At 48.1% G+C, this 57,671-nt stretch carries 55 protein-coding genes (2 of these 55 only partly in view); 42 read left to right on the top strand and 13 right to left on the bottom strand.

Going from position 1 to position 57,671, the window contains the following annotated elements:
• The 10 genes from SLIP_RS05775 to rlmD all read left to right on the top strand — a co-directional run.
• Positions 1 to 239, top strand: the end of a protein-coding gene (locus SLIP_RS05775) for an ABC-ATPase domain-containing protein (RefSeq protein WP_013175343.1). It extends 1,477 nt beyond the left edge of the window; 239 of the gene's 1,716 nt are visible here — the last part of the coding sequence; its start codon lies off the left edge, out of view; it ends in the stop codon at positions 237 to 239.
• Between the two features lie 89 nt (positions 240 to 328).
• The gene (mqnE, locus tag SLIP_RS05770) at positions 329 to 1,408 is read left to right on the top strand and encodes an aminofutalosine synthase MqnE (RefSeq protein WP_013175342.1); all 1,080 of its coding nucleotides are present in this window, start codon (positions 329 to 331) and stop codon (positions 1,406 to 1,408) included.
• A 45-nt stretch (positions 1,409 to 1,453) separates the two neighbouring features.
• Entirely contained in the window at positions 1,454 to 2,281 is an 828-nt protein-coding gene (locus SLIP_RS05765; RefSeq protein ID WP_013175341.1) for a menaquinone biosynthetic enzyme MqnA/MqnD family protein, read from the top strand.
• A 3-nt stretch (positions 2,282 to 2,284) separates the two neighbouring features.
• Positions 2,285 to 3,358, top strand: a complete 1,074-nt coding sequence (gene mqnC / locus SLIP_RS05760) for a cyclic dehypoxanthinyl futalosine synthase (protein ID WP_013175340.1) — start codon at positions 2,285 to 2,287, stop codon at positions 3,356 to 3,358.
• Between the two features lie 14 nt (positions 3,359 to 3,372).
• Entirely contained in the window at positions 3,373 to 4,212 is an 840-nt protein-coding gene (locus SLIP_RS05755; protein ID WP_013175339.1) for an MTAP family purine nucleoside phosphorylase, read from the top strand.
• A gap of 86 nt (positions 4,213 to 4,298) precedes the next feature.
• Entirely contained in the window at positions 4,299 to 7,037 is a 2,739-nt protein-coding gene (locus SLIP_RS05750; RefSeq protein ID WP_013175338.1) for a UPF0182 family membrane protein, read from the top strand.
• A gap of 38 nt (positions 7,038 to 7,075) precedes the next feature.
• The gene (locus SLIP_RS12015) at positions 7,076 to 7,987 is read left to right on the top strand and encodes an MBL fold metallo-hydrolase (RefSeq protein WP_013175337.1); all 912 of its coding nucleotides are present in this window, start codon (positions 7,076 to 7,078) and stop codon (positions 7,985 to 7,987) included.
• 73 nt (positions 7,988 to 8,060) lie between these two features.
• A complete protein-coding gene (locus SLIP_RS05740; RefSeq protein ID WP_013175336.1) occupies positions 8,061 to 8,606 on the top strand; it encodes an SGNH/GDSL hydrolase family protein in 546 nt (181 codons plus the stop codon).
• A gap of 4 nt (positions 8,607 to 8,610) precedes the next feature.
• Positions 8,611 to 9,501, top strand: coding sequence for an MBL fold metallo-hydrolase (locus SLIP_RS05735; protein ID WP_013175335.1), 891 nt, complete (start codon positions 8,611 to 8,613; stop codon positions 9,499 to 9,501).
• 67 nt (positions 9,502 to 9,568) lie between these two features.
• Positions 9,569 to 10,945, top strand: a complete 1,377-nt coding sequence (gene rlmD, locus SLIP_RS05730; protein ID WP_013175334.1) for a 23S rRNA (uracil(1939)-C(5))-methyltransferase RlmD — start codon at positions 9,569 to 9,571, stop codon at positions 10,943 to 10,945.
• A gap of 197 nt (positions 10,946 to 11,142) precedes the next feature.
• On the opposite strand, the gene SLIP_RS05725 is transcribed toward rlmD, so the two are convergent.
• Positions 11,143 to 11,469 (bottom strand): type II toxin-antitoxin system RelE/ParE family toxin, encoded by a 327-nt coding sequence (locus tag SLIP_RS05725; RefSeq protein WP_013175333.1) that lies wholly within the window; start codon positions 11,467 to 11,469, stop codon positions 11,143 to 11,145.
• Entirely contained in the window at positions 11,466 to 11,771 is a 306-nt protein-coding gene (locus SLIP_RS05720) for a type II toxin-antitoxin system RelB/DinJ family antitoxin (protein ID WP_013175332.1), read from the bottom strand. Before SLIP_RS05720 ends, SLIP_RS05725 begins: the two co-directional genes overlap by 4 nt.
• A 303-nt stretch (positions 11,772 to 12,074) precedes the next feature.
• Here SLIP_RS05720 and SLIP_RS05715 point away from each other — a divergent pair, with 303 nt between their 5' ends.
• The 5 genes from SLIP_RS05715 to SLIP_RS05695 all read left to right on the top strand — a co-directional run bounded on the left by SLIP_RS05715 (position 12,075) and on the right by SLIP_RS05695 (position 15,557).
• The gene (locus SLIP_RS05715; protein ID WP_013175331.1) at positions 12,075 to 12,362 is read left to right on the top strand and encodes a type II toxin-antitoxin system Phd/YefM family antitoxin; all 288 of its coding nucleotides are present in this window, start codon (positions 12,075 to 12,077) and stop codon (positions 12,360 to 12,362) included.
• Positions 12,355 to 12,666, top strand: a complete 312-nt coding sequence (locus SLIP_RS05710; protein ID WP_013175330.1) for a type II toxin-antitoxin system RelE/ParE family toxin — start codon at positions 12,355 to 12,357, stop codon at positions 12,664 to 12,666. Before SLIP_RS05715 ends, SLIP_RS05710 begins: the two co-directional genes overlap by 8 nt.
• A 221-nt stretch (positions 12,667 to 12,887) precedes the next feature.
• Complete coding sequence (locus tag SLIP_RS05705; RefSeq protein ID WP_041432781.1) at positions 12,888 to 13,085, top strand: transposase; 198 nt, start codon at positions 12,888 to 12,890, stop codon at positions 13,083 to 13,085.
• Between the two features lie 90 nt (positions 13,086 to 13,175).
• The gene (locus SLIP_RS05700) at positions 13,176 to 14,021 is read left to right on the top strand and encodes a copper amine oxidase N-terminal domain-containing protein (protein WP_013175329.1); all 846 of its coding nucleotides are present in this window, start codon (positions 13,176 to 13,178) and stop codon (positions 14,019 to 14,021) included.
• A 312-nt stretch (positions 14,022 to 14,333) separates the two neighbouring features.
• Entirely contained in the window at positions 14,334 to 15,557 is a 1,224-nt protein-coding gene (locus SLIP_RS05695; RefSeq protein ID WP_013175327.1) for an IS256 family transposase, read from the top strand.
• 355 nt (positions 15,558 to 15,912) lie between these two features.
• On the opposite strand, the gene SLIP_RS12730 is transcribed toward SLIP_RS05695, so the two are convergent.
• The 5 genes from SLIP_RS12730 to SLIP_RS05670 all read right to left on the bottom strand — a co-directional run bounded on the left by SLIP_RS12730 (position 15,913) and on the right by SLIP_RS05670 (position 19,706).
• On the bottom strand, positions 15,913 to 17,277 hold the full coding sequence (locus SLIP_RS12730; RefSeq protein WP_013175326.1) for a DUF1670 domain-containing protein: 1,365 nt from the start codon (positions 17,275 to 17,277) through the stop codon (positions 15,913 to 15,915).
• A gap of 12 nt (positions 17,278 to 17,289) precedes the next feature.
• On the bottom strand, positions 17,290 to 17,562 hold the full coding sequence (locus SLIP_RS05680) for a hypothetical protein (RefSeq protein WP_013175325.1): 273 nt from the start codon (positions 17,560 to 17,562) through the stop codon (positions 17,290 to 17,292).
• A gap of 15 nt (positions 17,563 to 17,577) precedes the next feature.
• The gene (locus SLIP_RS13105; RefSeq protein ID WP_083761971.1) at positions 17,578 to 17,727 is read right to left on the bottom strand and encodes a recombinase family protein; all 150 of its coding nucleotides are present in this window, start codon (positions 17,725 to 17,727) and stop codon (positions 17,578 to 17,580) included.
• Positions 17,720 to 18,340: a copper amine oxidase N-terminal domain-containing protein gene (locus tag SLIP_RS05675; protein ID WP_013175324.1), complete on the bottom strand. Its 621-nt coding sequence runs from the start codon at positions 18,338 to 18,340 to the stop codon at positions 17,720 to 17,722. The genes SLIP_RS13105 and SLIP_RS05675 overlap by 8 nt, the downstream gene beginning before the upstream one ends.
• 103 nt (positions 18,341 to 18,443) lie before the next feature.
• Complete coding sequence (locus SLIP_RS05670; protein ID WP_013175323.1) at positions 18,444 to 19,706, bottom strand: stalk domain-containing protein; 1,263 nt, start codon at positions 19,704 to 19,706, stop codon at positions 18,444 to 18,446.
• A 228-nt stretch (positions 19,707 to 19,934) separates the two neighbouring features.
• On the opposite strand from SLIP_RS05670, the gene SLIP_RS05665 reads away from it, so the two are divergent.
• The 8 genes from SLIP_RS05665 to SLIP_RS05630 all read left to right on the top strand — a co-directional run bounded on the left by SLIP_RS05665 (position 19,935) and on the right by SLIP_RS05630 (position 28,115).
• On the top strand, positions 19,935 to 20,288 hold the full coding sequence (locus SLIP_RS05665) for a hypothetical protein (RefSeq protein WP_041432777.1): 354 nt from the start codon (positions 19,935 to 19,937) through the stop codon (positions 20,286 to 20,288).
• A gap of 236 nt (positions 20,289 to 20,524) precedes the next feature.
• Complete coding sequence (locus tag SLIP_RS05660) at positions 20,525 to 20,908, top strand: hypothetical protein (protein ID WP_041432774.1); 384 nt, start codon at positions 20,525 to 20,527, stop codon at positions 20,906 to 20,908.
• Positions 20,901 to 21,620: a DUF3160 domain-containing protein gene (locus SLIP_RS05655; protein WP_049765012.1), complete on the top strand. Its 720-nt coding sequence runs from the start codon at positions 20,901 to 20,903 to the stop codon at positions 21,618 to 21,620. The genes SLIP_RS05660 and SLIP_RS05655 overlap by 8 nt, the downstream gene beginning before the upstream one ends.
• A 10-nt stretch (positions 21,621 to 21,630) precedes the next feature.
• On the top strand, positions 21,631 to 21,984 hold the full coding sequence (locus SLIP_RS05650; protein ID WP_013175322.1) for a hypothetical protein: 354 nt from the start codon (positions 21,631 to 21,633) through the stop codon (positions 21,982 to 21,984).
• Positions 21,985 to 22,167: 183 nt separating this feature from the next.
• Positions 22,168 to 22,449 carry a type II toxin-antitoxin system Phd/YefM family antitoxin gene (locus SLIP_RS05645; RefSeq protein ID WP_013175321.1) on the top strand — a complete coding sequence of 94 codons (282 nt, stop codon included), beginning with the start codon at positions 22,168 to 22,170 and terminating at the stop codon, positions 22,447 to 22,449.
• Complete coding sequence (locus SLIP_RS05640) at positions 22,449 to 22,895, top strand: type II toxin-antitoxin system VapC family toxin (protein WP_013175320.1); 447 nt, start codon at positions 22,449 to 22,451, stop codon at positions 22,893 to 22,895. The genes SLIP_RS05645 and SLIP_RS05640 overlap by 1 nt, the downstream gene beginning before the upstream one ends.
• A 165-nt stretch (positions 22,896 to 23,060) precedes the next feature.
• Positions 23,061 to 24,935, top strand: a complete 1,875-nt coding sequence (locus SLIP_RS05635) for a DUF4153 domain-containing protein (protein ID WP_013175319.1) — start codon at positions 23,061 to 23,063, stop codon at positions 24,933 to 24,935.
• A 105-nt stretch (positions 24,936 to 25,040) separates the two neighbouring features.
• Positions 25,041 to 28,115 carry an EAL domain-containing protein gene (locus SLIP_RS05630; RefSeq protein ID WP_013175318.1) on the top strand — a complete coding sequence of 1,025 codons (3,075 nt, stop codon included), beginning with the start codon at positions 25,041 to 25,043 and terminating at the stop codon, positions 28,113 to 28,115.
• A gap of 390 nt (positions 28,116 to 28,505) precedes the next feature.
• Here SLIP_RS05630 and SLIP_RS05625 read toward each other — a convergent pair whose 3' ends face one another.
• The 4 genes from SLIP_RS05625 to SLIP_RS05610 all read right to left on the bottom strand — a co-directional run bounded on the left by SLIP_RS05625 (position 28,506) and on the right by SLIP_RS05610 (position 33,446).
• A complete protein-coding gene (locus SLIP_RS05625; protein ID WP_041432773.1) occupies positions 28,506 to 29,495 on the bottom strand; it encodes a hypothetical protein in 990 nt (329 codons plus the stop codon).
• 1 nt (position 29,496) lies between these two features.
• Positions 29,497 to 30,264, bottom strand: a complete 768-nt coding sequence (locus SLIP_RS05620; RefSeq protein ID WP_013175316.1) for a hypothetical protein — start codon at positions 30,262 to 30,264, stop codon at positions 29,497 to 29,499.
• A 615-nt stretch (positions 30,265 to 30,879) separates the two neighbouring features.
• On the bottom strand, positions 30,880 to 31,158 hold the full coding sequence (locus SLIP_RS05615) for a hypothetical protein (protein WP_013175315.1): 279 nt from the start codon (positions 31,156 to 31,158) through the stop codon (positions 30,880 to 30,882).
• 260 nt (positions 31,159 to 31,418) lie between these two features.
• Positions 31,419 to 33,446 carry an AAA family ATPase gene (locus tag SLIP_RS05610; RefSeq protein WP_013175314.1) on the bottom strand — a complete coding sequence of 676 codons (2,028 nt, stop codon included), beginning with the start codon at positions 33,444 to 33,446 and terminating at the stop codon, positions 31,419 to 31,421.
• Positions 33,447 to 33,663: 217 nt separating this feature from the next.
• Here SLIP_RS05610 and SLIP_RS05605 point away from each other — a divergent pair, with 217 nt between their 5' ends.
• From SLIP_RS05605 to SLIP_RS05550, 11 genes are all read left to right on the top strand, one after another.
• The gene (locus SLIP_RS05605; protein WP_013175313.1) at positions 33,664 to 33,924 is read left to right on the top strand and encodes a hypothetical protein; all 261 of its coding nucleotides are present in this window, start codon (positions 33,664 to 33,666) and stop codon (positions 33,922 to 33,924) included.
• Between the two features lies 1 nt (position 33,925).
• Entirely contained in the window at positions 33,926 to 34,309 is a 384-nt protein-coding gene (locus SLIP_RS05600) for a hypothetical protein (RefSeq protein WP_013175312.1), read from the top strand.
• 315 nt (positions 34,310 to 34,624) lie between these two features.
• Positions 34,625 to 35,077, top strand: a complete 453-nt coding sequence (locus SLIP_RS05590) for a GreA/GreB family elongation factor (protein ID WP_013175310.1) — start codon at positions 34,625 to 34,627, stop codon at positions 35,075 to 35,077.
• A gap of 51 nt (positions 35,078 to 35,128) precedes the next feature.
• Entirely contained in the window at positions 35,129 to 35,611 is a 483-nt protein-coding gene (locus tag SLIP_RS05585; RefSeq protein WP_013175309.1) for a DNA-deoxyinosine glycosylase, read from the top strand.
• A gap of 136 nt (positions 35,612 to 35,747) precedes the next feature.
• Positions 35,748 to 36,806, top strand: coding sequence for a LysM peptidoglycan-binding domain-containing protein (locus SLIP_RS05580; RefSeq protein WP_169303750.1), 1,059 nt, complete (start codon positions 35,748 to 35,750; stop codon positions 36,804 to 36,806).
• An 11-nt stretch (positions 36,807 to 36,817) separates the two neighbouring features.
• Complete coding sequence (locus SLIP_RS05575) at positions 36,818 to 38,524, top strand: recombinase family protein (protein WP_013175307.1); 1,707 nt, start codon at positions 36,818 to 36,820, stop codon at positions 38,522 to 38,524.
• A gap of 181 nt (positions 38,525 to 38,705) precedes the next feature.
• Positions 38,706 to 40,277: a class I SAM-dependent DNA methyltransferase gene (locus SLIP_RS05570; RefSeq protein ID WP_013175306.1), complete on the top strand. Its 1,572-nt coding sequence runs from the start codon at positions 38,706 to 38,708 to the stop codon at positions 40,275 to 40,277.
• Entirely contained in the window at positions 40,261 to 41,529 is a 1,269-nt protein-coding gene (locus SLIP_RS12360; protein WP_013175305.1) for a restriction endonuclease subunit S, read from the top strand. Before SLIP_RS05570 ends, SLIP_RS12360 begins: the two co-directional genes overlap by 17 nt.
• On the top strand, positions 41,530 to 44,682 hold the full coding sequence (locus SLIP_RS05560; protein ID WP_013175304.1) for a type I restriction endonuclease subunit R: 3,153 nt from the start codon (positions 41,530 to 41,532) through the stop codon (positions 44,680 to 44,682).
• 107 nt (positions 44,683 to 44,789) lie between these two features.
• Positions 44,790 to 45,620 carry an SPL family radical SAM protein gene (locus SLIP_RS05555; RefSeq protein ID WP_013175303.1) on the top strand — a complete coding sequence of 277 codons (831 nt, stop codon included), beginning with the start codon at positions 44,790 to 44,792 and terminating at the stop codon, positions 45,618 to 45,620.
• A gap of 93 nt (positions 45,621 to 45,713) precedes the next feature.
• The gene (locus SLIP_RS05550; protein WP_013175302.1) at positions 45,714 to 46,577 is read left to right on the top strand and encodes a DegV family protein; all 864 of its coding nucleotides are present in this window, start codon (positions 45,714 to 45,716) and stop codon (positions 46,575 to 46,577) included.
• A gap of 97 nt (positions 46,578 to 46,674) precedes the next feature.
• Here SLIP_RS05550 and SLIP_RS05545 read toward each other — a convergent pair whose 3' ends face one another.
• Together SLIP_RS05545 and SLIP_RS05540 are read right to left on the bottom strand one after the other, a co-directional pair.
• Positions 46,675 to 47,655 (bottom strand): DUF814 domain-containing protein, encoded by a 981-nt coding sequence (locus tag SLIP_RS05545; protein ID WP_013175301.1) that lies wholly within the window; start codon positions 47,653 to 47,655, stop codon positions 46,675 to 46,677.
• Positions 47,652 to 48,128, bottom strand: a complete 477-nt coding sequence (locus SLIP_RS05540; protein ID WP_013175300.1) for a 2-thiouracil desulfurase family protein — start codon at positions 48,126 to 48,128, stop codon at positions 47,652 to 47,654. The genes SLIP_RS05545 and SLIP_RS05540 overlap by 4 nt, the downstream gene beginning before the upstream one ends.
• A 621-nt stretch (positions 48,129 to 48,749) precedes the next feature.
• Here SLIP_RS05540 and SLIP_RS05535 point away from each other — a divergent pair.
• The 8 genes from SLIP_RS05535 to SLIP_RS05500 form a co-directional block, all read left to right on the top strand.
• Positions 48,750 to 49,112: a hypothetical protein gene (locus SLIP_RS05535; RefSeq protein ID WP_041432768.1), complete on the top strand. Its 363-nt coding sequence runs from the start codon at positions 48,750 to 48,752 to the stop codon at positions 49,110 to 49,112.
• Positions 49,113 to 49,500: 388 nt separating this feature from the next.
• A complete protein-coding gene (locus SLIP_RS05525) occupies positions 49,501 to 51,426 on the top strand; it encodes a PAS domain S-box protein (protein WP_013175298.1) in 1,926 nt (641 codons plus the stop codon).
• Positions 51,423 to 52,640: a magnesium chelatase ATPase subunit I gene (locus tag SLIP_RS05520; protein ID WP_013175297.1), complete on the top strand. Its 1,218-nt coding sequence runs from the start codon at positions 51,423 to 51,425 to the stop codon at positions 52,638 to 52,640. Before SLIP_RS05525 ends, SLIP_RS05520 begins: the two co-directional genes overlap by 4 nt.
• Before the next feature lie 131 nt (positions 52,641 to 52,771).
• A complete protein-coding gene (locus tag SLIP_RS05515; protein WP_013175296.1) occupies positions 52,772 to 54,538 on the top strand; it encodes a vWA domain-containing protein in 1,767 nt (588 codons plus the stop codon).
• A gap of 451 nt (positions 54,539 to 54,989) precedes the next feature.
• Positions 54,990 to 56,159 carry a trypsin-like peptidase domain-containing protein gene (locus tag SLIP_RS05510; RefSeq protein ID WP_013175295.1) on the top strand — a complete coding sequence of 390 codons (1,170 nt, stop codon included), beginning with the start codon at positions 54,990 to 54,992 and terminating at the stop codon, positions 56,157 to 56,159.
• A gap of 97 nt (positions 56,160 to 56,256) precedes the next feature.
• Positions 56,257 to 56,484, top strand: a complete 228-nt coding sequence (locus tag SLIP_RS12900; RefSeq protein WP_242649125.1) for a DUF6485 family protein — start codon at positions 56,257 to 56,259, stop codon at positions 56,482 to 56,484.
• Positions 56,485 to 56,508: 24 nt separating this feature from the next.
• On the top strand, positions 56,509 to 57,591 hold the full coding sequence (locus SLIP_RS05505) for a 6-phosphofructokinase (protein WP_013175293.1): 1,083 nt from the start codon (positions 56,509 to 56,511) through the stop codon (positions 57,589 to 57,591).
• A gap of 54 nt (positions 57,592 to 57,645) precedes the next feature.
• A protein-coding gene (locus SLIP_RS05500) for a PH domain-containing protein (RefSeq protein WP_013175292.1) crosses the window boundary here: on the top strand, positions 57,646 to 57,671 show its 5' portion. Its footprint extends 808 nt past the window's final position; only the first 26 of its 834 coding nucleotides appear in the window; its start codon is at positions 57,646 to 57,648; its stop codon lies beyond the right edge, outside the window.

Raw genomic sequence — 57,671 nt, 5'->3', positions numbered from 1 at the left:
TAGTTGATTCCAGCCAGACGCGAGCTATCGCCGATATCATTCTGTATTGCACGCGTTACGTCGATGGGCAACGTTCGCTGCGTCAAGTGTTGGAATTAGTGTATGAAGACATAACAGAAAAAGGGCTAGATGTGGTTTCGCCATTCTACGGGCAACACCCTGGGGATCTGGCGTTTCCTAGGATATTGGAAACAGCTGCAGCCATAAATCGGATGCGTACACTGAGGGTTAAAAACTGACTGAAAAATAAAATAGGACCGTAATCGTTTTTGCTATAATAGTTTAAGGATCCAACCTAAATAAAGTGTTGCGAGGAGAAAGAGACACGATGGACAGGAGATTGAGCGAAATAAGAGCGAAGGTCGAAGACGGAGAAAGACTGAACCGGGAGGAGGGAATTTATCTCTTTTCCGTAAATGATATCCTAACCCTGGGGGAGATGGCCAGGGCGGTTAAGTGGAGAAAAACCGGGCGCGATGTTTACTTCAACGTGAACCGACACATAAACCTTACTAATGTTTGCATTTCCCAGTGCGAGTTTTGCGCCTTTGGCAGGGATGCAAAGGCTCCTGGTGCCTACACTATGACGGTGGAAGAAGCCTTGAGACTAGCCAGAGAGGCTGTACCCCTGAACATAACCGAAATACACGTGGTGAGCGCTTTACATCCCCAACTCCCGTTTGATTATTATGTACAGGTTATAAACGAGCTGCATCGGGAATTTCCCCATGTTCACCTCCAAGCGTTTACCGCGGTGGAGATACAGTATTTTTCAAAGATATCTGGTCTCACCGTTAGGGAAGTCTTGGAGACCCTTAAAGCTGCAGGTTTGGGGTCGCTTCCCGGAGGCGGAGCGGAGATATTGAAGGACGAAGTGCGTGGTATCACTTGTCCCAGGAAAGCTACGGCCGAGGAATGGCTCGACGTGCACCGCACTGCTCATCAATTAGGATTACGTACCAACGCTACCATGCTTTACGGGCACATCGAATCGATTGAAGACAGGGTTGACCACCTATTGTCATTGCGCGAACTTCAGGACGAGACCGGGGGCTTTCAAGCTTTTATACCTCTGCCTTTCCATCCCGAAAACACCCGGCTAAGTCATATCCAGCGCACGACGGCGGTGGAAGATCTCAAGGTTCTCGCCATATCGCGTCTGATGCTCGACAACGTGGATCATATAAAAGCCTTCTGGATAATGCTGGGAGTGCCTTTGGCTCAGCTTTCCCTGGAATTTGGGGCCGATGACTTGGACGGCACGGTGGTGGAAGAACGGATTACCCACGCGGCGGGTGCTAAGACCGATGTAGGGATTGCTAAACCAGAACTCATACGGTTGATCAAAGCGGCTGGCTACGAGCCGGTAGAAAGAGATACCGTCTACAACGTTGTTGCCAGGTATTAGTCTAGACAGCGTTCCAGTCTGAAAACGAAAAGGGGCATTTTTACGGTGAGAGCAAGGATTGGACATATTCGGTTTCTCAACTGTTTCCCCGTACTGTACGGGTTGAGAGCGCTTGACGCTCTGCCGGACATAGAGCTGGTGCAGGGCACACCGGCTCAGCTGAACCGGATGCTTGTGAGCAGAGAACTAGACCTTACTCCCATATCTTCTATACAGTATGCCCGAAATGCGGAAGATCTGCTGCTGGTTCCTGGTATCTCGATAAGTTGCGACGGCAGGGTGATGAGCATCCTTCTTTTTTCGAAACTTCCCATAGCAGAATTAGGCGGAAAGAGGATAGCCCTGACTAACGTTTCGGCCACCTCCCACGTTTTGTTACGCATACTGATGGAACGCAAGTACAAGCTGGAAGCGGAGTACGCGGTAACAGAGCCCGATCTCGACTTCATGCTGAAGGAGGCGGACGCTGCGTTGTTGATTGGGGACGACGCCATGCATTCCAGCCAGCGGGCGAACGGTGAACTTTTTGTCTATGACCTCGGCGAGGAGTGGAAGGATTATACCGGAGAACCCATGGTTTGCGCGGTATGGGCTGTACGTCGGGATTTTGCTGAAACCAACTTAGAGGAGGCTACATTCATACAGAAAGCGCTGGTAAGCTCGGTTCAGTATAGTCTGAACCGGACGCAGGAAGTAGCCCAGGCCGCGGTCAATGGTAGTTCATTCTCCGCGCAATTCTTGGAGGAGTATTTCTCCGTTCTCAAGTTCGGCTTTGATGCGAAGCTCAAACAGGGACTGAGGCGGTATTACGAAGAAGCTCACAGTATAGGAGCCTTAACAGGCGTCCCTTCACTGGAGTTCTTGGAGGTATAAGCGTTGAATGCCAAAAATATTCTGGCCGAGCTGGTCCAGGGCCGGCGCATGGAGTCAGAGGAGTTCTTGTTTCTTTTTCACGAAGCTGATCTATTAGAGCTGGCACAGGCTGCGGCTCTGGTCAGGGACCGGCTTTTTCCCGACAATCTTGTGACTTTCATTATCGATCGCAATATCAATTATACAAACATATGCTCGTGTGGATGCAGATTTTGCGCGTTCTACCGTTCTCCCGGGGCAGAGGACGGCTACGTGATAACGGAAGAAGAATTGTTCAACAAGATCCGAGAAGCCCTTGATCTCGGGGCCACGCAGGTAATGATACAGGGAGGCCTGCATCCTGATTTAGGCATAGAGTTTTTTGAAAACATGTTTCGAAGCATAAAAGAAAACTTTAATATCACCGTGCACTCTCTTACCGCCCCCGAGATAGCTCACATCGCCAAAGTGTCGGGCCTTACTACCCGCGAGACATTGAAAAGGCTGGCCGCAGCCGGTCTGGATTCCCTGCCGGGAGGCGGGGCAGAAGTGCTGCATGATGAGATAAGGTCGTACATCAGCCCCAACAAGATAAAAACCAAAGAGTGGCTGCGCATAATGGAGGAGGCTCACGAAACCGGCCTCAAGACTACTGCCACCATGATGATGGGTAGCATTGACGGGCCGGAGCACCGCCTGGCCCACCTAGAAGCTGTGCGTTCGCTGCAGGACCGGACCGGAGGGTTTCGCGCTTTTATCCTGTGGACCTACCAGCCGGGTAACAACGAACTGATGGGGCAAAAGGTAACCAGCAGTGAGTACCTGCGTACACTGGCCTTGAGCCGGCTGTACCTGGATAACATAGAGCACATTCAGGGTTCGTGGGTTACCCAGGGAGAGCAAATAGGGCAGTTGTCGATTTTTTTCGGAGCCGATGACCTGGGCAGCATCATGATTGAAGAGAACGTGGTCAAAGCTACCGGACTCTGCTACAGGATGAGCCGGGAGCGCATGATAGAGCTTATCAGGAAAACGGGAAAGACTCCGGCTTTGAGGGACACCGAATACAAGATTCTGCAGGTTTACGATGAGCTGTGAGAGGGGCGAGAAGCGTGAAGAGTATCCCTGCTTGCGAATATGCGGTCATCGGGGGATCCAGCACCTTCAACATAGACTTCCCTGAGGAATTGGGGCTTGATTATGTGCGTGCGATCGAAGACGGATTGCAGTTCGATACCCCTTACGGCAGAAGCCCGGCTTTTAAACGTTTTGAACTGACTACGGAAGAGGGAGAATCCCGTCATATTCTGACCTGCCGCATGCACGGCTGGAGACGGGGCGTAACCCGCAAACAGGCATCCCAGCAGGTTTTTTGGGTTTTGCGGGAGGCGGGGGTTCAAAAGATAATCGGTGAAGGGGGAGTAGGGGGTATAAACCACCTACTCAAACCCAGGGATGTGGTTGTGCCTAACGACTACATAGACTTTTCCATGCGGAAAGACGTCGGGCTCGACGATCACTATCTTCTGATAATGCGAGAGGCACTTTGTCCCGAACTGCGCCGTTTATTAGTAGAAACGGCTGCCAGACTGACTTCGTATCGGGTATTTGATCGCGGGGTTTATGCGGTCACCGACGGGCGACACTTTGAAAGCCCGGCCGAGGTCAACCTGTTCCGAATGGCCGGGGCTGACGTGGTAGGTCAGAGCCTGTGCCCTGAAGTATACCTGGCCCGGGAAATAGGGGCATGTTACGCTGGGATATACCTGGTCGTCAACTATGCTGAAGGCGTGGTAGAATCTTGGGAGCACCGTGAACTGGAAGAAATATTCTACTCAGAAGGATACTCGCTGGGACGCGTCATCGTGGAGACTGTTCGCTCGATCCCTGCGGCTACACGCTGCAACTGTTCCGGTCTGCGGAAAGAAACGCTGCTTAAAGGCATCTACTGATCCAGATAATCGGCGCAGATGATGTAACCGGTTTCACAGGAGAGCAAGGGCTCACAGGTTGAGCCACAGAGAAAGGAGACAGATTGGTGAAGGGTGGCATTAGTCGGTACGGGTGGCTGATTCTTTTATTGCTTTTAGTAGGGCTGGCTTCTACCGGGGCCAGGCTGTACGTTGACTGGTTGTGGTTCGATTCGCTGGGGTTCGGCAGTGTTTTCGGCACTGCCCTAGTAAGCAAAATACTGGTCACAACAGCAGCATTCCTGTTTGCTTTTGCCATCATATATGTTAATTTGGCGGTTGCCCGGCGTAACGTGCTTCGCGACCAGCCCCCACCGGTCAATGACGAAGGACGTAGCATCATCTACCTCAATCCCGAAACCCCCTGGCAACGGTGGTTGGGAGCTCGCGTCTCAGGGTGGATACTTTTAGCCATAAGCCTTTTCCTGGCCTTTATACTTGCATCGATTGTGGGTGGAAAGTGGGCGGTTGTTCTCCAGTATCTCAACTCGGTTCCTTTCGGCAAAACCGACCCTGTTTTCAACAAAGATATAGGGTTCTACGTTTTTAGCCTCAAGTTTTACCGCCTCTTATATGGTTATCTCATGGGTACTCTCATCATAGCTACCATCTGCACCGCGCTCTTGTACCTTATGACGGTCACCTTCGAGGTATTTTTTGCTGATTGGAGGGAGTTTTCCTACTCGAAGAAGCACCTGGCGGTTCTAGTGGCTGCCATCTTATTTTTGAAGGCTTGGGGATACAAGCTTGCGGGTTATGCTCTTCTGTATTCGCCGAGTGGAGTGGTATACGGGGCGGGCTATGCGGATATTCACGCCCGGTTACTGGGGTACAAGGTGCTCCTGGTTATCGCGTTACTTGTCGGTTTGGTTATTGCCATGAATGTTTTTCTCCAAAAGATGAGCTGGATCGTGGCTGGCCTAGCCGTGTGGGTGGTTTCCTCGGTAACCCTACTCGGGATTTACCCCTGGCTTGTTCAGAAGTTCGCGGTCGAGCCTAACGAGTTTGCGCGGGAACAACAGTACATTGAACATAACATCAAAATGACAAGGGAGGCCTACGGCCTCGACAGGGTGGAAAGCAAGACGTTTAACGTTCAATACAATCTAGGTTGGGATGATATTAAGAACAACGAAGATACCGTCAGGAATATTCGCTTGTGGGACTGGCAGCCCCTAAAGAAGACGTACAAAGAAATACAGGAGATCCGGTTGTATTACCAATTCAATGATATCGATGTCGACCGTTATGTTATCGATGGCAAATACCGCCAGGTTATGCTGGCGGGACGGGAACTGGCTCAGGATAAACTGCCGGAACAAGCGCGAACCTGGATAAATCAACACCTAAAGTATACCCACGGTTATGGCGTAGCGATGAGCCCGGTCAACGAGGTTGCCCAAGAAGGTTTGCCGCGGTTGTTTATCCGGGATATACCCCCGAGGTTTTTGACTGACCTGAAAATCGAACGACCGGAAATCTATTTCGGCGAGAGTACTGACCAGTATGTTTTCGTCAGGACCAAAACCCAGGAGTTCGACTACCCGTCGGGCGATAAAAACGTGTGGACCACCTACCAGGACACGAGCGGGGTCAAGATCAATTCGTTTGGCCGCAGGTTGATTTTGGCTTGGGTCTTTCACGATTACAAGATACTGCTTTCAAACGATATAACATCTGACAGTTACGTGTTGTTCTATCGCAATATAGATGAAAGGATGCGCAAGATAGCTCCTTTTTTGAGGTTTGACGGGGACCCTTACCTGGTAATAGATTCAGGCCAGCTGTACTGGATACGAGACGCCTACACCTTAACCGACATGTACCCGTATTCAGCTCCTTTTGAAAACAGCGGAGCCAATTATATACGCAACTCGGTCAAGGTCGTTGTTAACGCGTACACTGGAGAAACGAAGTTTTATCTGGCTGACAGCCGGGACCCAGTAGTAAGGTCGTATGCCCGCATTTTCCCCCGCCTTTTCACTCCGATGGAAAAAATGCCCAAAGGGTTGCGGCAGCACGTCCGCTATCCGGAGGACCTTTTCTCGGTGCAGGCCCAGATGCTGGCTGTGTACCACATGCAGGATCCCCGTGTGTTCTACAATAAAGAGGACAAGTGGAATATACCGCGCGAGATTTTTGAAGACCAGCCCAGAGACATGGAACCGTACTACATCATAATGCGCCTGCCAGGCGAACCCGAGCCCGAATACATCTTGATGATGCCTTTTACCCCAGCCAAGAAACAAAATATGGTGGCCTGGCTCTGTGCCCGTTCCGACGGTGAGGATTACGGAAGACTTCTTTTGTTCGACTTCTCTAAACAGGAATTGGTATTTGGTCCAATGCAGGTGGAGTCGCGCATCAACCAGGATTCTAGGATATCGCAGCAACTGACCTTGTGGAATCAAAGGGGGTCAAGGGCTTACCGCGGTAATCTCATGGTTATCCCTATCAACCATTCGATACTGTATATTGAACCGCTCTACCTCCAGGCGGAACAAAGCCAGATCCCGGAGCTGAGAGCCGTCATTGCCGTTTACGGAGACAGGGTTGTCATGGCCGAGAGCCTGGATGAGGCCATGGTCCAGTTGTTCGGTGAAAACCAGACTGCCCAGGAAACCCGTCCTGATCTAACCCCGGTTGCTCCCGGCGAAGTTACTCTGGAAGAACTGGTCAAACAAGCGCAAGACTATTACGACCAGGCCCAGGAAAACCTGCGGCAGGGCAACTGGGCCGGATATGGGGAAAACATCGAAAAACTGAAGACGGTTTTGGACAGTATGGAAAAGAAGGTTGCACCGTAGGTGCTTGAGACTGCTTGAATCACGGGGGATTACGTGTCATGACAGAACTGACAGGACCGATAAAGATAATCCGGGCCCAGTCCAAAGCGGCTTACCCTTATTGCCACTGCCTGTACGTGGACGGGGACGTGAAAGCCGTGTTCGACACCGGGGCGGGAAGGAAAGCTTTCGCGGAACTGGATCCTGAATCAGTCGATATGGTGATTTATTCCCATTTTCACCCCGACCATACTCACGGCCACGAACTCTTTGCTAAGTCCACTTACTGTATCCATGCTCTCGATTATCCCGCGATGGTATCGCGTGAAAAGTACTTCTATTACGTGGGGCTACAACTATGGGATGAGTTGTTGGAAGCCCCTAACCTAGAATATGGCAAGATGATGAGAGAACGACATCCCGATCCCGATTTCCCAGACGTCACCTCTCGGGTGAAGAGGATTGACCTGATGTTTCAAGAGGGTGACGTTTTCGACTTTGGGAAAACAAAAGCGACGGTTATCCATACTCCTGGTCATACTCCTGGCCACAGTTGCTTTTTCTTTGAACAGGAGGGGGTTTTGTTTTCCGGTGATATAGACTTGATCCCTTTTGGTCCCTGGTATGCCAGCTACCTCTCCAACTTGGACGATTTCCTCAGCTCCATCGAGAAATTGAAGATGCTTGCCCCGCAAGTGATAGTCAGTTGCCACCGGCGTTACATCACAGAGAACATCGGAGCAGAGCTCGATGCCTATCGGCAGAAGATTTTTGAGAGAGAGTCCCGGGTCATAGGTCTTCTGGAAACTCCACAGACTCTAAATGACCTGGCATCCAAAGGCATCATTTACTCTGACCATCCTCATGTTTACTATGAATTCTGGGAAAAGCTGATGTTACTCAAACACCTGGATAGGCTGGAAAAAATGGGTGTAGTGGGTACAGACGGCAACGTGTGGTATAAGGTATGATTTAACTTACTTCATTCCGAAAGGCGAGGTCGGCACTACCGGTGATCGTTCTTTACCTAGGAGGAGATGGGGAGTGAAACGTATCGTTTGCTTAGGAGACAGCCTTACTTATGGGTTCCCGTATGGTCCCAGGACATCGTGGACGACATACCTGGCTGAAATAACCGGGTACGAGGTCATCAACGAAGGTATCAACGGGAACACGACGGGAGATATGTTGAGGCGCTTTGAGCGGAGTGTACTGGCTCACCGTCCCACCCACGTGGTCATAATGGGAGGCACGAACGATGTGGTCTGGAGAGAATCGCATGACCGCATTGTGGATAACCTGAAGAGGATGGTCGAACTTGCCGAAGCGAATGGCATTAAGCCGGTACTGGGCTTGCCCATTCCCATCGACGATGAGGAAATGGAAAGGCGATTGGTCAGGCTACGAGAGTGGATAAAGGCTCATGCCCAAGCGAAAAACCTGCCGATTATAGATTTTTATTCGGCTTTCATAGACGGTAACGGCAATGTAATCGATAGTTATTTCCTGGATGGGGCTCATCCTAGCAGGCAAGGATACGAAGCGATGGGGCGAGCCATCGACCCGAGGGTATTCGATCAGGGGGTGTGATGCTGTGAAAAGGATCACGGACACCATCACTTTTATCGAAGGACCCTTTTTCCAGTTCCCGTACTGCCATTGCGTGTTGGTACAGGACGACCGGTGCTGCTTCTTAGACACCGCCATGCCAGCCAGCCACTTGCTTGAGATCATAGAAGGGAAGCAGGTGGATGTGGTGTTGTACACGCACGGCCACCTCGATCACGTTTACAACCGCAACAGGATACATAAGCCCTTCTGCCTTTATCCCATGGAAGAGATGTGGATGGAATCGGAACAGAAATTCTTGGAAGCTTTTGGGTTTAGCAGTTCAGAAGAAAAGGTTTTTGGAAAGCTGATGATGCAGGCAGGGGAATGGAGTTCAGGAAAACCGGACGGGCACCTTTTTCCCGGGCAGGTCATAGACTTGGGGAAAAACCGGATTCAAGTTCTACACCTGCCAGGCCACACGCCGGGGCATTGCGGGTTCTTTTTCTTGGACGAGGGGATCCTTTATTCTGGGGATATTGATTTGACCGATTTCGGTCCTTTCTACGGCAACCCCGTATCCTCTATTGAAGATTTTATTTCCAGCCTCGAGTTCTTGATAGAACTCCAGCCGGACATGATTTTAGCCGGACACGGGGAAGGAATAGTAAAGCGTAATGTCCGCCAGCGCCTGCGCGATTACCGCGATATCATCTTCAAGCGGGAGGATGATCTTGTGGCCAATCTCAAGCGCTTTGGCAAGGCTACTTTGAACGAAATAGTGAGCTGGAAGACAATTTACGGTAAATATAACTACCCGGAAGAATACGAAGCGTTGTACCGCGTTATTGAAAGGAATATGGATGTCAAGCACCTGGAACGCCTTATAGCTCAGGGCAGGGTGGTCAAAGACAACGAGTACTATGTGGTGACTTAATGGTTGTGCGGGTGAGAGAGGAATTGACCCGGGGTGCGGTATGCTGTGCGATGACAGGAGGTTGTAAATGCGGGTTAAGGACAGGCCTGTTGCCGCGACAAAGATATATGAAGTGAACATTACCGGGCTTAGCCACAACGGTGAAGGCGTCGGTAAGATTAAGGGGTTTACGGTGTTCGTACCTGGAGCCATTCCAGGGGAAACGGTGCTGGCTCGGATAACCGAAGTAAGGTCTCGTTATGCGAGAGCTGCCTTAGAAGAGATAGTTACTCGTTCCGCGCACCGGGCAACTCCAGTTTGTCCGGTTTTTGGTCAATGTGGGGGTTGCCAGCTTCAACACATAGATTACAGCCGGCAACTGGAACTAAAAAGGGAAGTGGTAGTACAGGCATTAAAAAGGATAGGACATCTTGAGTGTGAGGTTTTGCCTGTTAGAGGGATGGATAACCCGTGGCATTACCGGAACAAAGGCCAATTTCATGCCGGTAAAAACGATGGTCGGGTGTTTTTTGGATTTTTCAAACCGGGAAGCTACCAAGCTGTTCCTGCACGAGATTGCTTGCTCTTCAGCCCGGCGGTCAATAACCTGCTAGGTTACCTGGAGCAATCCCTTACTGAATCGGGGGTAGAGGTTTACCATCCCCAGACCGGCGATGGTCGGTTGCGAAACCTGGTCATCCGCGAAAGCTCTGCAACAGGAGAAATGATGGCTGTCTTTGTTACTACCCACGAAAAATCGCTAAACTCTCATTTCCTTCAGGGCCTCGGTGAAGCTTTTCCCCAGCTAACTTCGGTTTACCAAAACATCAACCCGGGCAGGAGCCCGTTGGCTTTGGGACCGAAGTTCAGGCTTCTCTCCGGCAAACCAGAGATAACCGATAAAATAGAGCATTTGAGCTTCGAAATTTCTCCCGGCTCTTTCTTTCAAGTGAACCGGGTTCAAACCGAGTTACTTTACCGCATTGTTAGCGAATTTGCTGAGCTAAATGGGACGGAAACGGTACTCGACGCCTATTCCGGGGTGGGGACTATAGCTTTGTTTTTAGCCGAGAGAGCGAAAAAAGTTATCGCCGTGGAAGAGAACGAGAAAGCTGTAGCGGATGCACAGAAAAATGCCAGAGGTAACGGTATCAAGAATGTGCGGTTTATCGCCCAGAGGGTTGAGGACTGGGTCACGAATGCCGCCTTGGATCACGAGCGACCAGATGTAGCCGTGGTAGACCCGCCGCGCCAGGGACTCAATCGGGGGTTCCTGCAGGCCTTGGTTACTATGAGCCCGGCCCGCCTGGTGTACGTCTCCTGTAACCCGGCTACCTTGGCAAGAGACTTGGGCCACCTGGCAAACCAAGGTTACACAATAAATGCAGTGCAGCCGGTCGACATGTTTCCCCAGACCGGGCATGTGGAGACTGTGGTCTTGCTCAAGAAGAACAACAGGGGGTGAAGCCTTGTAGGTTGAGGTTTGGAGGGGGATTCTGGCCATTTTTTGAGGATGACGGGCATGGGAAATTGACAATTTTTCTTATATGAGATTTTGCACATTGACCAGTCTTGTATAATCGGTGATTTATCGCATAGCTTAGCATAATTATGATAAAATTATGCTAAGCAATATGTGGAGGTGTTTTTCTGTTCTATAAGCTATTCTCCGTTATGCAATTGCTTCTCGATATTCCGCCCGCCATACATAATACGGATTATTACAACAGTTCCCCGATCTTCAACGGGCAGATAAAACACCAAATAATTATCAACCGGTAAAACCCGAAGCCCCTTGCTGCGCCACGGTTCTTTTTCATATAAACGACAGCGGTAAGGCATTTCATTTAGTTTTGCTGCAGCTTCAATAATCCGTTTCGTCTGTCTTTCTGCAATTTTAGGCTCAAGCAGCGAAAAAGCGATGTATTCGTAAATGGCGCGCAGGTCGTTTTCCGCCTGTTCGGTATAAACCACTTTCCAAGCGCTCATAGCCCGTAATCCTTGCTTAGCCTGGCAAAAACTTTTTCTGCCGAAACAACCTTTCCGCTGTTTAAATCAGCCATACCTTCCTCAATTTTCGCATTAAACTGCTGCTCACTAAGCTCTTCTATCAACAACGGCTTGTTTTTAGGGAGTTTTATCTCAAATGGAATTCCGCGCTGAAGCACAACCTGACGCAGAAAAAGCCCGATTGCATTGGACATCGGAATGCCAAGCTGCTCAAGCACCTTTTCAGCTTGTTCTTTAATTTCAGGTTCAACGCGGGCAAATATATTAGCGGTTCTTGCCATTTCGAAGCACCTCCTTCTGGATATATTCTACTCAATTGTATTGCCATATGCAAGCGGTTAGCAAATTAACATAAAAAACAGCTCTCTATTTTCTCTGCGGACTTTTTATCTTTGTCAATCTCAATTGAGACTTTTGCACGCTAACCAATCCCTAAAAATCGGGGAATTATCGTAGATAAAAAAGGACTGCACCCCCGTTTTGCTGAATTCTTAAGGTGACAAAGACAGCTTCAGACGCGCGCTCTAATTATTTAGCATAATTATGATAAAATTATGCTAAATAAAATGTGGAGGTGTTTTTCTATGCCAAAGATTAGGCCGGTATCCGATTTGCGAAATAATTTCGCAGAGATTTCAAGGATTGTCCACGAAACCTCCGAACCTGTCTTTCTTACAAAAAATGGTTATGGAGATATGGTTGTGATGAGCTTTGAAACTTATGAAAAGCTACAATTTGAAAGCGAAGTATATTTTAAATTGAAGGAAGCAGAATTGCAAGCAAAACAAACCAATCAGCGGTTTTCCCATAAAGAGTTCTTCGACAGTTTAAGGCAAACTTTGCAGAAAAAGGTAGACGACGGGAATGTATGAAATCATTTACCTCCCGATAGCCAAGCAGGATATAACGGACATTATCCTGTATATATCCGACCAGTTAAATGCGCCAAAGGCGGCAATGGATTTGCTGGATGCATTAGAGCATTCTATCTCCCTGTTGAGGGATTTTCCTTACGCACACAAGATATACCGCCCTATAAAGCCTTTGGGAGAAGATTATCGAATGTTGATTGTGAAAAATTATGCTGTTTTTTACGTTGTTCGGGAAGCGGAGAAAATAGTTGAAGTCCATCGCGTAATATATGCAAAGATGGATTTGACAAAATTGTTCAAGTGAAAATACTAAAACTATAAAAAAGGAAAAAATCAATAAACCTGTATTTATTAGCACTTCTTCGGAGCTGCTTTTTCTATGCCCGAAAAAAGCATTCCTGTAATGAAGCAGAGCGGCTTTGAAGGGGAAAAAGAAAACCTGGTATAAAGAATAGGGCGGCCTAAAAAGCAGCAATATGCTGCATACACGGGCTCACCCTAAATCTAAATACCAGAAGTAATTTCATGATAACAAAGAACGTCAAGCTAATTCAACCCAATACCATGTATAAAAACTACAAACAGGTGCAAAAGAAGGCCGGCTTGAACCTGAAGGAAAACAGTTCTGGTCAGCACAAAGGCAAGACAACCATAACCAAACGGGGCAGGCCGTCACTACGGCAATTGATGTACCAGATAGCGCTGGTATCAGTGTGTTTGTAGAAAGCACATTGCTGACGAAAAAATGAAATACTGCGATTTTGAGAGATAATCGCAGCTAGTTATCAATTTATTGAGATAGGGGGAGTGCCAGTGGGGAAGAAGTGGTTAGCAGTTACAGGTGCTGTTGTGTTAACTCTAGCCCTGGCTGCGGGCGCTTTCGCAGCTAACCCGATTAAGCTCATTGTTAACGGGCAAGAAATCAAACCAGACGTTCCACCACAAATTGTTAACGGAAGAATTATGGTTCCTATACGTTGGGTTGTTGAAGCTTTGGGTGCTGGTGTTCAGTGGGAACAAAGTAGTGAGGGTAACATAGTAAAAATTACTGCAGAAGTCTTACAGAGGCTCCGCGCCATCGAGCCAGAACAGCCAGAAACAATAGTGAATGAATTGAACAGGGAGCGAGTTAAACAGTTCTTAGAACAAAATCAACTCTATTCCATCCAAGATATTCGTTCTTTAGGTCGCAAAGTCCCTTTTGAAATTGCGAGCGAAGATGATACTTGGGTTCGGCCTGTTTACTCCAAATACTGGCACAGTACATTCATGGGTGGTAAATACAGTGATGTTAGTACACTTGTAAGCTGCGCCCAACGTAATCTTTTTGTCTATACCGGTGGCCTCTCTGAGGGAACAGGATTATATTACAGTTTGGGATTTACCAAAGAAAAGGTGGGCAGCACTTTCTTTAATTCATTGAACTCTTTTGAGCTCTGGTTGATAAACCGCAAAGTCAAGGAGATTTACCGATTGGGTGACGAGTGGTTGGTGGTAGTCGAACCCCAACTTCAAGGTTATCAAACAGTGAAAATAAACTATGATGATGTAGGGATGACGATAGACGAAGCAACAGAACCTAGCCTTATGCTTTTTCGGGTTGTTACCCCCGATGGTTACGAACTAGAGCAGGCCGCACAGCTTCTTCCCGTGCGATGAAATAAGAGGGCATTTAATGAGGTCGCCAGACAGCAGCGTACACTATGATAACCAACAACCAGGAGCGTGTTTATAGAAAATTCTCCTGGTTTTTGTTTACTTTTTGTTTTTTATCGCGTCATTATAGATGAGACCACCATAAGGAGGAGGGATTAATGTGGCAGGATTTGTACAAACTTGTATTTCACTACTTACTTAGCCTACATAATGCCAAGTTAAGTCCGTATAATTGTGTAAAAATAGTGAGCCAAGGCAAGGCTCCCGGTAAAATGGTATTGAGCAAAAAAACCAAAACCGAGGAGGTGTCTTGCAATGGCTCAATACCATGTTACCATTGATTCTGAATTATTGCAGCAGCTCTTTTTGTCAGATGCTAAAGATGCCGGCATGGCGAGACTGCTTCAATCAGTTTTGAATCAGGTGTTAGAAGCTCAAGCCACCGAGCAACTGCGAGCAGAGCCGTACGAGCGCACAGAGGAACGTTTGGGATACCGTAACGGGACCTACCCTTACAACCTTACCACCAGGGTAGGAACGATTACCTTAAGGGTTCCAAGGCTCAGAAACGGCAAATTCTCGACCGAGTTGTTTTCCCGGTACCAGCGCAGTGAACAGGCTTTTATACTTGCCCTGATGGAGATGGTGGTCAACGGTGTATCTACCCGCAAAGTAACCGAGATTACCGAAGAACTGTGCGGTACCAGGATCTCAAAATCACTGGTATCCGAGTTATGTAAACGATTAGACCCTATGCTGACGGCTTGGAACAACCGTCCCTTAGACGAACAAGAGTATCCTTTTGTTATCGTGGATGCCATAGTGATACGTATCCGGGAAGATAACCGGGTACGTCACCGCAGTGTCCTAATCGCCGTAGGAATCGGGGAAACCGGGCAAAGAGAAGTTCTAGGTATAAGAATTGGTGACAGCGAATCTGAAGACAATTGGAGCGATTTCTTTGCCTGGCTTAAAGAGCGCGGCCTATCCGGCGTAGACTTAGTGGTATCTGACCAGCACGGCGGCTTAGTTAAGGCCATTAGAAAGCATTTTCAAGGTGCATCGTGGCAGAGGTGTCAGACCCACTTTATGCGTAATATCCTCGATGTCACCCCCAGTTCTTGCCGGGATGAAGTCAAGGCCAGGAAAAGAGCCATTCTGGATTCGCCTGATATGGAGACTGCTCGTTCGTTGCTCGCAAAGACCATAGATGCCTTCGAAAAAAAGGGTCCCCGGGCCATGAAAATACCAGAAACCGGATTCGAAGATGCGTTGGCTGTACTGGCTTTACCAGAAAAGTACCGCAAGCAGTTGAGAACTACAAACGGCCTAGAAAGGTTGAACGAAGAAATACGGCGCCGGGAAAGAGTAATCCGCATATTCCCTAACCGTGAATCTGCATTAAGACTTATTGGAGCAGTGCTCCTCGAAATAGACAACAAGTGGGCCGAGGGCCGCCGCTACTTAGATATGACTGATTATCTCGAATGGCGCAAGCAGCAAGCTCACAATGTTACTGCTATACGCCAAGTATCATGACAGCGAAATATACCATTTTGCCGGTTCTTTTTACACAAGATTTTGGACTTGACCGTTTTATTGCTGCGTAAACAAGTTAATAACCCAACATCTTTATGGCAATTAAGTAACCGATTGAGCCTCCTATTAACCAAGTAATAGTAAATGTTATCAAATGTTCAATATCAGTGTGGCCGGTGATTAAATACTGCCCAATTCCATACAACGTAGCTCCCAATAAACCACCCAAGGCTATGAATAAAAATCTTTTCAGTTTATTATTCGAATTTGCGGTTTTTTTCACGAAAAATTAATTACCCCCCAGTAATTATACGTAATTACATTATACATATTTAAATTGTCAAGATGTGATGGATTAAATTTTTACCCCCTTTGAAGCTAGATATTCCTTAATCTCCTCATGATCCCGGTAGCGTTCCCGGACAAGTTTCAGGTGCTCATTTATCAAGGAGATCCCCCTTTTTAGCAGGCGTGCCATAAGCTCAGGCGGAACACCGAACAAATACAAAATCAGGACTGATTCGAAGGTTCCGATGTAGTTATCCACCACCCGTGGCGAATGATGAGTCATCCGGGCAATGTCTTTAACCGTGTAGCCCTGGAGATGCAGGCCGACGATCACATCCTTGTGTGTCATGCTTCTCCCGGCATCAAGGATAGTCCCCGGGGTGGGCACCACCAGGTTATGTTCCCGCTGCACGCTGCGAATCAATTCCGAGATGCGGGCGGCACTGATCTGGAAGATCCACTGCAACTCCATCAGAGTCAAGAGGCCGTTCTGGCGGTAGGCCTCGAAACAGACCCGCACGATGCGCCTCTTCAGCTGCGCCAGGAATCCCGGCACGGTGTCCGGCTGCCGGTCCAACTCCTCAGGCTTCCAGACGGTGATAATCACCGGCGTCAGCTGCCTGAAGCGGGTACTGACGTCTTCCGAGAGGCGGGCGCTGACATGAGTCACAATGAGGGGCATCTCCGGCTCTTCCAGCAGGGGGATCAGGGTCTTCTTCGGGACGGTATGCACGATGGCTGCCCAGGCCTCCTCCTCGGGATCGCCCTGCTTAAACCTACCCTTTAGGATCGAGCGGGCAACGTGGGAAAAGCGGGACCAGAGGTGGCGGAACGCTTCCCGGGAGAGGGCGGCCCTCTGCCTGACTTCCGCCAGGGGCTGCCCATACAGGTACCGGGACAGCGCCCAGGCGGAGCGCAGCTCACCGCGCCGCTCCCGGTCGACCCTGGAGAGACCGGCTACCGGTACCCACATTCCTTCCCGGCGCAGTCCCGCCAGGCGGCTCCTGAGGGAGGTGGGCGTGATGTTACAGAGCATGGTCAGTTGCTTGGCGCTCAAGAGGGCGTCCTGGCGGTAGGCTTCCTCGATCAAACGGAGGATGCGGCCAGCCTGCATGGTGGACAGCCCGAACTCCAGCTCCAGGTCGAGGTCCTCTATGTCGTAAGGGGTGAGCCTGATCTTTTTTAGGGTTTTATGCCTTCGCGAAAAGGAATCCTTTCCGGATACGGCATCAAAGAGTATCTGGTTCGGCCCCCGCACCCCCGGCTGATTTAAAATCCACCTGGCGGTCCGGTACCCCAGCAACCGGGCCTCGGTCTCGCTCATGCCCAACTCTTCGACAAAACGAAAGGCGAGCATGCTCTCAAGGGTCTTCTTGCGGGCTGATGCCACCTGGTATTTCAAGCGCTGACGGTATTCCTTGGCTCGTCCCACCAGTGCACCTCCTTAACCCTTTCTGGACCTTGGCCGCAGACTAAACATGCGGCAGGATCCTATGCCTGGGAATATTGGAGGGTTCTCTATCTCGTTGACTACTTCCTGCATTCGTTTCAATTGCTGCATGTCCCGGAGGATTTCCTGGATCTGTCGGTAACGGTCTTCATCATAGCGTCCCAGCGATGAAATTACTTGTTGTCTGGGGTACTCTCCGCTAACATAATAGTTGTGTACCACCTGCATGTATCGGAAATCCCTGACTTTAACAATGCGTATGTACATGGATCTCTTAATCCATCATATATCGGTTGAAGAAGAAATCCTTACGAGCTCCCATCCCTGAAGCTCACAGTATTTCTTGATTGCTTGGGTCTGAGCCTCAAGAGAGTAGCCGTGCTGGGTCTGTTCTTCTGTACTTACCCTAATATAGCCTACAGCCTTAGTCACAATGGGACGCCTCTAATTTAGTAACAAAGTATCTACCCGGTACCACTGAACCATCGGGATATTTTTCCGGCTCAACTGTTAGGTTCATCTCAAAAGCTAACGCCGGTGGCTGGTCTTCGTAAGGACCATAGTATGCCTTAATGTTGTATCTGTAACTATTCTCACTAGCGGTAGCCTCATTAATTTCAATCTCTTTTACCGGTGTAGAGGTACCTATTACTTCTGGCTTTATCTGCTCTCTAATTTCAGGAGTTAAAAATAAACGCGCAACAGCACCGTTTCTACCCTGCAAGGCGCGAGCAAAATTCTCTACAAAATGCTTAGGAGTGTCCGCTGTTCGTAAATAATTACTAATTAAATCTGCCTCCAATTTCTCAGTAAGAGAAACAATAACAGTCCGATTTTGTTCATCCCACTGTACATCAGCACCCAGTGCCTCTGCTACCCACCGTATAGGTACCATTGTTCTGCCACCAATCAACTGTGGAGGGACATCCGGCTTAATCTCCTGGCCGTTAACAATGAGCTTGATAGGGTTAGCGGCGAAGGCTACGGTAGCCAGGACTATAGTTAACCCAACGGCACCTGTAACTACTAACCACTTCTTCCCCACTGGCAAAACCCTCCCTTTAAATTTTTCTCCAAAAAGTATAAACGCACGAACCGGCTATTTCGTTCCGCTTCCCGCGAAAAAATCTTCGACAACCCTACCAAAGTCACCTCCTCGGTATTACGGCAGACCGCAAAGCCTCCCACATCTCACCGGTTACCAGACCCAGCCGCCAGATGGCGATACCGTCAAGGTTATATCGCTTAGCGATGCCCACCTTGGTTAGAATGCTTTCCGGCGTTTCGGTGGGAGCGGAAATACCTAGTACCAGCTTTTCCGGCGGAACAGAAGCCTTAGCCATTTCCACAGCTTGCGTGACAAGGCTCACCGGTTCCGGCTTAGAACCGTAGTCGTAGGCCATAATGATAATCCGGTCGGCAATCTTTCCCAGCGCCCGGTAGTCGTAACCCTTATAAGCGCTGTTGGGGGCGTGGAGGGTAAGGGTTAATGTGAGGTTAGTAGTCTTCACCTGCTCCGCTAAGAGCCTCACGAACCTGGTAAATTCGTCCTGCACCGTTTTCAACTGCTCACCGCTATCTTGGTAGCCCAAACCCTCGAAATCGAGATTGATTCCCTGATACAGCCTCGCTTCCATCACTATACTATCAACCGCCCTGGTCATAGCAGCCTCATCCTTTAACAGAGAAGAAATGGTGCCGTCACCGTCGGTCACGTGGACTACCATCTCGCTCTTCAGGTTGTACTTATTGGCCGCTTCCAGCACCTTCTCCCAACCGTCGGGCCTCTGCCAGCCGGTTCTGCTCCTGGTCAAGAGGTTGCCTTCTTTGTCCAGACTGTACCAGCCCAGCGCCAGTTCGCCTACCACATCTGTATTTACTGATGAATGTTCCGGGTAGGGTTTCCCAAAGAGGTTGGTCCAGCTGCTGGTCTTGCTGTCGCCCAAGGCGTAGAACCCGATCACCGTCATCTGTTTGGATGGGGAGCTAATCCTGACCCCGTTGATCGACTTATCCCACTCCACCTTACAGTTAAAGGCTTCACTGAAGAACCGCAGGGGTATCATTGTTCTCCCGCCCAGGACTTGCGGCGGAACGTCAAGGAGGATAGGGGAGTCATTGCGATAAGCTGTGTTGTTGCCAATCTGGAGCCGGATAGAGGTTTTCCCGTCCGTAGCGATTATCGTTTGAGCGGTGCCGTCCCAGTTAACCTTCACGTTCAACGCTTCCGCTATAGCCCGGAAGGGAACCAGCGTGCACCCGTTCTGGATGACTGGCTGCACGTCAAAGATAACCGGCAACCCGTCAATCAGAACAGGAATTTCTTTCTGTTCTTGAGCGTAGGCCGGCAGCGCGAAACCGCCGGCCAGTATAACCATCGAAATGAGAGTGATAGAGAGTAACCGCTTCATTTTTGACCTCCGGCAAGGGTGGTATCGAATGAGACTTTTGCAAACTGACCGGTCCTTAAAAATCGGGGATATATCGTAGATAAAAAAGGACTTCACCCCCCCGTTTTGCCGAATTCTTTAGGTGAAAACATCCGAAAACAACAAAACAGATAAGGATGAAGTCACCTATGAATATTAGGTAAGGATGCATTTCTCCTTCTTAGTTCCCTGGTCGAGAAAGCCGAGGATATGGGGCTAATCGATACTTTAAAGGCTTACGAAAAAGCACTGCCCGAGAAGGACATAAACCAGGACGGCAGAAGTGCCGACTGGGGCGTTAAGACCTACACCAACGGTAACCCGGTTAAGTGGTTCGGATACAGGCTCATGCCGTCTGTGAAGCTAGGTCGGGGCTGCCGTTGGCTTTTCATGCAACCCCGGCCAGCACCCATGACAAAGAATATGTGCCGTTGGTGGAAAACGAGCCTTTTAAGGGTTTTCCGTAATCTTCAGCCGCGCGATAAGGCCGTTTGTATTAGATTCTGTATGTCCACCACCGACGTTTTCGGCAATCTTCACTCGCACGATAAGTTGTTACCCTGAGTTTGTTATAGGCTCCTGGGCTCCAACGTACCTATGCCTTACCATTATTTTACTATAAAAAACTCATGTGACAATCCCTGTAGAGTCCGTAAGCCAGACAAGAGTATTATGAGTGAGACCGTGGCGTAAAATGATTTTTTGAATTCGGGCCAAAAACTGGGAAATTGTCTGAAAGAAACCGGGTGAAAGGGGCGTAGATAACAACGAGAAAAAGGTCTGGACTGGAGGGCGAGAGCGTGAGAAAGAGAAGATGGCTTGCCTTTGTGAATATTATAGTCTTATTGTTGTTTATAGCTACGGGGTGTACCGGCGGAAGGGTAACTACCACGGTACCGACCGGGCCGAAGACCGCGCTTGCCAGTGATTTTGCTCCCTATCGAGAGGTTGTGGTCGATGTGAACCCGCGGGTGCCTGAATATAAAGTGGCACCGAACCTCGAAAATATCACGAACCGAGATCGCTTTAAGTTTTCCCAGGAAGCCAGAAAGCTGTTGGCTGCAAACGGCTTCGTCGTGATTCCGGCTCAGAACCCAGAATTCTTCATAGTCTATGAAAACAACAGGTACGACGGTATCCCTTTTGAAAGAAAAACCCGAAGGTTATCCATCGTTTATGCGTAACCAGGCCTGGGCGAGGAAAGAGCTGAACACCTATCTCGGTAGCTGGACTGAACTGAAGCACGATACCGTTCTCTACGCCAAACAGGTCTACGCGGAGATGGGGGGAGGCTGGGAAGAAGGAGATGACCGGGGTTATGTGGAGCCTAACCCCGAAGTCTACGCCCGCCTGGCTGCCTTGACGGCCATGACCAGAAACGGTTTGGAAACTCGCGGTCTCTTAGCAGAAAGGGACAAAGAGAGCCTGAACCGGCTGGAGAAACTGGCTTTGGACCTCAAGGACATAGCGGTGAAGGAACTGAATAACGAACCTCTGTCGGAAGCGGATTACGAGCTCATCCGCACTTTCGGCGGACAGCTGGAGCATTTCTGGCTGGAAGCCTTGCGGGACGATGTGCAAAGCCGGTCCCAGATATGGGAAAACCCGGCACCGGTAGTAGCAGACGTTGCTACGGCCCCTCCCGAACTGGTATTGGAGGAGGGAACAGGCTACATCTGGGACATTTACGTTGTCGTCCCCGTGGAAGGGAAGCTCCGCATAGCCCGGGGTGGGGTCTATTCCTACTACGAGTTTCCCTGGTCTGCCGCCGATCGCCTGACCGACCAGAAATGGCAGGAAATGCTGCGCTCCGGGAAGGCTCCCGAACCTCCGAGCTGGACCGGGATATTCACCGCCAGAATGGAAGAGTGGCCGATTGTACCGGTTTGGCAGTGAGGACCAGGTTATGGAACATCGAGGGTACCGGAGTTGTTGGAGATGGCTGGGCCTGGCTCTTGCGGCCGGGCTTTTTCTTTGGTGGCTGGGTTACTTCTTGGGCATCGACAGGGAAGTGACGGTTAGCGGGAGCGACCTCAACCGCAACGGCGTACCGGAGATGTACGTATTGAAAGGGAGCACCTTGACCGCCAGCGAGGAAGATAAGCTGATATGGGAGTCGCCGTCAGATTGGAAAGTCGAAGGCTTCGTTGTCGCGGATATCACGAACGACGGTGCGCATGAGCTGGTTATAACAGTATGGGTACGGGGCAGGTTCGGGAAGCACAGACCGTTTTGGATGTCGGGTGACGATTGTAAGTGAGGGGATACGGTGTGAATGGAGTGATCCACTTCCTTGCGAGCCTTTTCGCCACCACTGGTTCTGTTTAGCTATCACAGGGGCCCCGGTGCGCGAAAATAACCAGCTTGACATAAGGAACCACAATGTCTACATTGGTATTGTAGTAATAGTAGTTCTTTACTCTTACCATGAGGAGTGAATAAGGTGGCAACCACCAGGATAGGCATCCGAGAAGCGAAGATGAATCTCAGCAGGCTCATAAAGGAGGTACAAAAAGGCAAGGACATAATCATCACCGATCGTGGGAAAGAAGTAGCCAGGCTGACTGGGATTCCCAAAGAAAATCTATCTCTGGATGCCCGGATACAAGAGATGGTGAAAAACGGGGTTTTGGAGAGCGAAAAGAGAAGCCTCCGATCTCTTCCGCCACCGATTCCATTAGAAGGAGACGTGGCGCAGAGGCTTCTGGAGGAGGACAGAGAATAATGCCGCCGGATTCCGTACTGTACTGGGACAGTTCAGCGGTGCTTTCTGCACTGGTAAAGGACAGACACAGCGATCAGGCTTGGGAGTCAGCGCGTAAAAAAGCTTATCACTTGATATCCTCGCTCGTGGTAGCTGAGGTCCACGCTGTTTTGAACCGCATGAACCGCGAGGGTTACCTGGCAGATATCCTCGTGAAGGCTGCATTGGAAGCTTTTTCCCAAGGTCCGTGGCGTTTGGTTCGCCTTGATCCTCTGCCTTCTGACATAGCTTCCTTGGCGCGGAAATGGCCTTTGCGGGGAGCCGACTTATGGCATCTGGCTTTGGCCGTGAGGTTGAAACAGGATCTGCCAGAACTAGGCCTTCTCACTTTCGACAGACGCCTGAATGCAGCCGCATGGGGTGAAGGGCTTTGGTTATCGGTCGGTGACGGTTCAGTTGGACGGTGAATCGTAGAGCGATGCCAACCATATTTTGCACAGCTTGCTTTTTGCATAATTGTAATTCTCCAGGCAGGATTGTTGCGACCTTAGTCGAACGGTGTACGTATGTTTAAGTGTCTATAAGCTACAAGACCGGTTCAGTTTATTGCTGGGGGAGTGGAGGGCCAGGATTTGAATGCTTTCTTAGGGAAGATTATTAAATTATCAACGGATGCGCTCAACGCTTTCAAGAAATTCCCGGCTGCGATGCTCAGCGCGCTGGCGTTTGCTGTCGTAACCATAATCAGGATTAATCTTGATTGGCCGCAGCAGGAACCGTACAATTTTCTCTTCAATTGTCTGCATTTGTCGCTAGCTCTGGGCGCGATTTTCAGTCTGGCGGCTATAACGGCGGCGCAGACCCTTTATAGTAAGAGGAAAGCATTTCTGCTCGCCAACTTACTGGGCATCTTAGCAGCAGTAGTGACTTTTCTCGCCTTATATTATTTTGGTGGGACTGATCCCGTCTCGACCGGATACCGGTACAGGGTAGTTTCTCGTCTTGCTGCCGCCCGGGTCAGTGCGGCTATGCTGGTAAGTTTCTTGCTATTTGTAATGCTGGCCGGATACCCAAAGGACCAGTCTGATTTTGCCCGGTCCTCATTTATGACTCTGAAGGCATTTTTTGTTGCTTTGATCTACGGTGGAACCATCATGGCCGGGCTTTCTGGAGTGGCGGGAGCGGTTCAGGCCTTGCTATACAATGCTATGAGTGAAAAGGTCTACATGTATATAGGAACCCTGAGCGGTTTCCTGGCTTTTGCTATTTTCGTCGGTTACTTCCCTGACTTCCGAAGGGGCGTGGTAGATCCGCGCCGACAGGAAGCTCAGCAGCAGCCACGTTTCGTGGCGGTACTATTTTCCTCCATTATGGTGCCCATTATGACTGCCCTGACCGTGGTTCTGTTAATCTGGACAGTCAAATCATTAGTAACTGGAGTGGCAGTCCCATTCAGCCGGCTCTCGTCGATCGCGACTAGTTATGCGATCGGAGGTATTTGGCTGCACATAATGGTCACCCATCATGAATCCAACCTGGCCCAATTCTATCGCCGGTTCTATCCATACGCGGCGTTGGTGATTTTAGCCTTCGAGGCCCGGGCCCTTTGGATACAACTCAGCGCTTCTGGTCTCAAAACTGCAGAATACTGGTTCATTATTATCTGGATATTGGCTGTAGCGGGAGCAGTGTGGCTGATAGTTAAAAAGGATAAAGCTCACCAACCGATAGTCGTCTTGGCTTGCGTCCTGGCGATTTTCTCGGTTTTTCCCGTCATCGGATATCATGCGCTGCCGGTGGCGTTTCAAGTCAACCGCCTGCAGAATCTGCTGGTGAGCCAGGGTATGCTTAAGGACGGCAAACTGGTGCCCGCGGCTACCGAACCTGAATTATCGGTCCGCGAATCGATAACCGACGCGGTAGTTTTTCTTGCTGCTTCCCAGGACGTCGAATTGCCGTCCTGGTTTGACAGGGATCTAGCCTACAATGAGACATTCAAGGCCAAGCTGGGATTCGAGCAGGCATGGCCCAAACCAGAAACGCCGGACATTGGCGGGGATTACATGGCAACTATCCTTCACAGACCCGCTGGAGCGGTTGATATCAGTGCTTATCGCTGGGCAGTGAGTTCCCAGGAGAACTACGGAATAGAGCAGAATCCGGTAACGATAAATGGCGACCGTGGCTCTTACAAAATCTACTGGAACATCGATCCTGCCTACGGAATTCCAACGCTGAGGATCACACTCAATGACAAAGAAATCCTGAACGAAGACATGAACTCGTACATTGACAGAATAGCTGGAAAATACCCGCCGGGCCGCGGTGTGCAACCGCAGGTGGGGAATGCTGAGGACATGATTCTGAAATTGGAGACCCCTGAAGTGAAGGTCATGTTGGTCTTCAATGACATCGAAATATCGGTCGATCCCCGGAACGATATTATTCGTCACAGCTTGAACCTAGACGCCCTATACTTGCAGGAAAAACCATCTTTACAACAATAAAAAGCGATTTAAGCCTTTCCTGGATCGACGGTTCGGCCTAAGAAGTGAACTGCTTTAGAGATGGTCTCTCAAGTACAAAACAAATAGAGCAAGGAAGGTAGCGCCATGAGTCTTCCTACAGTATTCTCGCTCGTTTACCTAGCTGCGTTCTTTACATACTTCTGTTTCGGTGCTTACGTACTGTTCCTGAACAGCAGGGCCCTCACCAACCGGTTGTTCGCTGCGGCGTGCTTAACGCTTTGTGTATGGACCTTTACATATTCCATCGTAATATCGGCGCCGGATTATCACACTGCGCTTTTTTGGAGACGCTTATCAGCTCTGGGTTGGGGCACTTTCCACAGCGTACTCGTCCATCTCTGCCTGAGTATGACCGGGCGGCACAGACTACTTTCAAAACCGTGGGTTTATTTCTTGCTCTACGTGCCTGCGATAATAAACGTCTACGTTTTTGGAGCAAGCGAGGAATGGTCTTCCGTCCAGCATGTCCTAGTAAAAACAGGCACGGGCTGGACAAACGTCTTTGCGAACAACTTGTGGGATTTGTACTTCAACGTATACTTCGTCGGCTTTGATGTCGCAGCCATGTGGCTCCTCTGGCGTTGGCGCTGCGAAACTGAGGACAAGAGGGAAAAAACCCAATCCCGCATATTGCTTTTTTCTTTTTTGCTTGCTTTTGTCTTGGGCGCTGCTTTCGACGTTTTCCTGAATGCTTATACCCCGCTTAAAGTCCCCCAATTAGCATCTGTCTTCATAATCATCCCAATAGCTACCTTTCTTTACTGTATCAAACGCTACGGTTTGATGTTGCCTTCAGAAACTAGGATAGCAGAAACGGGGCATATTCTGAGCGAGATACAGCGCCGGCAGGTTTATTTCTTCATAGGAGTGGCGTCAGGGGCAGGGGGGGTGTTTAATCTCCTGCTCTATTTCGTATGGGGAGTAGACCTCCAAGTAATGTTGTGGATAAGCTTGGTAATGTTTGCCTGTTGCTTGCTAGTGTTGTCTCTCCCCTTCCTGCCGTTGCCCAGCGGCGTTCAAGACACGGTCATGGCGGCGGTGGTAGCTGGTTTCGTCTTTTCCATGACGTATTACACGAAAAACATCAACGCCGCCAACATTGTTTGGTCGTTCCCCCTGCTCCTCATGTTGACGGCTTGTGTCTTTTCGGCCAGACGCATCCTCATAACCATCGTGGCTGCTGCTGTAGTCACGGAGCTCTGGTTATGGTTAGAACTGCCCAGAAAAGAGCTGACCGTTGGGCCTTTCGAGCACATGTCAAGGATTATCGTCTACCTCTTCGGAGCGTTTTTTGCTTTTCTGGTAAACCGTATCTATATGCAGAGGCTGCAAGAAAACGAAGAACAAGTTGGCCTGCAGCAAGTTATTTCTAGTATGTCCGCGGATTTTGCCACGGTAAGCGCCGAAAATTTTGATACCAAGGTGGATAAAGCGCTCGAAACCATCGGGAAACTTTACCGAGCAGACCTGGCTCATCTCGTTATTTTTTCAGAGTATAACAAGTCGGCGGTCCGGGCCTACGAATGGCGCGCCGACAGCACTGACCCTTCTAGCACTCCGTTTGACCAGCGGGATTCCTATCATTCTTGGCTGACGGAGCAGCTTAAAGAGAAAAAGCGCTTGTTCATGCCGGATATCGAGAGGGTGCCCGAATTACCCCCTGAGAGCAAAAAGCTTCTTCTGGCATGTGGTACCAAGTCGATGCTGGCTGTTTATCTCGAAAGCAGCCACCGTCCGATAGGATATTTGGAAATTCAAGCTCTATCGCAAGATGCCCAATGGCGTGCAGACCATCTGGAAACCCTGCAAATTATTGCTAATATTTTGGCTCATGCCTTTGCCAGGATAAAGTCCGAACAAGAAGTCTATCGTTTGGCGTATTACGATTACCTTACCGGGCTTCCCAATCGGTTTCTTATGTGGGATCTGTTAGAACAAGCGGTATCGACGGCTGCGGCAAAAGGCACATCAGTCGGCATAATACTCATCGATTTGCACTCCTTTAAGGAGATAAACGATACCATCGGCCATGAAGCTGGGGACATGCTGCTGAAGAAGATAGCTCAGAGTATAACCGACTGTGTCCGACCGGGTGACGTAGTGTGCCGGTTTGGAGGAGATGAGTTTGTTGTCGTTATGACCGGTGTGACTGCCTACAATGTCCTGTCTGACACTGCTGAACGGATTATAGAAGCCGTGCGAAAACCGGTAATGATCCATAACCAAGAGTTCTTTGTCAATTCGAACGCCGGTATCTCGGTATACCCTTTGGATGGGAAAAACCCGGAAGACCTTGTTAAGAATGCAGATCTGGCTATGAACGCCTCTAAGGAGCGAGGCACGAATCGGTATGCGTTTTACTCCCGCGAGATGAGGGGAGAAATACAGCAGAAGACGATACTTATCAACGGGCTTTATCGGGCTCTGGAAAAGCAAGAACTGCTCCTCTACTACCAGCCTCAAGTAGATATTTTGACTGGCAGGATTACGGGCGTAGAAGCCTTGATTCGATGGAACCACCCCGGGTTAGGGATGGTTCAGCCTTCGGTTTTCATTCCGCTCGCAGAGCAGTCGGGCCTTATCCACTCGATAGGCGAATGGGTACTGAGAACCGCCTGCGAGCAGAACAAGCGCTGGCAGGATATAGGACTGCCTCCTATCAGGGTTGCCGTTAACCTGTCGCCAGAACAATTTAAGAACCCGAAGTTGGTAGCGATAGTCAAAAACGTGTTGGAAGATACACGTTTACCCCCGCAATACCTCGAATTGGAAATCACTGAAAGCGTCGCGGTTAAGGAAGCGGAAACTGTTATTAGGTCCCTGCGCCAACTCAAAGAACTGGGAGTTTCAATTGCTATCGACGATTTTGGGAGTGAATACTCTTCGCTGGGTCGTTTACGCTCGATGCCGGTAGACAGGATCAAGATGGCGATGTGCTTAATACAGGACCTTCCCACTACTCCAAAGGATGAAGCCATTGCCAAGGCCATTTTATATCTTGCCAGGAACATCGGGGTGAGGGTAGTCGCCGAGGGCGTAGAGACAGAGCAACAGCTCGAGTTTTTGACCAGGTGGAGCTGCCGGGAGGTTCAAGGATTTTACTTTTACAGACCTATGCCAGCAGAAAAAGTCGAAGAGATACTGAGGCAGGGGCAGTAAACCAGAGAGGCGGTTCTTGTGGTTGATTCTGGTTGATCCAAAGGATTAGCAAGCTTGTCGGCTGTCAGACATATTTCGACGCAATCTTTCCACCGGAAGCGGGCGTATTGAATACGAAGCCGCCTTGATGGCTTAGGAAGGCCTTGAACCCTCCGAAATCCGCCGCAGGTCAGAGGAATTGATTCCCAGGGTTGATACCAGTACGAAGGCTTGATTTCACTGCGAGAAGGGTGAACTATATAGTCTTCAGTATTTAGGAATCGCTTAAATTTAGATTCACTACCATTCATTATAGTTATTGAATTCTCATAGAGCAGTTTGACTCCTTATCCATAACTTAATGTAGAATGTAGGTACTTTAAATTTTCATAGAAATAATTATCTATATACTTAAAACAGATACTCATCTTTTTTTATATACGAATAAATACTTTTAATACTACTTAAAACTAAAAATAAATAAGCTTGACTGGCGTTTTTTGTTAACTTCCATCTTTCCATTGTTTTTGACTCTTTACTGTGCCCGGCCATATTTCTAACATCTCCAATAGCACTACCAATAGAATAATGTTTATAATGTACTTTGTTATCTAATAACCCTTTTCCATTCTTGTTATTATAAAGCCTATTTATGACCTGACCGATTCCGATAGCTTTAGAAGCATCTATTCCAACATCAATTGAAATTCGTCTTAAGAAATCTTCAAATGCTCTTCCTGCACATTCTATTGCACCCCTAGGGTCCTTATTCTGTTTCTTAAATGCGTCAATTAATTCATATACCTCATCATGGCTGAGATAAGAAAAAGACTCTTCCCCTAAAATATTGGCAACTTCTAATCGAATCGCAATATCTTCGTCAAGTGATAAAATGTCTTTTGAGATATTTTTAGTCTTAATATTTATCTCTTTAGATAAAGTTAAGGTATTATCATCAAAACTAAATATTTCAGTTGTAGTACCCCAGGATAAAAGTAGATTTTTCAAAAAGTCGGGGTCTTTTCCTTGAAAATCATATAATACATAAACCTTCCTTGACGCCTCGTTCAACGAGTTACCATTTAAACAAAACTTTATAAACAGAATGAAAGGTTCCCATTGCTGAAGATATTTTCTCATTACTGTTATTTTGGTTTCTATATTAGGTGTTCTTCCTAATAAACTTGAACATTCTTTAGTAACCTCTATTAACCCATCTTCTTGTTGTATAGTTATTCCTAATATTTTTGCAATAGCAAGCCCACTTCTAACATAAGAAGAACTCTTGCCTGTAAAATTACATATTTTTTCTATTGTACTATTTGGACACATGCTAATAAAAGCAACGATGTCGGCAACCAGAATTAATGGAACATTGTGTGAAGGCAACTTGTATGACATATTAATCATCCCCAAAGTTTCCATATGCAAGTTTAAAAAAATTTTTCATTTTTTCTTCCGGCCAATTTGTCATATCAACTTTAACTATTATAAATGGACCTTTTTTTGCGTTTATGTACCTATATTGATTAGAATAACCTGTATCTTTCTCATGCTCTGGTATTCCATTATCAGTTTGTTTTTCTTCGACTCTTTGTTGGATTAAGGAATCTTCATTAAACTCCCTTTCTGGCTCTTCAGATTTCTGACCAGTGTTTAGGATTTGAGACTCAATCCCAGGTTTCCAGATAATTCGTGTTGGATAATTACTGCGTCCTTTTTTAAATGTACCAAACCCTATATACTCTATTATATTACCAAATAGGGTTGCAGCATCTTTTCTGTTCCGTTCTGTACTACCATAATTAAATTTTCCCCAAAAACTAACAATATAGTTAATTTCTGTTTCTGGTTCCTTTTTTTCAGCAATATTATGTAATAATGCCTCATAAGGAGGATACCTCTTGATAACTTCAAGAATAATCTTTTTTCTTTCCTCGTCATTTCCAGCATAAGCAATTTGACGTCCTGTAGCAGTAAAATTTGTGTTTGATTCTTCAATAATGTTAAATGTTCGTAATACAGATTTGGTACTCCTAAAAGCAGTATCACCCATTCCGAATAAAGGCTTAGCTTCTTCTTCATCATTATTTTTTCGTCTTAGAGCATCAATTAATTTTAAGATGTTCTCTATTGTAGTGTAAGCAGGCAAGCTTGATTCAACCGCCATGATTATCAACTCCCTTTACAAATTTTTCTTTTTGTTTGTATTGTATCATAATCTCATAAAAACAACAAGAGTTGGCTCTACCGTTAAAGCAAAAACAAAAAACTGTCCACAGTAAGGGCGGTTGAATGACGACGTTTATTTGTGTTACCGGGTAAACGGGGATGGAAACCGATGGTGAGAACTAGACCCCGGAAGGATTCCTCCACTGTGCTATAGCCGCAAGACCACTTGCAAGACATCGGTGAACGAATTAGTACTTTGTGAACCCGGAAATTTCCGTAATCCAGTACCGGTATGGGTTTGCCATCCTCATTGGAATACATCTCCCATCAGGACAAGTAACAAATCTGACGTGCTCCTAACGACGTGCAGGGTGTTAAAATATTATTCACTGGAGAAAGTATACCCATGTGAAAGTAGTTATTCGTAAACTGGCTTGACGACTTCTACTTCTCGGGCGACCGCTTTAAACATGAGAGTCTTCTTGCCGGGAAGGTACTTAGGTTTGTTGAGGTGCAGAAGTCCAAGCTTCCCGCAGAGGATAAAGTACCCTTTCCTCCATTGGTAGGTTTACAGGGTACGTCATCAAGTCAACTCCTCCAAAAGTAATCGAAATTAACTGTTCTCTAACCCTAAAAACTGCTGGATGTCCTTCATCTCCATCAGTTCCTCAACTGTCCAGTAACGGTGGAAGCGGTTTTTGTAGCGGAGCTCCCACCACCTGCGGAAAAGCGGCTCAAGTTCATCGAACATCGGCCAGCGGCTCCACTTCATTTTTTCTCTCAATTCTTCTAACGTCCAGACACTGCCGTCTTCCTTTTTGGGTATGTTAATGCGTCCGTCAGATTGGATAATCACCTGCGGCTGTGCAATCTCATTTGGGAGAACAGTCAAGTGCGCCAACCCCCTTTGGTTATTTATCGGAAAGAGTTATCAAACAATCAAGCTCAAAGCTCAAGTTTGGTAATAATTCTTGTTTTGGGCTTACTGCCTGAAGCCGCCGGGTAAGGTTTGCTGAAGCCCTGCGAGCGTGGAACCGTCGTCTACAACGCGGTCCCGCTTCAGCGGCTTCAGACGAACCCGTCTTTGACCAAGGTCAAAGCTCAAAAATATATATAGCGGTTTTGACATTTTGACCTTCGGCGGTATCTGTTTTATTCGCCGCTGTCTTCGTCGTCCGCTTTCCACCCGTCGGGTGTTTTTGTAAGTGTGTACGTTTTTGGAGACCCTTGATGTCCCCCTTCTTCCTCAATAGTGAAGCCGCCTGCCCGCAGTTTGCTGATGTCGTTTCTCACAGTCTGGTCGCTTACCTTCAGCAAGTCGGTTAGCTCTTTCTGCGTGTAGCTCCGCTGGGTCAACAGCTTCGCCAGCTTCTGCAGGCGCACTTCGCTGTCTTTCAGCTTGATGTTGATGCGGAAACCATCGTCGTAAATCAGATTCCCGTCCTCGAATTTTAAGCTCAAGTTCTCTACAGTCTCAGCGTCGCGGAACTCTCCAGTAACGACGACACCTACATCTTCGTCTTTCTGGAACTTGCGGATGTCTATCACGCCGTCCATTTCCGCCCCTTTGACAGAAGACCCCCTGCTGGCATACACCAGAACGTCTGACGGCTTTTTGGCGGTATGGTCAACGACAATGACTGCCATGTGGGGGTACTTGCGGAGGAGCATATTGAGCGGCGCAAATACCTGCTGCATGATGGAAGAGTCGTTTTCGTCTCCGTCGAAGAAGCTTCTCAGTGGGTCAAGCACGAGCAGGTCAGGCCGGAACTCGTCAATAAAATTGAGCAGGTCTTCAAATTCTGGGTTTTTCGGAAGCAGTTTCACGCCTGTCCTGTGCGGGATGACGATGTTGCTTGTACCGGCAAGGCTCTGCTGTACTCTTTGTATTAAAGCGTTGGTCGAATGCTCTTCCTCCACCATAACGGCTTTGATTCCAGAGACGGTAGTTCTCCAGTACGGAACCCCACAGACGTTTTCACCGCGGCTGAGCGCCTTCAATAAGCTCAAGACAAACCACGTCTTCATCTGCTTCGGCGGCCCTTGGACAAGGATTTTTTGCCCTCTTGCTATCATTCCTCTTACCAGCCAGTCAGGCTCCGCAGGCTCTCTCTTCAGCAGTTCTTCCACCCTGTAGTAGCGGGAAAACCGGTCTTGGTGTTCTTCAAGCGGGATTAGCTCTACCAGTTCCTGGTCGGTATGGTTGTTGCGGGTCAACCACTCGCAGATGTCTTTGCCGACATCTCCCCGCTTCCACGGCAGTTCAACCACTTTACACCGTTCTTCTCCGAGCACCGCCAGGGCAGACCTCACGAAGTTGGCGCTGGCGTCGTCGTCCTGCGGGATGAGGTAGATGGTGCGTATGCCTTCAAATTCCCGTTTCCACTCCTTGCGGAAATTGTTGCCCGGCACGCTAACTACAGGGATGTCTACACCGCAGGCTTCAAGCGCCTGAATAGTTCTTAAAGCGTCGCTTTCTCCCTCGACTATGACTGCTTGGCTTTTCCCCTCAAGGCTGTCGAGGTTCCACAATGAAAAACGGGAGTTTTTAACCGCTCCTTTCCTGCCGTCGTAAGCCCTCCCTCTGATAGCCCTGATTTTGCCCCTCACGCGAAAAGGGACTACCAAGCATTCAACCTGTCCTGCATCTTCGTCATGGGGGACATAACCCCATTCGAAACGCTCCAGCATTTCATACTTGATTCCTCTGGCGGTAATGTACTCTTGGACAATCGGCAGTTCCGGGCGCAGGCGCGCTTTTGCTTCTTTGATAAACTCTTCAAATTCCTCTTCCTGTCCGGGTGTGGGGATATAGGTGTGGCTGGGGTCGTAGTGGGGGAACGCGTGTATGTATCTTCCTGTCCGTTCGTCTTTTACGTAAAGCTCGCGGAGGTAGTCGTTTATGAAATAGCTCGCGTCTTCCGGCGCAATGCCTGCAATTTCAACTAAAAAGCGGTACGGCGAAAAGCTCCCGCATACATGGCAGACGTAAAAGCCCGACTTGACGTTGACCGTCGCGGAAGGCTTCCTGTCGTCGTGGTTTAAGCACTTTAGGGACTGGACGGTGAAGCCGTCCTCTTTTATGTCCATCCTGTCCAGTTCAGGAAAATAGCGGGCGTAAAAATCCCGCCAAGGTTCGGGATGAAGAGACTCGTTAAAATCAACCCTCCACTTCTTCATTCTTAAAACCTCCTCTGCCTATGGTAATATTATACATTTGACCTCAGCAACTTTCAATAAGAAGCTCAAAATTTTTGACCTTTGCCCAAAGAGTGTACGAAAAAAAGAAAAAGACAAATTTTGACAAAATTTTGGTTCCCTCTTTAAATTTACATAGATGTACATTATAATATAATTAAGCAGATGGAAATATTTAACAGATAAGGAGTTGATGCCGTTGAACAAGAGAGAAGCCAAAAAGAAAGTGCGGGAAATCATCCGCTGTTTGGAACAAAGCGGAGACTTCCCGGAACAAGGCAACTGTATAAAGGTCGCGGAACGGAAGCTGGAGATGCTCGTAAAAGAGGCTCCAGCTTCTCTGGTTTATGAGTTGGGTTGCGTCTACAGCCACTTTAAGAATTCCGGCGGGGATGTGGACACTGCTCTATCTCGGCTGAAGAAAATTTTGGAACGAGCGGTAAAAAAGGAGGATGAGTAAAATGGCGGGTAATAATCAAACAGTCCAAAAATCTAAGAAAGAGGAGACGGAAAAAATGAAGGTTGAGTTTACTGTTTCCGCAGAGGGTAAGGAACAAGACCTTAAACTGCAGGTGCTGCAGAAGAGACGGGCGACTTACCGCGCTAACCTTTCTTATGCGGTGCAGATGCAGGATAAGTACGCAGTAGAGTACACTGAAGCAATGCAGGCTGGAGCCGACCAGTTAACAATTGATAAGCTGGAATTGAAGCTGGCAGAGCAGAAACTGCGGATTGAGTTTTACAGGGAAAAAATCGCTAAAGTGGAAGAGGAAATTGCCCGTTACAGAGTAGAAAGAAAAAAGGAAGAGACTTCGGGAAAAGAAGGAAATGAGAGTGCCGCCTAATCAAAACAGCGGCACTCTCGCTTTACTCTTGCTTTTTCTCAAATTACAACCAATTATACGACTCTATGCCCTAGGGAACTTTTTTCGTCAATATATTTATACTCCGGAGGGCATAAGCAACTTTTCTTTAAGGCAGGTAGTAAAATTACCAGAAACTATAACCCGTTGCATTAAATGGCAAGATGATGCAGTATTGACAATCATTGTATGTTGTGATAAGTTAACAATAACGGGTGTTTCGCTGTTCAGCGAAGCGCCCTTCCGTTTTATTTAGGGGTTTACCATTTAATGGTTCGAATAGTGGAGGGAATTAAATTGGCCAAAGTTGTACTGTCAGAGCCAGCATTTGAATGCCTAGTTAAACACTTGGTAGAAATCGAGGAAGGCAAAAATAAGCTTCTTGATGAATTTTTTCCAAGGCCGTCAAAAGAACGGGATGAATTTGAAATCCTTCTTGAAAACTATATCAAACAGGTTGACGAACTCATCAGAAAAGTTAAGAAGTCATCAAAAGCAGGGAATAAACTTCCCTTTGTGACTATCGGCAGTGAAGTAGAAATACAAAACTTATCCGACAAAGAAACTCATAAATATCGGATAATTACCCCCTTTCGGGGCAGTGTGAAAGACGGAGATATATCATATTTATCTCCGGTTGGCAAATCTTTATTGCTAAGGAAAGTCGGCGATGTGATAGAAGTTAAAGCACCAGGCGGGATATTCCATTACAAAATAAAATCCATTCGATTACAATGCGGTTTTACATAAAATGTAATATCCCTTTATGTTACTCCGAAAATATTTAGGGAGAACGCAGCTATGAGACAAGAAGGTTTACCTCCAGTAATCAACCCAACTTCAAAAATACTTATCGTTGGTACAATGCCGGGAAAAAAGTCTCTTGAGCAAAAGCAGTACTATGCCGATTCGAGAAACCAGTTTTGGTCTATTATCTTCTCTGTTTTGGAGAAACCCATGCCGTTTGAATACCAGCAAAAAGTCGCTCAATTATTGGAGTCTAAAATTGCCTTATGGGATGTCCTGGCAAGCTGTACTAGAGCAGGCAGTCTTGACGGTGATATTAGTAATGCCGTTGTTAACGATTTTTCTACTATCTTTAAGCAGTATCCTCATATAAAAGTGGTTGCATTCAACGGTAAAAGGGCCGAAAGGCTCTGGAATAAACTTGTTAAAATTGCCCCAAATATTGAATTTATAACAATGCCGAGCACAAGCAGAGCTCTGGCAAGGCCATTTGAAGAGAAATTGATGGCGTGGTCGGAGTTAAAGCGTTATTTATAAGTATGTAAGCTGTATCCTGATGTTACTCATGCTGTTATTATTAGTTCATTTGGATAACCGGGGGTGACTAAAAACGAAATATCGGCATGAAATCATTATTTCGGTGGTGATAGTTGCGCTCATTGGTTGCGGTTGCTTGATTTTTTCTAAGCTTTGGATTAATCCAGCAACAAGTAATCAAGTTCAGGATACTGCATATAAGACAGCTTCATCTGTGAAAACGCCGGACGTTGTTATCAGCAAAGCAAACCTCCATAAGTCTGATGTTCCCTTGCCTGACAAGGATATGGTAGAAAAAGTACAAGCTGAACTGTTTAAGGGTGTGAAGAAGGAAGACTTAGAAAAAGCGAAAAAGACCGTTCACGAACTGCATATGTATTTCGAGTCCGGTTTTGTTTATGAAGCAGAAAACTGGATTGAAAAGTACAGCGACCCAAATAGTCCGGGATGGGTCTTCTGGGAGAAAACCGGCACAATCGAAATCCCCGGCTATACGGAAAAGGTGTATAATGAAAAGGATGGCAATTGGTATATACAACGACTTGAAGAAGTTAAAGCGGCTTTCGCTGATAAAACAGCCTTCACTGACGATATTACTAAAGCTCAAGAATTGATAAGCGAAGCTGTAAAGAACCACGACATCAAAAATTTGTGGTATGCTCATCAGGTGTTACACAACCTCGATTATTGGGTGCTGAACTACCCTATCCAATATCCCAAAGGTACTGCTGCCCCACCTGATTGGAAGGGTGTGGAGACGTATTTTGGTGTTACAAAAACACTCAAAGGTTTTTATCAGACAGCACTTGAAGAGTATATTTATGATGAACAAACAGGAAGGTATATTAACAAAATTACTGGTGTTTGGTATGTCGTTAAGGACGGATACAAGGTAATACCACCCGAAGAATATATTGACCGCGCCAAAGTAGAGACAATTGACGGTATCAATATTACAGACCGCCCTAATGATGTGTGGGAGCTAAAAGAGATACGGGAGATAACTATTAAATCAGGAGATACGCTGGTTGACATTATCAAACCATACTTTATGAATGAACATTTCAGAATGAATTATGAATGGTATGCTAAACAGGTTCTGAAACTTAACAACATTACCGACCCTCACTATATCAAAGCGGGAGACACCTTAAAGATACCGATTTATATTGACAAAGGTGCAAAAGTGAACTAGTAGGTGGTAGCATGAAGCAGTTAATAAAGCGTGCCGCTGTCCTCTGTCGGGTTTCCACAGAAGACCAAGCAGAAGGGACTTCTCTCGATACCCAAGCGGAAATTTGTATGGAGGAAGCAAAAAGACGCGGTTACCACGTTACAGAAGAAGACGTATTCAAAGAAGACGGATACAGCGGAGCACTGGGGATTGATGCGAGACCAGTGCTCCATCAGCTTTGGGAGAAATACCAAGCGGGAGAATACGACGCTATTTTCGTCTACCGCCAAGACAGGCTTTCCCGCTCTTTAGCCCTTTTTGCCGCCCTGCGGGATGAAGCCCGAAAAGTAAGGCGGTGCGGCCTTAAAGGAGACGGCTTTATTTTCGTGCAGGGGTCCAACGATGACACTCCCGAAGGTAAACTGCAGTCAAACATCCTCGCCACTTTTGCGGAGTATGAAAGGGAAGTTATCAAATTAAGGACGGTGACCGGCAAGAAAAAGCTGGCAAAAGCAGGCAAGTATTCCGGCGGCTCTCAACCCTTTGGCTACAGGTGGGATGACGAAAAGGAAGAGTGGGTAATTCGAGAAGATGAAGCCAAGATAGTTAAGCTTATTTTCCAATGGTACGTCTATGGAGACGAGTCAGGACAGCCTTTGGGTATGGTGCGGATTGCCGAAAAGCTGACTGAACTCGGTATACCCACGCCTAACCAATTTCGCAAAACCCGAAAAGGGCGCGCTGGAAAAATGCAGGCTCATTGGGGCGACGCTACCGTCCAACGCATTCTTACTCACACTGTTTACGCCGGGACAAATTATCTCTGGAGGGGTGATAAAATGCAGGTCAGTCCAGAACAGGTCGAAAAAATAAAGAAGGAAAAAACTGATGGGTGGTTTGAGGTAGACTTCCCGCCGATAATTGACAAGATGCTCTGGGAGAAAGCGCAGGAAAAGAGAGTGCAGTCCAGAGGAGGCTTTAACCGCAAGAGGCCCAAGCCTATACTTGCCGGTCGTATCTTCTGCGGTGTCTGCCAGCGCCCGTTTCACGATGCTATGTATAACAAAGGCGCAAAGCTGGTTTTCAAGTGCAACGGGAAATTGAAACAGTATCACCTTGACGGGAGCCCGAAATGCGACAGCCCTGTGCTTGACGGCGAAGCAGTTACTGCAGAAGTCAAAAAACGGCTTATTGATATGCTTCAAGACAAAGACCAGATGCGGAAAGCCATCGAGGAGTACGTCGGTTCGCTGGAACGCCGGAAAGAAGAACTTGAAACCCTGCTCTCTCCCATAACAGAGCAAATTTCTCATCTGCAGGAGAAGCAGAAAAGGCTTGCTACTGTCTATGTTGACGGGGCTTTGTCTCACGAAGATTATAAGCGGCAAATCAATGAATTGAAGGAGCAGGAGCTTGCTGTCCGCAGGCGTTATGAGCATTACTGGCCGGAGATGGAAAACCTTACAAAGCTGGAGCAGAATATTGCTGTTGTGAAAGAAGCGATTGAAGAGGAACTGTTTGATGTCCGCTACCAGCCGGATGACGATAAAATTACTGAAAATATTGCCTTTGTGAAGGTTCACGATGAAAAACATTTAACGGTCGGATTCCCACAGAAGGTAGTAACCTGGGAGGAACTGCTTGACAGGTTGCAGGTGAAGCTGTGGGTGTATCCAGACCGTTTAGAGGTTCGGGGAATTGTCCCGATAGAAGATATAGCGAATCCTAAATGCTGTTAACCTAATATATTGTGGCTATTATTGGTGCTAGCGCTACATACAGGTAAGCAGAGAATTACCGGTAAACCGTAAGGGGTTTTTGGCAGGGAAATCAAGATATCTAAACGAATTATGCAGGATTTGGGAAAACAAAGGAGAATTTCTTATTGAGCTAAGTCGAACTATTAACGAGGTGCAGACAATGCCGTCAATCAACAATGAAATAGAAAAGAAGCTGTGGAACGCGGCAGACCAATTAAGAGCTAACTCGAAATTAAAAGCTTCAGAATACTCGGTTCCCGTGCTTGGGCTGATATTCCTGCGCTTTGCCGATCACAAGTTCAGTATGGCCGAAAAGGAGCTGGCTAAAAAGGCTAAGGCAGGTTCAAGGCGTGTTATTGGCAAAGCTGACTATCAAGCCAGGGGGGTTATGTACCTTCCAGAACAGGCGAGATATTCTTACCTCCTGAAGCTGCCGGAAGGGGAGAATATCGGGAAGGCTGTGAACGAAGCCATGAAAGCCATCGAAGCCGAGAACGAAGACCTTAAGGATGTCCTTCCCAAAACCTATACCCGGCTGGACAACGATACACTGATAGCTCTACTAAAAACATTCTCCGAAATCCCGATGGACGTCGAAGGGGACGTTTTTGGCAACGTATATGAATACTTTCTCGGCGAGTTCGCACGTTCAGAAGGGCAGCGGGGCGGGGAATTTTACACGCCCACTTCGCTGGTAAAGCTAATTGTCGAGGTCATCGAGCCATACCGAGGACGCATCCTGGACCCGGCCTGCGGGTCAGGCGGCATGTTTGTCCAGTCGGCCCGGTTTGTCCAGAATCACAAGAAAAACCCCAGCAGTGAGATATCCATCTACGGGCAGGAGAAAGTGGCCGAAACAGTCAGACTGTGCAAGATGAACCTCGCGGTCCACGGGCTTTCGGGGGACATCCGTCAGGCCAACACCTATTACGAGAATGTACATAACTGCATAGGCCGGTTCGATTTTGTCATGGCTAATCCCCCCTTCAACGTGGACGGGGTGGACAAAGAGAAGATCAAAGACGACCCGCGTTATCCTTTTGGGCTTCCCACTGTCGATAACGCCAACTACATCTGGATCCAGGAGTTTTACAGCGCTTTAAACGATACTGGACGGGCGGGCTTCGTCATGGCCAACTCTGCCAGCGATGCCAGGGGTTCTGAACTCGAGATAAGAAAAAAGCTCATCCAGGACCGGGTTGTGGATGTGATGATCACCATCGGGCCTAACTTCTTCTATACCGTTACTCTACCATGCACCCTCTGGTTCTTCGACAAGGGTAAACGGCAGACTGAGCGGGGTAATAAAGTGCTGTTCATCGATGCGAGGAACATCTACCGCCAGGTAGACCGGGCCCACCGCGAGTTTACCCCGGAACAGATTGAGTTTATCGCCAATATCGTACGCTTGTACCGGGGCGAGCCGGTGGAGACCGTAAATGGGTCGGATGAAATGCTCGAGGATAAGTTTCCGGAAGGCAAATATGTGGATGTGCCTGGCCTGTGCAAGGTAGCGACTATAGAGGAAATCGAAGCCCAGGGCTGGAGCCTCAACCCCGGCAGGTATGTTGGTGTGGCTCAGAAGGAAGAGGAAGACTATGATTTCACGGAAAGGCTGCAAGAGCTGAACGAAGAGTTGGAGCAGCTCAACGCCGAGGCAGCGGAGCTGGAGGAAAGGATAAGGGAGAATGTGGGAAAGTTATTGGAGGGTTTTGATGAAAAGCTCGACTAAGCTCTATAAAATGAGTGAACTTTGCGATATTACTTCTAGCAAACGCATATACGCTGCTGATTATAAACCTGAAGGAGTACCTTTTTATAGGGGGAAAGAAATTGTAGAAAAACATCAAGGCAAGTTAGATGTTTCAACAGAGTTATTCATCGACCGGGTTAAGTTTGAACAGATACGGGCAAAATTTGGAACACCTAAGGCTGGTGATCTACTATTAACCTCGGTTGGAACTCTCGGGGTTCCATATGTTGTGAGGCATGGAGAAGAGTTTTATTTCAAAGATGGAAACCTTACATGGTTCACTAACTTCAGGAATCTGGACAACCGCTTCTTGTATTATTGGTTATTATCACCCCAAGGACGAGAGCAGTTGAAGAAGTGCGTAATTGGGTCATCCCAACCCGCCTATACGATTGCTTTGTTAAAAGAGATGGAGATTTGCCTACCACATTTTCCTATTCAACGCAAAATTGCTGCCATCCTCTCTGCCTACGACGACCTGATTGATAACAATAACCGCCGCATCAGAATTCTAGAGGAAATGGCGCAGCTTATTTACCGCGAATGGTTTGTAAAGTTCAGGTTCCCGGGCTACGAGAAGGTCAGGATGGTGGATTCGGAATTGGGGCCGATACCCGAGGGGTGGGAGGTTAAAAGATTATCAGATTTAGTTGATACGCAATACGGTTATACAGAATCAGCAAGAGATTTACCCGTTGGACCCAAATATCTTAGAGGTACTGATATTAATAAGAACTCATACATTGATTGGGATAAAGTGCAGTTTTGCACTATTAATGATGAGGATTATAGGAAGTATAAACTTAAACAGGGAGATATACTTGTTATTAGGATGGCAGACCCCGGGAAGGTTGGTATTGTTGAACAATCTGTAGAGGCTGTATTTGCTTCCTACCTTATACGCTTGAAGATCAGATCACTATCGGTGGCGCCTTACTATTTATTCTACTTTTTGCTTTCCGACCGTTATCAAAACTATATTAATAGAGCTTCTACTGGAACAACAAGGAAAAGTGCAAGCGCAAGTGTAATAACAGATATCAGCTTAGTAATACCACCGAAAGAAATCATAGATATGTTTGAGGAGATAATTATGGGATATAGGAAATTCCTGAACATTCTTCTCAAACAAAACACCGTCCTCCGCCGTACCCGTGATCTGCTCTTACCCAAGCTTATCTCGGGCGAATTGAATGTGGAGGATCTGGATATTGCCGTAGGTGGTGATTAAATGAACCAGTACGGTGAAGATGCCTTGATAGAACAGCCGGCTATCGCCCTGTTCAAGCAACTCGGCTGGGAAACCGTCAACTGCTTCCACGAAACCCTTGGCACATCGGGGACCCTCGGCCGGGAGACCACTTCCGAGGTGGTGCTGACCCGGTATCTACGTAATGCGCTGGAAACACTGAATCCCGACGCGGGTAGGGAGGCCATCAACCTGGCTATAGAGGAAATCGTCAGAGATCGCAGCAGTTTGAGTCCTGTCCAAGCCAACCGGGAGGTTTACAGACTCCTCAAGGATGGAGTGAAGGTTGCGTACAAGAACGCCGATGATGAAGAGACAGACGACGTAGTGAGAATTATCGACTGGAACGATCCGGGAAACAACCACTTTCTCCTCGCGTCACAGCTTTGGGTAACGGGTGAGATTTACAAGCGGCGCGCCGATCTTGTCGGCTTTGTCAACGGCATACCCTTGGTTTTTATCGAACTCAAATCCGCTTCCAAAAGGCTGGAGGATGCTTATAACAACAACCTAAAGGACTACAAAAATACCATACCCCAGATCTTCTGGTACAACGGTTTCATCATCCTGTCCAACGGTAGCCAGAGCCGCATCGGCAGCATGAGCGCGTCATGGGAGCATTTTGCCGAATGGAAGAAGATTAACAGCGAGGGCGAAAAAGGCGTTGTCTCCCTGGAAACTATGATTCGCGGAACCTGTGCTAAGGACAAGCTTTTGGACATTGTGGAAAACTTCACTCTGTTCAGCGATGCCGGCGGTTCACTGGTCAAATTGATCGCTAAGAACCACCAGTACCTCGGGGTGAACAACGCCATCGAAGCAGTGAAAAGGATGCGGGAAAACAAAGGCCGCCTGGGGGTGTTCTGGCACACCCAGGGTTCGGGTAAGTCTTATTCCATGCTCTTCTTCTGTCAGAAGATCCTGCGCAAAATTCACGGCAACTGGACATTTGTAGTCGTTACTGACCGGACGGAACTGGATGACCAAATATACAAGAACTTTGCAGCCGCAGGCGCGGTTATCGAACAAAGAATACAGGCTGAAAGCCGCGAGCACTTGAAAAGCCTTTTGGCAGAGAATCACCGCATGGTATTCACCCTCATCCAAAAGTTTCAAAGCGAAAGCGACGGCAAATACCCGAAGATAACCGACCGTGACGACATTATTGTTCTGGTTGATGAAGCCCACCGCAGCCAGTATGATACCCTTGCCGCCAACATGCGCTCTGCTATGCCGAACGCTTCCTTCATCGCCTTCACGGGCACTCCTCTTATGGCTGGCGAGGAAAAAACCAGGGAAGTGTTCGGAGATTATATTTCCATTTATAACTTCCGCCAGTCCATTGAGGACAGGGCTACCGTTCCTCTCTATTATGAAAACCGAATTCCTGAATTACAGCTTATTAATGAAAACCTGAACGACGACATTCAGGACATCATCGACAGTGCCGACCTCGGCGAAGATCAGGAAAAAAAGCTGGAACGGGAATTTGCCAGGGAGTATCACCTCATTACGCGTGATGACCGGTTGGAAACTATTGCCGAGGATATCGTCAAGCATTTCATGAACCGGGGCGAGATGGGCAAAGCGATGGTGGTGACCATCGACCGGTATACTGCCGTCAAGATGTATGACAAGGTGCGGAAGTATTGGCAAGGGTACATAGAGGAGCTAAACCGCCAACTTCTGGCCTGTCCTTTGGAAGAGATAACAGAAATAAGAAACAAACTGGACTACATGAAGGAAACCGATATGGCTGTGGTCGTCTCTTCTAGCCAGAACGAGGTTGAAGACTTTCAAAAAAAGGGCCTGGACATCCTGTCCCACCGCAAGCGCATGGTAACCGAGGACCTGGACAAAAAGTTCAAAGACCCCAATGACCTTTTACGGATTGTGTTTGTCTGCTCCATGTGGCTGACAGGCTTCGATGCCCCTGCCGTCAATACCATCTATCTGGATAAGCCCATGAAGAACCACACTTTGATGCAGACTATCGCCAGGGCGAACCGGGTATTTAAGGACAAAACCTGCGGCACCATAGTCGACTACATCGGAGTGTTCCGCAATCTGCAAAAAGCTCTTGCCATATACGCCAGCCCAGCAGCGGGCGGCTCAGTGGATACGCCGGTAAAAGACAAGGCAGCCCTGGTCGATGAGCTTAAGAGAGCTGTTACCGAAACAACCGCCTTTTGCCACGAAAAAGGCATTGACGTAGATAGACTCCTTGCTGCATCGGGGCTTGAGATGGTCGGGCTTTTGGATGATGCTGTGGAGCGCTTGGTGGTGAATGACCAAACCAAGCAGCAGTTTCAATCCTTGGCGGGGAATACGGTTAAACTCTACAAGGCTATATTGCCCGACCCTGAAGCTTCTGAATTTGCCAAGCAGAAGAATCTTTTCGCATGTATTTCCGATAAAATCAGAGCACTGGCCCCGCCGGTTGACATCTCCGAGATTATGGATGATATTGAGGAAGTCCTTGACCGGTCTATTGCCAGTGAAGGATATATCATCCAGGAGGACCCGGCTGGCTACAATGCAAAGGTAGACCTGAGCGAGATTGATTTTGAAGCCCTGCGGGAGTTTTTCGAAAAGTCGAGGAAACATACGGAAGTTGAAAAACTGAAAGGTTTAGTCAATGCCAAACTGAACAAGCTCGTGCGTCTTAACAAGAGCAGGATCGATTTTGCCGAGAGGTTCCAGAAGCTCATTGACGAGTACAACAGCGGCGCCCTGAATGTGGAATTGATGTTCGATAGACTGGTGGCCTTCGCCAAGGAGCTCACCGAAGAAGAAAAGCGCGGCATGGCCGAGCAGCTCACCGAGGAAGAACTTGCCTTGTTTGATATCCTTATTAAACCTGAACCCCAATTGACTGAAAAAGACAGGTCGCAGGTGAAGAAGGTGGTCAGAGAGCTTTTAGTTACGCTGAAAAAGGAGAAGCTGGTCCTTGATTGGCGAAAACGGCAACAGACACGGGCAGCGGTATTGATTGCGATCCAGGATACACTGGACCGCGAACTCCCCAGAGCATACACCCCCAAAATATTTGAAGAGAAGTGCGTGCAGGTGTACCAGCATATTTACGACAGTTACTATGGGGCAGGGCAGAGCATATATAGTAGGGCCTGTTAAAGGGGTAAGTACCAGCAATAGATATGAAAGGGAAAAGACTTGTTTCGTGCGTGGAAAAGGGCTAGAATCTTGTAAGTCATAGGATTGACAGTCAAGGAGGAGGCCAGGTGCTCCAAAATATTGCAGTCCGAGAGATACTCTGCAAGTCAGCCCTAAACAAGACCGGCGTCCCGGGCTATCAGTACTGCATTAATCCGTATGTGGGCTGTGCCCATGCCTGCGTCTATTGCTACGCTTCCTTTATGTGCCGATTTACTAACCACCTGGAGAAGTGGGGCAGATTCCTGGACGTTAAAGTAAACTTCCCTGAGGTTCTGGCCAAACAATTGGGGCGCCGGAATCGACCAGAAGGTGCGGTTTTAGTGGGCTCAGTAACCGACGCCTATCAACCTGCTGAAGCCGTCTACGAAATCACAAGGTCCAGCCTGAGAATCCTGGCTGACTATCAATTGCTTGAAGTTCATACTCTGACCAAATCTTCCCTGGTGCTAAGGGATCTTCCGCTACTTCGGCAGATGAGAGGTTGCGAGGTAGGGTTCACTATCACTACTTTGGATCGAAACGTAGCCCGGGTATTGGAACCCGGGGCTTCGCCGCCGCACTTGCGCCTCGCTGCCGCCCGCGAATTGATCAGGGCCGGTATTAAGGTATGGGTATTTATCGCCCCGCTGCTGCCGGGAGTATCGGATAGGGAAGAGTCATTGACAGGTTTGTTGCGTACTATTCATGAATGCGGAATCCGGGAGGTTTTGCTGGACACCCTGAATCCATATCCTGCTGTAGTACAACGCTTAAAAAATACCTACCTGCGTTATTTCCCCGAGGCTCTGCCGGAACTGGAAACATATCTGCGCTCTCCGGAGATGTATCGAGACAAAATTGAAGCTCGCCTGTGTAACATCAGCGAGCTTGTCGGTTGTCAGCCATATTTTGTATAGTGTTATAAGCGCACCATTTTTACATAATTGTAGAGACGCAACTGAATAAAATCATCATAAAAGGAGAAGAAGCGTCAAGGGAGGGGAGTGGAAATGATCAAGATAACCGCTGACAGCACCTGCGATCTTTCCCCGGAGATTTTAGAAAAACTAAACATTACGTTAACGCCTCTTTATATCCTTGTCGGCGATGAAATGTTTCGAGACGGGGTAGACATAAAGCCTGTGGACATATTCAGGTATGTTGACGAGCAAGGTAAAACGTGCAAGACTGCAGCGGTCAACGTGTATGATTACGTGTGTTTTTTTGAGGACCTCTCGGCGAAGCATGAAGCAGTCATTCACATCTGCATCGGTTCGGGTTTTTCCTCTTGTTATCAAAACGCGGTTATCGCGGCTCAGGATTTCGACAATGTTTATGTCATCGATTCACGCAATCTTTCCACCGGGAGCGGGCATATCGTATACGAAGCCGCTTTGATGGCCCAGGAAGGCCTCGAACCGTCCGAAATCTGCCGCAGGTTAGAGGAATTGATTCCCAGGGTTGATACCAGTTTCGTAATTGATCGCGTAGATTATTTATACAAGGGAGGGCGCTGTTCTGGACTTGAAGCCATCGGAGCCAGGGTACTTAAGATAAAGCCATGCATTGAAGTCATAGACGGAAAAATGACGGTGGGCAGGAAATACCGGGGCAGTTTTGAATCCTGCCTTGAAAAGTATGTCAAGGACAGGCTGTTCGGCAACCAGGATATCGATTACAGCAGGATATTTATCACGCACTCCTTCTGTCCTAAACCCACAGTTGACAAGGTGAAAGAAGCTGTTCGTCGCTACGCTGATTTTGAAGAGATCCTAGAGACTGACGCCGGGTGCACGGTCTCAAGCCATTGCGGGCCTTATACCCTGGGGATTCTATATATGCGCAAAAGCAAAAAGGAAAAACCAATGGGATAATACTAGGCTCTCTTCAAATTCGAATACAACGTGGTTTGCGTATGACCTAATGCCAGGATATCAGCAGGGATTTTCTCCCTGTTAACAGCGACTGCCCTCATATAGAGGCAGGAGTGTCTGACGGGGCGAGGGGAGACACGGTTATTTCCTCCTCGGATCCTATTGGTTGCCGAACCTGAACCAAGGCTAGACCCGCTTCTCTTGCATCACTGTAACGAGCAACGATCGCGGCGGCTTCAGTCAGTTCTTCGCGGGAAGCCCTTGTAGCCACCCTCAATAGACCTGTGGGCCCGGGATAGGCCTTAACCTTCAGCAAGTAGTCGCCAGGCTTAGCCAGGGACTGGATTCTGCTGTTCTCCTCCTGATTTCTTCCTACCACCAGTAGGGAACTAGCCGACAGGTAGATGTGTCGCCCACAGCGCAAGATATACATGTCGTCTGCCTTAGCTTCGGGATAAGCATTCATAAACTTCTGCAGCCGCCGTGAAAAGTTCTCTTGCGTGAGCAAACACCCGCCGGCCGGTGACGGGTAATCGTTTAGACCGTACTTCTCGGCAAGCTCCATCTGGCGCAGCCGCGAACGCCCGCATATATCAAGAAGCCGTTCCCGGTCCACCCATCCTTCGAGTTCAGGAATGGTTGGCGGCAGCAGCTTGGCGGATAAAGGCCTCAGGATGTATCCTTCATAACCCGAGAGCTTCTCCACCTGACGCAAAGCTGCCTTGTTCTGGCTCTTGGGTCTTTGCCCGAGCACTTCCCCAGTTACTATGAATTTGGCCCCTATATCATCCATAAGATGCCCGGTATGTTTCAGCATGAACCCATGGCAATCGGTACAGGGATTCATGTGTTTACCATACCCGTAACGGGGGTTCTTAAGAACTTCCAGGTATTCGTCCGACCTGTCTAGGACCAGCAGTTCAATCCCCAGGTTTCGTGCCGCCTCGGCAACGTGCTCATCACCACCGAAGAAGGGGGTCTTAAAGTGTGCCCCGACAACCTCAATCCCTTGCTCCTTGACGACACAGACAGCTAACTGCGAGTCTAACCCGCCGGAAAACAAGCTCACCGCCTTCATAAACCTTCTTTCATCTCCTCTTGCCTTAGCAAAAACTCTTCGTCGTTCATTATTGCCAAGCCGTACTCTTTTAGCAGTGCGGAAGTGACACCATTTCCTCCCCTTAAATTACCGCTAAATGTTCCGTCATAAACCTGTCCGACCCCACAGGATGGGCTGCGAGATTTCAATACGGCCACAATGGCTCCCGCGTCTCGCGCAATACGAAGGGTTTCTTTTGCTCCTCTAAGAAAACAAGGAGTCACGTCTCTGCCTTCTTTGGTGATTACCCTAGCTAAGCCTTTCAAAACCGAGCTTCCGTCCCCTCCAACTATTTCGGCGGGCGAACGGGGCACCGGTAATCCACCCAGTCTCTCAGGGCAAGCGACAACCGCTTTTCCCTCTTTATACAACTTGTAGAACACTGGATGATAGTGACTCGTTCCCTTGTAAGTGCATTTGCATCCGCAAAGACATGCGCTGATCAGTATCAAAAAACGCCACCTCTAAATCGGGATCTCGATGATGCTTTATTGTATAGTTAATACAGGCGAATTACAAGTTTTCCCTTAGGGACACATAGGAGGTATTATTACATTAATTGCGAATAAGTCAGTGGAGCAGGGAAAAAGTAGAGGGGCAAAAAAATAGGCTCTGCATTGAGCCTCTTTAAGAAGTGCAAATTACGGTTTTCACTAATTAAATTTTAGCACGTCAAACTGCTCTTGTAATGGCCCATGACCTATCCGGACGCTTGTGAGGGATAGTTCGCAAAGTAACAATCCTAACAGGCAAGGAAGATTGTATGAAATGACAAAACCCCTGTTACCCCCCTTTTTTTACACCACTTTGTTAGGAAAAGACACTTAACCAACAGTTCATCCTACTAAAGCGGCATATTACGCCTTAATAATGACTATGCTATACTACAAGAAACTACCGAATCCGTTAATACGGTGACCTTTCGAGGACGGTTTGGTTCTAGCGCATTTGCGTGCTATATTCTAGACAGGGGGTAAGTTGCATTGGAGGTGAGGCTAAGTTACTACAACTGAATCCATCCCCAGGCACACCAACTACCGATGGTGAATGGGTTGCAGTGGGGGGGACAAATGATGACCAAGTTTCAGGTCATATTTCTGCTGGTGGCTATGATGTATCTGGTAGCCAAGGTAATCTTGGGCTTCATCATTTACCTAGTCACTTTGCAGATTGAGGCCGCCGCTCGAGAAAGGCAGCGTAAAAGGCGGGCGTACCTATCACGGGTGCGGGCGAGAGATAGGGAATTATACAAGGAAGCCTATCAGTGGTATCAGAAAAGGAATGCAGAAACTGCCACGGTTGTACCCCTGCCGGTTCCCGAACCCGAAGTCGAAGAGGCGCATCCCGTCAGTGCTCAGATTCCCAAGAAACGCGATGCTCAAGAGAAAACGCGTCTTGCTGAAAGGGAACGCCTGCGGGAGATTTACGAGTACTGAGTGGGTTTTTAGCTTTGCTTCAGAAAGAAGTGTAAATTATGGTTTTCACTGGACACGAGCAATTAGAGATATCCAAAAAATTAAGACCATTCACCATCGACTCGGTTGGTTGCCCCAACCACGAGACAAAGCAGCCGGTCATGTTCAACCGCATACATGCCCGGCTGTTTCTTTCATCGGGCATCGAGCTCCCCGAGCTCCTTATTTACATATACATATGCCTAGGCGGGGCCTTTGTACATACATAAAACACATAGGCGGTATATCTACATAAACGAAAGAAAGGAAGTGCGTTGTAGAACGTTTGTTCGCTGGAAGCGCAAAAGGGTTTAATGGAACCAGGTTAGTGAATGTTGTCACTAATACTAAGAGTAAGGGGGGACGGAACATGCCGCAAACAAAATTCGGGTTCAAAAACATGCTGGACGGCATAGCTGAACCGGTCTTAGCTTTGAGGAAGAACTTTCAGGTTGTTTATTGCAACCAAGCGTATGCCGATTTGGTCGAATTACCGGTTGGGGAATTGGAAGGAAGTAACCTTTTTGATGCTGTCCCCGGGTTGAGAGATACCCCTTGTCACAACACTTATTTAGAAGTGCTAGCCACTGGAGAAATCAAACAGATAACCACTTCGTACGGTTACCGTTATTTCAGGGAAAGAGTGTACGGAACTTCTTGGGGTTTGGTTTCGATATTTCAGGATGTTACCGAGGACGAACGGATTCACAGATTGCAGACCCGTGAAAGCGGAGATTTTCGAGCCTTGCTCGAAGCAGTTAATGACGCTTTGCTCATTCATGACGCCTATACTGGAGAAATCATATTGGCCAACGACAAGGCATCGGAAATGTTTGTTTACCGACGTGAACAATTGTTGGGAATGAATATCACTGATCTGGTGAGCGGGCAAGTCCCTTACACCAAAGAGGAGTTTGCCCAGCTTATAAAGAGGGCCTTTTATTCACAGGTCAGTCCGTTTGAGTGGGAAGCCAAAGATAAAGGGGGCAGGACGTTCTGGATCAAGGTTAAACCGAGCCGCATCTCTATGGGAAGCGACGAACGAATACTTACTGTTATCCAGGACGTAACCGAGGCACGCCAGCTGAAAGCAGCATTGAAAGAGAGTGATGAGCGTTACCGGAATCTCTTCGATAACGCCCGAGACATGATTTTTGCTCATGATTTGGAGGGCAATTTTCTCTTCGTTAACCGAGCAGCAGAAAAGATTACAGGGTACTGGCGTGACGAGTTACTCAAGATGAACATCGAACAACTGGTCGTACACGATTACTCCCAGCTTTTGCGTTCCATGATTTATCGTAAAAAGACCAGGCAAAAGGAGAACACCTATGAACTAGAAATTAGCACTAAATACCAGGAACGGGTAGTTCTCGAGATAAGTGCGTGGCCGGTGTATAAAATGGGGAAACCTGTAGCTATTCAAGGAATAGCGCGTGACATCACCCAGCGCAAACTTACCGAAGCGGCCTTGGCAGAATCAGAATACAGCGCGCGAATCATACTTGATCAGTTCCCCGATGCAGTTCTCGCTATTAACCACGAAGGTAAGGTGGTTATATGGAACAAAGCAATGGAAGAAATGACCGGGGTTAAAGCCGAGGAAATGCTGGGCAAGGGTGATTACGAGTATGGGATCCCGTTCTACGGCATCAAACGACCACTTATGGTGGATGTGGTCCTTAATCCGGAGGAAGTAGCAAAGTATTACAAGATATTTCAATATGAGAATTACAACCTTATTTCTGAGTTTGATGTCCCCAAACTCAAAGGGAAAGCCCAGTACTTGTGGGGAACCGCAGCTCCTCTACGAAATAACAGTGGAAGCATGATCGGCGCGGTAGAAAGTTTAAGAGAAATAACTGCCCAGCGCAAAATCCAAGAACAAAAGGAAGCGGCTTTACGAGGAGAAGTGGAGCAGCTAACTTTCATCTTGAACAGTATTGGTTTACCTGTTGGGATGTGTAATACTCAAGGAGTGATAGCCTTAGCCAACCGCGCCTTCGAAGAAAAGCTAGGATACGATCACGGGGAACTCTTAGAAAAGGGTGTTTCCTCTTTGCTTGCCGAAAAGCAGGTCTCTGCTCCCAAAGAGGAACTGGCACGACGCCTGGCGACAGGGACAGAAGGTGAGTATGTTTTGGTCTTGAAAAAGAAGGATGGTACTGAGTTACAAATGAAAGTCAAGACAGTACCTGTCGAGCAAAACGGTGCCGTAACCAAAACCCTGATTCTGGCCCAGTTTGCAGGGGAACAGGTAGGTGAAAACGGACTTGACGGAGGTGAGGCCCAATGAAACGTTACGCTGAATTATCGAGGCACGATGGCAACCAGACTCTTTTTGATCTCGTAGAAATGTCGATAGCGTCCACTTATTTCGGGGAACCTTTTCACATACATGCAGAAGGCTTGCGGGGTACAGGTAAGACCACTATTATGCGCGCAGCCAGGGATATACTGCCGACCATTACCCGTATCAAAGGATGCTTGTACAACTGTAACCCGTCTGATCCTCACTGTCCTAATCACCGAGGTTTGTCTTCTGAGGAAATCGCAGAACTCGGGGTAGAACAGATTATGATGCCTTTGTTGGAGATATCCCACTCGGCAAAAGTAGGTACAGTAGCTGGGAGTATAGACCTAGCAAAGATTACCGATCCCAACATGCCGGAAGCAGCTCTGCTCCCCGGAATCCTTCCCCAAGCTCATCGGGGAATCATTTTTATTGATGAAATCAATCGTTTGGCAGATACCTCGCCCGAGATAACAGATATACTGTTGGACGTCATGGGGCAAAAGCCAGGAAGGCTTCAGATTGAAGAAGCTGGATTGCCAGTGGTTGAGATACCTTTAGCCGTCACCATATGGGCTGCTTCCAACCCGGACGAAGAACCGGGACCATTGGAAGAAGTAAGACGACAGCTTTCAGACCGCTTCGATATGGTGTTTTACATGGGACGACCTGCCTCGGTAGAGGTAGTAGCAGAGATCCTGTCAAAGTCTACTAAGTCAAGCCGGGCAAACGAAGATGCCGCGGCAGAACAGGTTCACGAGGAGTATCGCAGGCGGATACTGGAGATAGCTGAAGGCTACGCTAAAGCTGAACTTCCCGATTACTTGCGGAACTTTGTTGCCAGGATTTATGTTAAGCATAACCTTGAAAGTCTGCGGGCTATCGAGGCTATACAACAGGGGGCTTTGCTCTACAGTTTGCTTAAGAAACGTAAACAACCCACTGTGGCCGATGTGGTAGAAATGGTACCTTTAGCCTTAAAGCACAGGGTGGAAGGCGATACCCTGGTCAAAATAATGAACAGTCTTGAAGCCAGGTCTCCTAAGGAGAGCATTTTGAGCCTGCGCGACAAGACTGGATTGGGCAAACAGTGCGTTCCGGAAAAGGAGCAAGAAGAAACAGACGATACCTTCTTAGGGGGAGCCAGGCGCATCAAGGATATGAGCCGCAGCGAATTGATCGCTACTGAAAAGACTTTGAACCCGCAAGATTTCTAAATAACCTTGAAAATCGATTTATATAGTTAAGCTGATGCAGTGCACCGAACTACCAATGCCTCTGGGAAATTTTTGTTGAACCACGGCAAAGAACCACAGAGGCAGAAACCGGTTGGGGAGTGATGACGAGAATGAGGATGGAAGAAAAAAACGAAGCGTTTGACACTGCCAGCTTGGTAGGGAACTATCTCGGTATGTATTTTGAGAAGGAGCAGGGGGTGAGGCTAGGAGAGTGTGCCGTAGTGAGCCTCAAAGCCCACACCCAAGTACCAGGACGGAGGGGCCATGTACGAATTCTTTTGAACCGAGATGCGGGCAAAACGTACCGTGGGTTCGTGGATACTGGGCAAGTGGTACACATCGACGTTTATCACTCGCCGGGAACACTAGACCCTAGGCAGGTATCCAGGCATGTTTTTCGGGCCATCGAAACTCATTTGACTAACCTGGACCCCAGCCTGCAGTTCAATGAAGAAGAAAAGATGAAAAACGTTCTGGAATACGCTCTTAAGATTGAGGTAGTTACAAAGTCCGGACGCGGTTTGGTTTATCAACTGTCTCAAGGGGAACTTCAACCGGTAACCGGAGCCGAGGCCAAACTGAATCACGTTCACATCTTGGCCAGCTTCACACGCGAAAAGTACGGGATTATTCTTCCTATAGTCCAGGCCGTGGAAGAAGCTGTTGAGGAGGCTGGACTTCAACTTGGTAAAGTCAAGAGAATCGTTCATACCAGGGAAAAGAACAAACAAGAAAACCTAGCCGGATATCTAATTTTGCCCTGGAAGAAAAAGGGTGGAGAATACAGCCCGTTATTGTTGCGTGAAAACCAAAACCAGTTGCTTCTGAAGCTGGTTGAAAAGTTCGCCAGCGTGGAGGAGTTACAGGAGTTTCTTGAAAGTTATGGTAGCAACATCTTTAAACGCAAGAGCAGGGAGGAACAAAAACGCAAAGTAGGGGACTTAGACGAATACCTGGAACAGCTTGAGGACCTCGAGATTCTCAAGAAAGGTCTGTTTGGGCCGGTTTTGACCAAGGAAGGCAAGGAACTCATCCAATACTTGTCCCAGCACAAGTGCGACATCGAGGCTGAAATTAGAAGGAGCATTCGCAAGTCTCCCGGAAGGTCCAGGTATTACCACAGGATTGGGAAAGGGGAAAAAACGGCCTCCGCTGTGCAGTTTACGAATCGCAATAAAACCGTCCCCCTCGCCCAAAGTCCCCAAACCGGCGACTTAGCAGTCCCCGAAACTATTATCCAGGCCAAAAAAGGCTGCTTTCTCCGGGGAGAAAAACATTTTACTATACGCAAAGAAGATATGCGCATCTACGACCGCCGGGCTTACGTGCCAATCGATGTCTGCCTCTTGATTGACGCCAGTGCCAGTATGGCCGGAGATAAGCGCCAGGCCGCGTGCTACCTGGCCGAACATCTCCTGCTTACGGGCAGAGAAAAAGTGGCAGTGGTCATATTCCAGCAAACAAAAGCCAAAGTCGTTGTCCCGTTCACCCGCAACCACAAGTTGCTCACCAAAGGGTTGGCCAGCATACGACCGGAAGGGCTTACCCCGCTGGCAGACGGCATCGCCACCAGCCTCAAACTCATTAAATCTTCGCGAGTAAGCAACCCGTTACTGGTCCTTATTACCGACGGAATGCCCAATTTCCCGTTATGGACAGTAGATGCGAGGGAAGACGCTTTGACTGCTGCCAAAAAAATCGCGAATACAAAAATCAAATTTGTCTGCATTGGTTTGGAGTCCAACAAAGTCTTTCTCAACGAGTTGGCTGCCCGTGCCCACGGCACTCTCTATGTAGTAGACGACCTCAACCGTAACACCTTAATTGACATCGTACGTTACGAAAAGAGGGTAACCGCACAAGCATACAAAGAATAGATGTTTCCTACTAACGAGATGAGCCTGCCGGAGCGTTAAAATAGGTGGAACTACCGGGCCCAGAAATCCTGGGCCTGTTTTTTTGCAAGCCAACTGACGTTCATTGACCTTCACTTGAGGTGTTTGATGTTTCCTCTCTATTTGCGCTCCGCCCTAAGAACCACCCCGCATGTAAACACTTGTTTAAGGCGAGTCGCCGTAGCCATAACCTGTTTACGTGTCTGCTTTCGGCGGGTGGATTGACGGGCATCGGTTGTGTATATTCATGCAATTTATTCATCGCTGTACTGTGTATAAATATGCATTCTCGGGAAAGAGGGTTACAGTTTATAGGTAGCCGAGCAAAGAAAGGGGAGGCGGTGGCACCTCCTCAGTTTAACAAAAGTGTGGTAAAATTCATCAAGAATAAACCTGTTAGTTCTCTTGGTGCAAGGGAAGGAGGTTGTGTGCTTTGGCTAACGTAAAGAGCTCAGGTGTTCTTAGATTTTTGGTTGTCCTGGTTCTCGGAGTTTTTATAGGCGCATTGATAGGGGTAAATATGCCCGATCAACTGGCCGACTGGAAGGGTAATGGTAACCAGTCCAGACAACTGGCAGCCCAGGAATCGGGCGAAACAACCAAGTATGTGGTTATGGGTCCGAGCGGTATTGCTGACATGGTGGAAAAGGTTAGCCCAGCCGTTGTCAATATTGAGACGACTGTGCGCGTAGACAACGGTTATGTTGACCCGTTTTTTGACGACCCGTTTTTTAGAGAGTTTTTTGGCGACAGGTTCGGTATATCTCCCCGGTCTACTTATGAAACAGGTATTGGTAGCGGTTGTATTATTTCATCTGACGGGTACGTTTTGACCAACCAGCACGTGGTAAACAACGCGGTGAAAATCATGGTCACGGTTGCCGGTTTTGACCAGCCTATTCCGGCGACAATAGTTGGACAGGATTATGAGCTGGACCTTGCGGTTCTCAAACTTCAGAAAAAGGCCACCTATACTGCGTTGAAGATGGGAGATTCAGACCGGATCAGGGTGGGAGACTGGGTTATAGCCATAGGAAACCCTTATGGCTTGGATCATACCGTTACCGCCGGAGTCATCAGTGCCAAAGGGCGTCCGGTTACCATAGGCGATCGTCAATACCGGAACCTGATTCAAACTGATGCCGCCATTAATCCCGGTAACAGCGGCGGTCCTCTTTTGTCAGCGAGTGGAGAGCTTGTAGGTATTAATACGGCAGTTAACGCTTCGGCCCAAGGGATCGGCTTTGCTATCCCCATCAATACGGCGAAGCAGGTTCTGGATCAACTGATTAGTAAAGGGAAAGTCGAAAGGGCATACATGGGAATAGGGGTTAGCGAAATAACCGCAGATACTGCCAATAGCCTCGGGCTCAGTACCACCAAAGGAGTTTTGGTGGCCCAAGTCTATTCGGGGACCCCTGCCGAAAAGGCCGGTTTACACACCGGGGACGTTATAACGGCTATTGACGGAAAAACAGTGAATAACTATGACGGGCTGAAAACTATCCTTGATACCAAGAAAGCTGGACAAACAATAACGGTTAAGGTGATTCGCAACGGTAGTACAAAAGAACTACCGTTGACTTTGGCGGCCAAGCCTTAAGAAGAGCGGCCTTTCAGGCAAGCATCAAATACACGAGGGGAACTATATTATTACTTGGGTGGGTAAACCACCCTTTTATCTTTTATAATAAGTGTTGATGGATAGCGCGGAAAGAGGTGAAATCGTGAAGGAGTGTAACCAAGAAAAACTGGCACTTACCTGTACGTGCACTTATGAAGTCTGTCACCGCAAAGGCAAGTGTTGCGAATGCGTGGCCTATCATCGGCGTCGTAATGAAGTGCCTGGCTGCTTTTTCCCGCCAAGTGTTGAACGTACTTATGATCGCTCCTATCGCCGTTTCATTCAGGCTTGCCAGGAAAGGTAAGTAGAGGAAAAAGGAGTGAGAGGAATGCATCGTATCGGAGTCATTACAGGGGGTGGAGATTGTCCTGGACTCAATGCCGTGGTCAGGGCCGTAACCAAGTCTGCAATCAACCTTTACGGCTGGGAAGTCATTGGATTTGAAGACGGGTTTAAAGGCTTGGTCGAAAATCGCTACCGCATCTTAGACCTGCAGGCCGTCTCCGGGATCCTTCACCGCGGTGGCACTATCCTCGGAACGACGAACCGGGATAACCCGTTCAATTTCCTCATCGAGGAAAACGGCCAAAAAGAGTTTCGAGATATGTCGGCGGTAGTCCTGGAAAACCTTGACCGGCTCGGCATTGATGCTTTGGTAGTAATCGGCGGGGACGGAAGTCTCAATATAGCGTACCAGCTGCATCAAAAAGGGGTCAAAGTGGTCGGGGTCCCCAAAACCATTGATAACGACCTTTCAGCTACCGATCTCACCTTTGGTTTTCATACGGCCGTAGCCACAGCTATGGATGCGCTAGACCGCCTGCATACTACTGCGGAATCTCACCACCGGGTAATGGTTCTCGAAGTGATGGGGAGGTACGCGGGATGGATCGCTTTAGCTGCAGGGATAGCCGGGGGAGCCGATGTTATACTCATACCCGAAATACCATTCAAGCTGGAGAAGATCTGTGAAAAAATCGAAGAGCGCACGTTGACTGGCAAGAAATTCAGCATTATAGTGGTTGCTGAAGGAGCCAAGCCTGAAGGCGGGGAAATGGTTGTTCAAAAAATAGTTCCTGAGAGCCACGATCCCGTGAGGCTGGGTGGAATAGGTAATAAGGTAGGTGAGGAGATAGAAAGATTGACCGGGAAGGAAACACGGGTTACGGTTCTCGGTCACCTACAAAGAGGTGGCAGCCCTAACGCCTTTGATCGCATCTTATCCACTAGATATGGAGTAGCGGCAACAAAAGCTCTGAAAGCTGGCAATTATGGAAGCATGGTTAGCCTGCAAGGCTCGGCCGTAACCACCGTGCCTCTCGAAGACGCAATTGGCGAGTTGAAAAAGGTCCCGGTTGATCATGAAATGATTCAGGTTGCCCGGGCCGTGGGGATCAGCTTTGGGGATTAACCCAAGATTAAGGTATAAAGAGTAAAGTACTTATGTTTTAAGGAGGAGTCAGAGTTGAACTACAAGCCGAACAAGACTGT

Origin of the sequence: Syntrophothermus lipocalidus DSM 12680 (assembly GCF_000092405.1) — a bacterium.
Classification (GTDB): Bacteria; Bacillota; Syntrophomonadia; order Syntrophomonadales; family Syntrophothermaceae; genus Syntrophothermus; species Syntrophothermus lipocalidus.
Note: the sequence above shows the minus strand (reverse complement) of the source record. Positions and strands in the feature narration are given on the sequence as shown.

Bases quoted from the DNA above. Each gene is read 5' to 3' on its own strand.
- mqnE (WP_013175342.1), top strand. From the start codon at position 329: ATGGACAGGAGATTGAGCGAAATAAGAGCGAAGGTCGAAGACGGAGAA.
- SLIP_RS12015 (WP_013175337.1), top strand. From the start codon at position 7,076: ATGACAGAACTGACAGGACCGATAAAGATAATCCGGGCCCAGTCCAAA.
- rlmD (WP_013175334.1), top strand. From the start codon at position 9,569: ATGCGGGTTAAGGACAGGCCTGTTGCCGCGACAAAGATATATGAAGTG.
- SLIP_RS05725 (WP_013175333.1), bottom strand. From the start codon at position 11,469: ATGAGCGCTTGGAAAGTGGTTTATACCGAACAGGCGGAAAACGACCTG.
- SLIP_RS05720 (WP_013175332.1), bottom strand. From the start codon at position 11,771: ATGGCAAGAACCGCTAATATATTTGCCCGCGTTGAACCTGAAATTAAA.
- SLIP_RS05715 (WP_013175331.1), top strand. From the start codon at position 12,075: ATGCCAAAGATTAGGCCGGTATCCGATTTGCGAAATAATTTCGCAGAG.
- SLIP_RS05710 (WP_013175330.1), top strand. From the start codon at position 12,355: ATGTATGAAATCATTTACCTCCCGATAGCCAAGCAGGATATAACGGAC.
- SLIP_RS05705 (WP_041432781.1), top strand. From the start codon at position 12,888: ATGATAACAAAGAACGTCAAGCTAATTCAACCCAATACCATGTATAAA.
- SLIP_RS05695 (WP_013175327.1), top strand. From the start codon at position 14,334: ATGGCTCAATACCATGTTACCATTGATTCTGAATTATTGCAGCAGCTC.
- SLIP_RS05680 (WP_013175325.1), bottom strand. From the start codon at position 17,562: ATGTACATACGCATTGTTAAAGTCAGGGATTTCCGATACATGCAGGTG.
- SLIP_RS05670 (WP_013175323.1), bottom strand. From the start codon at position 19,706: ATGAAGCGGTTACTCTCTATCACTCTCATTTCGATGGTTATACTGGCC.
- SLIP_RS05665 (WP_041432777.1), top strand. From the start codon at position 19,935: ATGGGGCTAATCGATACTTTAAAGGCTTACGAAAAAGCACTGCCCGAG.
- SLIP_RS05655 (WP_049765012.1), top strand. From the start codon at position 20,901: ATGCGTAACCAGGCCTGGGCGAGGAAAGAGCTGAACACCTATCTCGGT.
- SLIP_RS05650 (WP_013175322.1), top strand. From the start codon at position 21,631: ATGGAACATCGAGGGTACCGGAGTTGTTGGAGATGGCTGGGCCTGGCT.
- SLIP_RS05640 (WP_013175320.1), top strand. From the start codon at position 22,449: ATGCCGCCGGATTCCGTACTGTACTGGGACAGTTCAGCGGTGCTTTCT.
- SLIP_RS05630 (WP_013175318.1), top strand. From the start codon at position 25,041: ATGAGTCTTCCTACAGTATTCTCGCTCGTTTACCTAGCTGCGTTCTTT.
- SLIP_RS05625 (WP_041432773.1), bottom strand. From the start codon at position 29,495: ATGTCATACAAGTTGCCTTCACACAATGTTCCATTAATTCTGGTTGCC.
- SLIP_RS05620 (WP_013175316.1), bottom strand. From the start codon at position 30,264: ATGGCGGTTGAATCAAGCTTGCCTGCTTACACTACAATAGAGAACATC.
- SLIP_RS05610 (WP_013175314.1), bottom strand. From the start codon at position 33,446: ATGAAGAAGTGGAGGGTTGATTTTAACGAGTCTCTTCATCCCGAACCT.
- SLIP_RS05600 (WP_013175312.1), top strand. From the start codon at position 33,926: ATGGCGGGTAATAATCAAACAGTCCAAAAATCTAAGAAAGAGGAGACG.
- SLIP_RS05585 (WP_013175309.1), top strand. From the start codon at position 35,129: ATGAGACAAGAAGGTTTACCTCCAGTAATCAACCCAACTTCAAAAATA.
- SLIP_RS05575 (WP_013175307.1), top strand. From the start codon at position 36,818: ATGAAGCAGTTAATAAAGCGTGCCGCTGTCCTCTGTCGGGTTTCCACA.
- SLIP_RS05570 (WP_013175306.1), top strand. From the start codon at position 38,706: ATGCCGTCAATCAACAATGAAATAGAAAAGAAGCTGTGGAACGCGGCA.
- SLIP_RS12360 (WP_013175305.1), top strand. From the start codon at position 40,261: ATGAAAAGCTCGACTAAGCTCTATAAAATGAGTGAACTTTGCGATATT.
- SLIP_RS05560 (WP_013175304.1), top strand. From the start codon at position 41,530: ATGAACCAGTACGGTGAAGATGCCTTGATAGAACAGCCGGCTATCGCC.
- SLIP_RS05550 (WP_013175302.1), top strand. From the start codon at position 45,714: ATGATCAAGATAACCGCTGACAGCACCTGCGATCTTTCCCCGGAGATT.
- SLIP_RS05545 (WP_013175301.1), bottom strand. From the start codon at position 47,655: ATGAAGGCGGTGAGCTTGTTTTCCGGCGGGTTAGACTCGCAGTTAGCT.
- SLIP_RS05535 (WP_041432768.1), top strand. From the start codon at position 48,750: ATGACCAAGTTTCAGGTCATATTTCTGCTGGTGGCTATGATGTATCTG.
- SLIP_RS05525 (WP_013175298.1), top strand. From the start codon at position 49,501: ATGCCGCAAACAAAATTCGGGTTCAAAAACATGCTGGACGGCATAGCT.
- SLIP_RS05520 (WP_013175297.1), top strand. From the start codon at position 51,423: ATGAAACGTTACGCTGAATTATCGAGGCACGATGGCAACCAGACTCTT.
- SLIP_RS05515 (WP_013175296.1), top strand. From the start codon at position 52,772: ATGAGGATGGAAGAAAAAAACGAAGCGTTTGACACTGCCAGCTTGGTA.
- SLIP_RS12900 (WP_242649125.1), top strand. From the start codon at position 56,257: ATGGATAGCGCGGAAAGAGGTGAAATCGTGAAGGAGTGTAACCAAGAA.
- SLIP_RS05505 (WP_013175293.1), top strand. From the start codon at position 56,509: ATGCATCGTATCGGAGTCATTACAGGGGGTGGAGATTGTCCTGGACTC.